This is a genomic window from Bradyrhizobium sp. LeoB3 (genome assembly GCF_055456055.1).
On sequence record NZ_JBVBEF010000026.1, the window covers coordinates 1 to 55755 of the forward strand.

Below are 55755 nucleotides of genomic sequence, written 5' to 3' on the forward strand. Positions count from 1 at the left end.
CAGAAGCGAGACCCCGGCGAGTGGATGACGCAAAAGGGATTGACTGAGCAAGGCCCGTTACAGAAGGGTGGGCAAAGCGCAGCGTGCCCACCGTTCCGAGCGAAATCGTGGAAGCATGGTGGGCATGCTTCGCTTTGCCCACCCTGCGGTTTCTTATTGATCCAACCGCTTCCAGAACACCGCCGTGTCGCAGAGCGCGCCGTCAGGAAACAGCGCGTAGTTCGGGATGATTCCGCTCTCGGTCCAGCCGGCGCGCTTGTAGAGGCGATAGCCGTTCTCGCCCGGCACCGTGTCGAGCACGAGCAGCCAGCGGCCGCGCCTGATGGCTTCGACTTCGATCTGCGCCATTAGAGCTGCGCCGATGCCGCGCCCGCGGACGGAACGGTGTACCAGCATCTTTTTCAGATCGGCGCGGTGCGGCTGGTTGGGCGGCGTGTCGAGACCCAACTGGACCGTGCCGATGATCCTGCCATCGAGCTTTGCTGTAAGCAGGACAGTCTCGCCTGACGCGACCGCGTCCGCGACCTTACGAAAGTACGCAAGCCCGTCGGCTTGCGAGAACGGCGCCATGAAGCTGACACTGGCGCCGCCCTCGACACAATCGACGAGGACCGATGCGAGTTGCTCGAGGGCTGCGTCCGGTACGGGCGCGTCGAGAACGGATATCTCGACGCTGCCGCTCACGCCGCCAGGTCGAGTTTGGAGGCAACGGTGGAGTCGGCGTTGAGGCGGTAGATGATCGGTGCGCCGGTCGCCAGCTCGCGCTTCACGATCTGCTCGGGCGACAGTTTCTCCAGCACCATGATCAGCGCGCGTAGCGAATTGCCGTGGGCGGCGACCAGCGTGCGCTCGCCGCGCAGCACGCAGGGCAGGATTTCCTGCACGTAATAGGGCAGCGCGCGCGCCAGCGTATCCTTCAGGCTTTCGCCGCCGGGCGGCGAGACGTCGTAGGAGCGGCGCCAGATCAGGACCTGCTCCTCGCCCCACTTCTTGCGAGCGTCGTCCTTGTTGAGACCGGAGAGATCGCCGTAATCGCGTTCATTGAGCGCGAGGTCCTTGAGCGTCTTCAATCCGGTCTGGCCGATTTCGGCGAGTGCCAGATCCAGCGTATGCTGCGCGCGCTTCAACACCGACGTAAAGGCGATATCGAACGACAGTCCCTGCGCCTTCAACTTGCGCCCGGCCTCTTTTGCTTCAGCGATGCCCTGCTCGGTAAGACCGGGGTCCTTCCAACCGGTGAAGAGATTCTTCAGATTCCATTCACTCTGGCCATGGCGCACCAGCACGAGAAGACGATCGCTCATTCCAAATTCCGTTCTTGTTTGAGCATTATCATATCGGAAAACCGGTCCCGCTTTTCCGGATCATGCGTTAGACGTCGGACAGCCCCAGCACATCCATCATGGAGTATAGCCCGGGCTCCTTGCCATGTGCCCATAGCGCCGCCTTGATCGCGCCATGCGCAAAGATCATGCGGTCCTCGGCAAGGTGCGACAGCGTGATGCGCTCATGCGGTCCGGCGAAGATCACGCTGTGGTCGCCGGGCACCGTGCCGCCGCGGAGCGACGCAAAGCCGATATCGCCGGTGCGGCGCGCCCCGGTGTGGCCGTCGCGGCCGCGCACCGAGTGCTTCTCGAGCGCAACACCGCGGCCGGCGGCGGCGGCTTCGCCGAGCAGGAGAGCGGTGCCGGAGGGCGCGTCGACCTTGGCCTTGTGGTGCATCTCGACGATCTCGATGTCGAAGGCATTGTCGAGCGATTTCGCGACCTGCTTGACGACGGCCGCCAGGATGTTGACACCGAGGCTCATATTGCCTGATTTCACCACCACGGCGCGGTTGGTGACGCTTCGGATCACCGCGTCGTCGGACGCTGACAGCCCGGTGGTGCCGATGACATGGACGAGTCCACGCTGGACCGCGATCGCGACATTGGCGATCGTTGCCGCCGGCACGGTGAAATCCAGGATGCCGTCGGCATTGGCCGAGAGCGACCAAAGATCAGCCGATAATTTGACGCCGTTGGCCGGCAGGCCCGCGAGCATGCCGGCGTCCTCTCCGAGGAGGTCAGAACCGGGCGCTTCCAGCGCACCGGTCAGAACTGCGCCCGAAGTCTCCGAGATGGCGCGCGTCAAGGCACGGCCCATCCGGCCGCCGGCCCCCGCAACGATCAAGCGCATATCGGCCATGGCTTATCCCTCACCACGCCCTATAGCGGGCGCAGGCCATTCCGGCAACCGAGTCTCTTGCGAGACGTTCCCATAGGCAAGCAAAAGCTGGAAACGAGGCGGGCAGAACGATAGTCCAACCTGACCCCGCCGGCGGGATCGCTCAGGACGCCATCCCGCATGGCTATAGCGCTAGTTCCAACTGCTTTTCCAAGACGACCTGGCCGTCGCGTTCGACAGTATAGGTTGCCTTGTAGGTGCCGCGGCCCCAGCCGTTCGGCGGGCGCTTCTTTCCCGCAAACAACATGTACTGTGCCTTGTTGGTCTGAAGCGGCGCAGCTCGGTTTTCGGCGAGAACTTGTCCTTGCGGGTCCTTGATCACCAGCCCCTGGGTGTCTCCCGCTTTCAGTCCGATGGCACGAACGAAGGCAACAAGCGCGGGGGAATCGGCGGATACGGACTGCCCCTCCGCACTTGCTTCCTCGATGAGTTCCATGGTCGGCGGACTACTCATGAAGCCGGCGTTCAGCACCGCTCGTTCCTGATAGGCAAGCCGGGCGCGGAGCGCGGGCTGCCAAAGCGATTCGCCGCTGCCGCATGAGCCGGGAACAGCACCGTAGGCGAAGGGATCTACGACGGCTCCTTTGTACCTCACAGTGAAATGCAAATGAGAATATTCGGTCAGCCCGGACAGACCGATGCGGCCGAGCCGCTGCCCGCGGGCGACGTCGTCGCCGGGCTTCACGCCAGGCTGCCATTGGCCATATGGCAGTATTGGGTTTCCCAACCGCCAGGATGTTCGACGAGGACGCCGTTGCCGCATTCGACATCGCGCACGGCCTCGCGAGCTGGCTTGCCGGTGGCGTCGGGCACGCCGTCGCGCGTGCGAAGAACGCGGCCGCTTGCGGAAGCGAGCACGTCCACGCCGGATCTTTGCGCCGCGAGCGAGGGTATGCGGAAGTCCGTCCCGTTGTGTGCGTCGTAGGTGAGCGTGCCGCATTTATAATCGCGGCTCGATTGCGACGGATCGTCGTCAACATAGTTCTGGATATAGCAGGTCCGGCCAATCTCGCAGCCGACGGGCATTCCAAGCTCGATGTTCTCCGCGCGCGCGGAGCCGGCAAAGCCGACTGCGGTCGCGATCGCTGCGACGGACCGTATGAAGCTCGTGGATACGGTGGACGGCGTCGCAATCATCTGGCCGAAGCCTATCAGCTATCCCGCGCAGGATCATTTCCTGTCGACTGTTATTCGGACAACGCGTGGCTCGTCACCTTCTCGCGAAGAAGGCCGGCTCAGGACTGCGGCGCGTCATAGCCTTCGATGATGATGAGATCGGCGATCGAATGCGGCTGGCGGACCTTGATGTTGGCCTGGTATTCTGGCGAGCGATAGCAAGTCAGTGCCGTTTCGTAGTCGGGAAACTCGATCACGACGTTGCGGGAACGGCTCTGGCCTTCGACTGTGGTGAACTTGCCGCCGCGCACGACAAACTTGCCACCGAATTTCTGAAAGATGGCCGCGTTGGCCGCGATGTATGGCTTGTAGCCTTCCTCGTTGTGAACGTCGACGCGTCCGATCCAATATCCCTTGGCCATCCCTTTTTCTCCTTTGTTACTATCCGAGCGCCTGCGCGATCTCAGCCTGGACGGCTTCTGCGGCAGCTTTGGGGTCGGCACCTTCCAGGATCGGCCGTCCCACCACCAGATAGTCAGCGCCGGCGGCGATTGCACGTGACGGCGTCATGATGCGCTTCTGATCGCCGCTCGCGGAACCGGCCGGGCGGATGCCTGGTGTCACCAGCTTCATCTGGTGCCCGACGATCTTGCGCAGCGAGGCCGCCTCCTCCGGCGAACTCACGAGCCCATCGACGCCGAGCACCTGCGCCTGCTGGGCGCGCGCCTCGACGAGATCGGCAATGTTGAAGCGATAGCCGGCGGCGTGGAGATCATTGTCGTCATAGGACGTCAGCACCGTGACCGCGAGAATCCTGAGGTTCGATCCCGCGCGTGCTTCGACGGCGGCCTTCATGGTCTGCGGATAGGCGTGGACGGTGAGGAAGGTCGCGCCGAGCGTCGCGATGCTCTCGACGCCGCGCGCCACCGTGTTGCCGATGTCATGCAGCTTGAGATCGACGAAGACCTTCTTGCCGGCGCTTGCGAGCGCGCGCACCAGCGGCAGGCCGCCGGCATAAGCGAGCTGATAGCCGATCTTGTAGAAATTCACGCTGTCGCCGAGTTTGTCGATCATCGCTTCCGCTACGATGACGCTGGGCAAATCGAGGGCCACGATCAATCGGTCCTTCGGCGCGATATCGGCTGGCTGCATGTCACCTCACATCATGCGTTGAGAAAGGTCGATCAATTGCCGCACCATGGCCTGCATCGCCTCGATATCGGCGGGATGCCGTAAGCGATCCATATCGTCATAGGCATGTTCGGCAAATGACAGCGCGAGCTGGTTCGGGATCACAGGGGCCTGACAGGCCGACAGGATGAGGCGCAGCGCCGCCAATGCGCGGCTGCCGCCGAGCCGGCCACCGGAGGCGGCAGCGACGGCGAAGACACGATCGCGAAACACCTGACCGCGAACTTCATGGGGATCCTGCACGCGGCTCACCCAATCGATGGTGTTCTTGACCAGCGGCGGCACCGAGGAATTATATTCCGGCGTCACGATCAGGACGCCATGATGCGCGCCGATCATGCGCTTGAGATTGATCGCGTTCTTCGGCACGCCGGATTTTGCCTGCAGGTCACCGTCGTAGATCGGCAGCGGAAAATCGGCCAAAGAGATGCGGCTGACCTCGGCGCCCGCCTGCGCGAATTCATGCGCCGCAACGGCCGCGAGCTTCGCGTTGAGCGAGCCTGATCGCAGCGACCCCGGGATCACAAGTATTTTCAGCGCAGACATTATTTTTGAATCGCGTTCGGCAGACCCGCCGCGCGACGCGCGGGTGTCACCGCCCTTTGCGATACACCCAGACCCGGGCGGGCGGAAGGTTCATCCAGATCCGCTCGGAAGCTTCTGTGGACACGCCCGGCAGCGATTTCGGGATCGGCGGGACGACCGAATAGGTGAATTGGACGAAGGGAGCGCCCGGCGCCAGGGCCGCGAAGGCGTCGCGGATCAATCTCAGGCGCGTGATCATCGGTTTGGTGACCAGCGGTAGGCCGGAGACCATCGCTGCGGCCGGCGCGGGCAACGCGTCCCAGAGCGATTCCCGAAGCCTGTAGGCGTCGCCCTGCACCACCTTGGCCTGCGGATAGCGCTCGCGCAGCAGCGCGCAGAAGCCGGGATTGTATTCGACCAGCACGAGCCGCTTCTGATCGACGCCATGTTCGATCAGCGCGTTGGTGATCGCACCGGTCCCGGGACCAAGTTCGACGACGGGACCTTCCGATCTGACATCGACATATTGCGCCATCGTGCGCGCGAGCAACCGGCCTGACGGCATCACCGCGCCAACATGCAGCGGTTTTTCGATCCATGACCGGAGGAAGCGGACCTCGTCGTCGAGACGGGGCTTCTTCAACGGACGCACGGACGATTGCAGGGGCATGTCGCTACCAGGCGGGACCGCGCGAGCGGCTGTCAGAAAACAGTCATAAAGAGGTATAGGTCGAAGCCGTTATGGTCAAGCAGATCGCCCGCGCATCTGTTCCGCCGAACCGCAACGCAGTTCGGCGATAACGCTATGCACCAATTTGGATTTCGGCACTGTTACGCCCATCGCTTCCGCGACCACGCTAGGTACCCGTCCGAGTGCCGAAGAAGTCCTTGACCTTGGAGAAGAAACCTACCGCTTCCGGTTGCGTCGCGCCGGAGGAGAGCTTTTCGAACTCCGTCAGCAATTCCTGCTGCTTCTTGGTCAGATTCTGGGGCGTTTCGACCACGACCTGGACATACATGTCGCCGGTCTGGCGCGAGCGCAGCACCGGCATCCCCTTTGATGCAATGCGGAATCGGCGGCCGGATTGCGTTCCGGCCGGTACCTTCACCTTGGTCTTGCCCTTGTCGATGGTCGGCACATCGAACTCGCCACCCAGGGCCGCGGTGACCATCGAGATCGGCACGCGGCAGTGCAGGTCGGCGCCATCGCGCTGGAAGAACGCGTGCTGGGTCAGCGACAGGAAGATGTAGAGATCGCCGGACGGGCCGCCGCGGACGCCGGCTTCGCCCTCGCCTGCGAGGCGAATGCGGGTGCCATCCTCGACGCCCTGGGGAATATTGACCGACAGCGTCCGCTCGCGCGTGACCCGACCGGAGCCGGAGCAAGACGGACAGGCGTCCTCGATCATCTGGCCGCGGCCCTGGCAGCCGGGGCAGGTGCGCTCCAGCGTGAAGAAGCCCTGGGCCTGGCGGATGCGGCCGGCGCCGCCGCACATCGAGCAGGTCTTCGGCTTGGTACCGGCCTTGGCGCCGGTGCCGGAGCAGGATTCGCAGGTGACGGAGACGGGTATTTCGATCTGCGCGGTCTTGCCGAGATACGCTTCCTCGAGCGTGATCTCCATGTTGTAGCGAAGATCGGCGCCGCGCTCGCGGCCACCGCTACGCCGCTGCCCGGCCATGCCGAACAGGTCTTCGAAAATATCGGAGAAGGAAGAGGCAAAACCAGCGCCGAAGCCCGGGCCGCCGCCGCCCATGCCCTGCTCGAACGCGGCATGGCCGTAGCGGTCATAAGCGGCGCGCTTGTCGTTGTCCTTCAGGACCTCGTAGGCCTCGTTGATTTCCTTGAACTTCACCTCGCTCGTGGCATCGCCGGGATTGCGGTCCGGATGCCATTTCATCGCGAGCTTGCGGAAAGCCGCTTTCAGCTTGGTTTCGTCCGCGTTCCGATCGACCTCGAGGGTCTCGTAATAGCAGCGCTTGGTGGACATCAGTCAAACCCGCCCGAATTCATCCTCTTGCCGAACCATGCGTCGGGCAAGATGCAGTGCTCGGCTTAACGAAAATGACCCCCATCCATGGAGACGCTTGGCGCGCTCTTGGCATGGGGGTCATCATCCTACGCCCGCGTCTTAAGCAGACTTCTTGTTCTTGTCGTCGTCGACCTCGGTGAATTCCGCGTCGACGACGTCATCCTTCGCAGCGTCCTTTGCGGCATCGCTTTCGGCCTGCTGCTTGTACATCGCTTCGCCGAGCTTCATCGAAGCTTGCGCGAGCGCGTTGGTCTTGGCCTTGATCGATTCGGCATCATTACCCTTCAGCGCTTCCTTCAAGTCGCTGACGGCGTCCTCGATGGCGCGGCGCCCGCTCTCGGCGACCTTCGAGCCATGCTCGGCCAGTGCCTTCTCGGTGGAATGCACCAGCGCGTCCGCATGGTTCTTGGCGTCGACGGCCTCACGCCGCTTCTTGTCCTCGGCCGCGTTGGCCTCGGCGTCCTTGACCATCTTCTCGATGTCGGTTTCGGAAAGGCCGCCGGATGCCTGGATCCGGATCTGCTGCTCCTTGCCGGTCGCCTTGTCCTTGGCCGAGACGTTGACGATGCCGTTGGCGTCGATGTCGAAGGTCACCTCGATCTGCGGCATGCCGCGCGGGGCCGGCGGAATGCCCATCAGGTCGAACTGGCCGAGCATCTTGTTGTCGGCCGCCATTTCACGCTCACCCTGGAAGACGCGGATGGTGACCGCGTTCTGGTTATCCTCGGCGGTCGAGAACACCTGGCTCTTCTTGGTCGGGATCGTGGTGTTGCGGTCGATGATGCGGGTGAACACGCCACCCAGCGTCTCGATGCCGAGCGACAGCGGGGTCACGTCGAGCAGCAGAACGTCCTTGACGTCGCCCTGCAGCACGCCGGCCTGGATCGCAGCACCGATGGCGACGACTTCGTCCGGGTTGACGCCCTTGTGCGGCTCCTTGCCGAAGAACTGCTTCACCACTTCCTGGATCTTGGGCATGCGGGTCATGCCGCCGACCAGCACCACTTCGCCGATCTCACCGGCGGTGAGGCCGGCATCCTTCAGCGCCTTGCGGCAGGGCTCGATCGTCTTCTGCACGAGGTCGTCGACCAGCGCTTCGAACTTGGAGCGGGTCAGCTTCATCGTCAGATGCTTCGGTCCGGTCTGATCGGCCGTGATGAAGGGCAGGTTGATCTCGGTCTGCGTCGTCGACGACAATTCGATCTTGGCCTTCTCAGCGGCTTCCTTCAGACGCTGCAAGGCAAGCTTGTCGTTGCGCAGGTTGATGCCCTGCTCCTTCTGGAACTCGTCGGCCAGGTAATTCACCAGCCGCATGTCGAAATCTTCACCGCCGAGGAAGGTGTCGCCGTTGGTCGACTTCACCTCGAACACGCCGTCACCGATCTCGAGAATGGAGATATCGAAGGTGCCGCCGCCGAGGTCGTAGACCGCGATCGTGCCGGACTTCGTCTTGTCGAGACCGTAAGCGAGCGCGGCCGCGGTCGGCTCGTTGATGATGCGCAGCACTTCAAGGCCCGCAATCTTGCCGGCGTCCTTGGTGGCCTGGCGTTGCGCGTCGTTGAAGTAGGCGGGAACCGTGATGACGGCCTGATCGACCTTCTGGCCGAGATGCGCTTCCGCGGTCTCCTTCATCTTCTGCAGGATGAAGGCGGAGACCTGGGAGGGCGAATAAGTCTTGCCGTCGGCCTCGACCCAGGCATCGCCGTTCGATGCCTTGACGATCTTGTAGGGGACAAGCTTCTTGTCCTTCTCGACCATCGGGTCGTCATAGCGGCGGCCGATGAGGCGCTTCACCGCAAAGAATGTCCGTTCAGGGTTGGTCACCGCCTGGCGCTTGGCCGGCTGACCGACGAGGCGCTCGCCATCATCGGTGAGGGCGACGATCGACGGCGTCGTCCGCATGCCCTCGGAATTCTCGATGACCTTCGCGTTCTTGCCATCCATTACGGCAACGCACGAATTCGTGGTGCCGAGGTCGATCCCTATGACCTTTCCCATGATTCTGATTTCCTTCTTTCTAAGGCAGGTTGGCTGGGCCCTGACGGCGCACCGAACCGAACCCCCACACGTTCAAATGCTCGCGATATTGCGACGATGAGCCTCATATAGGAGGGGGGGTAAGGCCTGCAAGGACTGGACGCAACCTTGAGGTCTGAAAAGACTGACGTTTGAAAGATTGTGTCAGCCCGGCCCGGGACCTGTCTGGTCCTGTTTTGGTCCCAGGCTTGGTCTTGGGGGCCACATTAACGAATGCGCAAGAAAGCTGCGACATTGCACCCTGTGCCATCAGGCTGCATGGAGCCGCCCGCCCCTGTCGTCGGGCCATCAAAACCGCTAAAAGCGGGCCAACTGAACGAGGCCCGACAGCTTGCGGCCCGCACCGGCCGCCCATTGAACGGCTTCAATGCCAAACCCGGTAGATCCTTGACATGAACCCCATTCGCCTCCTCGCCGCGGTCACCCTGTTCATTGCCGCCGCATTTCCCGCCTTTGCCGCGGACGTGGTCTTTCCGCCGGGCGCCCGGGTCGGGATGAAGCCGCTAGTGGGGCTCAATCGCGCGAAAACCTTCACCGGCTTCGAGACCGAGGACCAGGGCGTCAAGGTGCTGGTCACCGATTTGCCGGCGGAGGCCTATGGCGAGGTCGCCAATGCCTTCAAGGCGAACCCGGGCGGCACCGGCGGGATCAAGCCGGAGAGCATCGAGACCGCTGCCGGCCTTGCCTATTACACGGTCGAGAATGCCAAGGATGGCGCCGGCGCTGTGCGGCGCTATTCGATGATCCTGCCCGGGCCGACCTTCTCCGGCTACGTCGCCATGCAGGTCCCGGAGAATGCCGCCAGGATCTATACCGATGACGCCGTCCGCCAGATGTTTTCGACCGCCGCGATCCGGGATCAGGTTCCGGTCGACGAGCAGCTCGGGCTGATGCCGTTCAAGATGACCGATCTGGCGAACTTCAAGAACGTCCGCACGCTGGCACCCGGCGCCGCGCTGATCGTCGCCGATGGCGACGAGAAGAGCGGGTTCGAGGTGGCGCCCTTCATGATCATCGGCATCATCGGCTCGACCGCCGCCTCTCCCGATGATCGCGGCCGTTTTGCCCAGCAGATCGCGACCACGATTCCCGGCGTGCGCGACGGACGGATCACGATGTCGGAGCCGATCCGCATCGATGGCCAGCCCGGCTATGAGACACGGATCGATGCGGTGAGCGGCAAGGACAATACGCCGGTCACCATCGTGCAATGGCTGCGGTTCGGTGCGCAGACCTCGCTGCGCATCATCGGCTCCTCGCCGCGCGATCAATGGTCGACCGCATTCCCGCGCTTCCGCAGCGTGCGCGACGGAATTCAGCCGCGATAACATCTATCTCTGCCGGCCTTTGTCGAGGCCGGCATTAACAGCATTCCGTCAGCGGATGCGTTGAGCAGATTCAGTTCTGCTGTGCGGCGGAAGCCGGCGCGGTTTTTGCGCCGCCCTTGGAGACACCGACCAACGCCGGACGCAGCACGCGATCGCCGATCGTGTAGCCGGCCTGGACCACCTGCACCACTGTGCCCGAGGGCACGGAGGGATCGGGAACCTCGTACATCGCCTGTTGAAAGTTCGGATCGAACTTCTCGCCGGTGGGATCGAACTTCTTGACGCCGTTCTTCTCCAGCGTGGCGTGCAGCGAGCGCTCGGTCAATTCGACACCCTCGATCAGGGCCTTCAGCCCGGGGTCGGCGGCCGCCTTGGCCTCCGCCGGGACGGCGTCGAGGGCACGCTGCAGATTGTCGGCGATGTCGAGGATGTCGCGGGCAAAGCCGGTGATGCCATAAGCGCGCGCATCCGCGATCTCGCGGCTGGTGCGCTTGCGCAGGTTTTCCATCTCGGCCAGCGTGCGCAATGTCCGATCGCGCGCTTCATTGAGCTCCTTGGTCAAGGCTTCCGCCGATCCCTGTTCGGGATCGTCTGGCATGACGTAGGGCTTCGAGACCACGGGCTCGCCGGTCTGCGCCGGGTTCTCGGCGTTGTCGTTTGGCCGGTTCGGGTCGGTCATGGCTTGCCTTTTCGAAAAATCACGTCTGATCAACAGTTAAGGGATTGGCTGGCCCGGATATCGTGCTTTGGGCCATGAAAATCAAGCGCAACCGGCCCCGTTTCGGGGTTAGAGCGTTTTGGAGCGAAGCATGCCCTCGGACCTGATCCGAGGGTGGACACCGGTTCGCGTGAAGAAAACGCGTCAAAACAAGAATCTAGAGTTCCGGTTCTGATTCCATCAGAACCGGAAATGCTCTAGCCGCCGAGGATCCTGCTGACGAGGCGCGCGGCATAGTCCACGGTCGGGATCACCCGCGCATAATTCAGCCGGGTTGGCCCGATCACGCCGAGCACACCCACGATACGGCCGGCGCCGTCGCTATAGGGCGCAACGATGGTCGAGGACCCCGAGAGCGAGAACAATTTGTTCTCCGACCCGATGAAGATCCGCACGCCATCGGCGCTTTCCGCACGCCCCAGAAGGTCGATGACGCCGCGCTTGGTCTCGAGATCATCGAACAGCGACTTGATGCGCTCGAGATCCTCGAGCGCATGCAAATCCTCCAAGAGATTGGCGTGCCCGCGCACGATGAGCTGCCGGTCTTCATTGTCGCCGCCCGACCAGCTCGCAAGCCCTGCAGAGATCACCTTCTGCGTCAATTGATCGAGCTCGGCGCGACTTTGTCCCAGCGCGGTCTCGAGTTCGAGCCGCGCTTCGGCGAGCGTACGGCCGAGGATGCGTGCATTGAGGAAGTTGGTGGCCTCGATCAGTGCCGAGGATGGAACACCCGGCGGCAAGCTCAGCACCCGGTTCTCGACCTGCCCGTCTTCGCCGACCAGCACCACCAGCGCACGTTCCGGCTCCAGCCGCACGAACTCGATATGCTTCAGCCGCGCATTGGATTTGGGCGTCAGCACCACGGCGGCGGCGCGAGTGAGGCCGGATAGCCGGATCAAGGCCTCATCGAGCGCCGCCTCGACCGACTGCGCGCGGCCGACAGTAGCCAATTGGCTCTGGATCGATTGCCGTTCCGCCTCCGTGAGATGGCCGACCTGCATCAGCGCATCGACGAAAAAGCGCAGGCCCAATTCGGTCGGCAGTCGGCCGGCGGAGGTATGCGGCGCGTAGATCAGTCCGAGCTGTTCGAGATCGGACATCACATTGCGCACCGAGGCCGGCGACAGCGGCAGCGCGATCAGGCGCGAGATGTTACGCGAGCCGACCGGCTCGCCGGTCGCCAGATAACTTTCGACGATTTGACGGAAAATGTCGCGCGAACGCTCGTTGAGCTGGGCAAGCCCGGCGTGCGGCGCGATCAAACCAACCGGTTCGTGTTGAGCCACCAGTAAAATTCCCTCACAACTACGTCTAATTTGACCATCCACACGCCCGGTGACAAGCGTGCATTACGGCCAGGGAGGGTGGCCAAAAAGCTTGCCGCTGCGGCTGCCCGCTCCTACAAGCACCGCCAGCCATATTCGCTCGAATTCCCGGAGGATTCCCATGCGGCCAAGCCGCCGTGCACCCGACGAACTGCGCCCCGTCTCATTGGAACGCGGCGTGGTCAAATATGCCGAGGGTTCCTGCATGGTGAAATTCGGCGACACCCATGTGCTGGTCACTGCGACCCTGGAAGACCGCCTGCCGCCATGGCTGAAGGGCCAGGGCCGCGGCTGGGTCACCGCCGAATACGGCATGCTGCCCCGCGCCACGCTGGAACGTACCCGGCGCGAGGCCTCCGCCGGCAAGCAGGGCGGGCGCACCATCGAGATCCAGCGCCTCATCGGCCGTTCGCTCCGCGCCACCATCGACCTGGAAGCGCTGGGCGAGCGCCAGATCACGGTCGATTGCGACGTGCTGCAGGCCGATGGCGGCACGCGCACCGCCTCGATCACCGGCGCCTGGGTCGCGCTGGCCGATTGCATCAACTGGATGAAGACCCGCAACATGCTGAAAACCAACGTGTTGCGCGACAACGTCGCGGCCATCTCCTGCGGCATCTATAATGGCACGCCGGTGCTCGACCTCGACTATGCCGAGGATTCTGAAGCCGAGACCGACGCCAATTTCGTCATGACCGGCGACGGCCGCATCATCGAGGTACAGGGCACCGCGGAAAAGACGCCGTTCTCGCAGGACGAGTTCCTGGCGCTGATGGCGCTGGCGCGCAAGGGCGTGGCGCGGCTGGTCGACTTGCAGAAAATGGCAGTGGCGTAGTCAATAGGCCATGCACCGCCGAATCACTGGAAAGCTCGTGATCGCGACCCACAATCCCGGCAAGCTTGCCGAGATGCGCGAATTGCTGGCGCCGCATGGCGTGGAGGCGATCTCGGCAGGCGATCTCGGTCTTGGCGAGCCCGAGGAGACCGGCGACAGTTTTCGCGCCAATGCCGCGATCAAGGCGATTGCGGCAGCCAAGGCCGCCGATCTCCCGGCATTTGCTGATGATTCCGGGCTGGTGGTCGACGCGCTGGACGGCGCCCCCGGCATCTATTCGGCGCGCTGGGCCGGCGAAAACAAGGATTTCACCGCCGCGATGACGCGGATCGAGCGCCTCTTGCAGGAACGTGGCGCCACGACGCCTGACCGCCGGAGCGCTCATTTCGTCTCCGCGCTCTGTGTCGCCTGGCCGGATGGGCACCTCGAAGAGGTCGAAGCGCGCGCCGATGGAACTTTGGTGTGGCCGCCGCGCGGCACCGCGGGTTTCGGCTATGATCCCATGTTCCTGCCGGATGGCCATACCCGCACCTTCGGCGAGATGACGAGCGTCGAGAAGCACGGGTTGCCGCCGCTCGGACTCGGCCTGTCGCACCGGGCCCGTGCCTTCGTCAAATTGGCGGAGATATGCCTTGACTGACCGGGACCAGGCAGCCTTCGGCGTCTACGTGCACTGGCCGTTCTGCCTGTCGAAATGCCCGTATTGTGATTTCAACAGCCACGTCAGGCATACGCAGATCGATGAGGCGCGCTTTGCCCGCGCCTTTGCGCGCGAGATCGAGACGACCGCGGCGCGCGTCCCCGGCCGCGAAGTGTCCTCGATCTTCCTCGGCGGCGGTACGCCGTCATTGATGCAGCCGCAGACGGTCGGCGCGATCCTGGATGCGATCGGCAAGTATTGGCGCGTCGCTACCGATGTCGAAGTGACACTGGAAGCCAATCCGACGAGCGTCGAAGCCACACGGTTTCGCGGCTATCGCGCCGCCGGCGTCAACCGCGTATCGCTCGGCGTGCAGGCGCTCGATGATGCCTCGCTGAAGGCGCTGGGGCGATTACACACTGCGCGCGAAGCGCTCGATGCGGTCGCCGTCGCCCGCCAATCTTTCGATCGCTATTCCTTCGACCTGATCTACGCCCGGCCCGATCAAACTCCCGCGATGTGGGCCGACGAACTGAAGCAGGCGATCGCGGAAGCCACCGAGCATCTGTCGCTCTATCAACTCACGATCGAGGAAGGCACGCCGTTCTTTGGTCTGCATGCCGCCGGCAAATTGCAGACGCCGGACGAGGCGGTCGCGCGCGCGCTTTACGACGTGACGCAAGAGGTCTGTACGCAAGCAGGCCTGCCGGCCTACGAGATCTCCAATCACGCCCGCCTAGGTGCGGAGTGCCGGCACAATCTCGTCTATTGGCGTGGCGACGAATATGCCGGCATCGGCCCGGGCGCACATGGCCGCCTCGACATCAACGGCCGCCGTCACGCCACCGCGACCGAGAAGCGGCCGGAAGCTTGGGTGATGCGCGTCGAAACCAATGGCAGCGGCGTCGTCACGGACGAGGTGCTCAACAGCGAGGAGCGCGCCGACGAATTCCTGCTGATGGGGCTCCGGCTCGCCGAAGGCATCGACCCCACGCGCTATGCGTCGCTCTCAGGCCGTGCACTCGACCCGCGCCGCATCGCGGTGCTGCGCGAAGAGGGCGCCATCATCGTCGACACCGACGGACGGCTACGCGTGACCAAGTCAGGTTTCCCGGTGCTGGATGCCGTGGTGGCGGATTTGGCCGCGTAGTCGACGCACAATTCGTAGCCCGGGTGGAGCGAAGCGCAATCCGGGGCCTCTCCATCCGCTCGCGACAGAATCCCGGGTTGCGCTGCGCTTCACCGGGCTACGGCCGCTTCATCATGCCCCAAAGCTCTTCGGTGAGCCCGCGACCGCCTGGGCGCCGCTGGTCGCAACCTTCATCACCGCAAGGCCGCGTTCGTTGGTGCCGTCAGCGCGGAAGCGGAACAGGCCGTCGATACCGGCGAAGCCGGAAGGATTGGTCAGCGTTTCCTGCTGGAAGCGCTGAGCACCTTGCGTCCGCGCCAGCGCGGCCACCAGCGCAACGCCATCATAGGCGAGCGTTGCGGTGCGCACGGGCTCGGAGCCGTATTTGCTGCGGTAACGTCCCGCGAAGGCGCGGAAGCCGGACGGATCCGGCGCGGCAAACAGACCGCCCTGCAGCGCCTGGTTCGCGAACAGCCGCGGATTGTCCCACAGGCCGGTGCCCAGAAGCTGGATGTTGCGCAGATTGGCGCCGGCTGCGGTCAGCGCGTCTGCCGTCGCTACCACCGAATCACCGTCATCGGCGAGCAACAGCGCATCGGCCTGGGCGAGCGACTGCGCCACCGTGCGTGCCGGCGTGGCGCGATCGGCGCCGTATTTTTCGAACGCGACGACGCGGCCCTTGCGGCCGGCCACCTGCTTGAACGCGGCCTCGACCACATTGCCATAGGCATTGTCGGGAACCAGCGCGGCGAAGGAGCGCTTTCCAATGCTCGCGGAATATTCGACGATCCGGTTGATGTCGGACTCCGGCAGGAAGCTCAGGAGATACACGCCGCGTCCCGCCACGCTCGAATCCGTCGAGAACGCGATTACTGAGATACCGCGCCCGCGCGCCACCTGGGCGACGGCCGGCACCGACTGCGCGAACAGCGGGCCCAAAACGATCTCCGCGCCCTCGCCGATCGCCTGCTGCGCGCCCTGGGAGGCGCCCTGCGGACTGCCGCCGTCGTCCTTGATCAGGAGCTGGATGTTCGGGTTCTGGAATTCCGCCAGCGCCAGTTCGGCGGCGTTCTTCATCGACTGCCCGGCAAGGCCGGCATTGCCGGCCGCCGACAGCGGCAAGATCAGCCCTACTTTGACCTGCCCGTTGCCGATCGCCTGCGGCTGCTGCTGCGGTCCGGCGGGGGCTGCTTCCGGCTGCGGCGAGCCGGACGGACTGGTAAACTGGCTAAGGGTCTGCTGCACCCCCGAGCAGGCGGCCAGCAGGGGAGCACCCAGCATCAGCCCGAGTGCTGTCCGGCGGGTCGCGGCGGAACCTTGCACACCCGGGGATTTTGGTTTGCGGCTATGCGGGCCCAGCATCTCGTCTCTTCTCTTGACCGGCCGTGTTCGGGCCAGGATTCCAACTGCCGAACCAATGGAGGATGGAATCAGGCATATTGTCGGCGAATAGTTAACCAAAACAAAGGGATTATCCCCATGGTGAATTGCTCGCTATGGACCGCGACCCCCCTCACCAAGGCGCAGCACAGCCGCCCCCACTCCGCAAGACGCAAGCGCGTTATGGCGCCGGCGCTCTCGCACTCTTCGTTCGAGCACGATCTTTCGGAAAACCGGTGGCCACTTTTCCGGATGATGCTCTAGATTGGCATTATGCGCGCAAAAGCCAGCTCAAGATACGGCGCTGACGCCGGGATGGACGTCCCCAACAGGACATTTTCCATCGGCGGTCATGTGCTGAACGCGCCAAGGCCGGTTCCCGGCCTCCATCTGGTTGCAACACCAATCGGAAATCTCGCTGACATCACCCTGCGCGCGCTGGAGACACTCGCCGGTGCGGACCTGATCGCCTGCGAGGACACCCGCATCACCCGCCGTTTGACCGAGCGTTACACGATTGCAGCCGAGCTGACCCCCTACCATGAGCACAATGCGGCCCAGGCCCGGCCAAAAATCCTGCAGCGGCTGGCCGAGGGCGCCGCGATCGCGCTGGTCTCCGACGCCGGCACGCCGCTGATCTCCGACCCCGGCTTCAAGCTGGTGCGCGAGGCCTGCGCCGCCGGGCACCACGTGGTCGCGGTGCCCGGGGCATCATCGGTGCTGACGGCGCTCTCGGTCGCGGCGCTGCCGACCGACCGCTTTTTCTTCGAGGGCTTCTTGCCTGCGAAGGAACAGGCCCGGCGCACGCGGCTCTCTGAGATCGCCAGGATCGACTCAACGCTGGTGCTGTTCGAATCCGGCAGCCGCGTGCAGGAGACGCTTGCCGACCTCGCCGCGATCATGGGCGGGCGCGACGCCGCGATCTGCCGCGAGCTGACAAAACTGCACGAAGAGATCAGGCGCGCCCCGATCGCCGAACTGGCGGCGGCCAGGGACGCGGTGGAGACGCGCGGCGAATTTGTGCTGGTGATCGGTCCGCCGCCGGCGGACGCGCAGGTGATGGGGCAGGATCAGCTCGACGAACTGCTGCGCGCGTCACTCCTGCGCGACAGCGTCAAGGATGCGGTTGCGCATGCAATCGAGCTTTCCGGCCGACCGCGGCGCGAGGTCTATGCCCGCGCTCTCGAACTCGCAAAGGAACTGCGGGGCGACGATGGCCAAGAGTGACGGCAGCTCGCCGCAGGGGGCGGACACAAAGCTCGCCTCGCCGGAACGGGTCGCTGCGTTCCGCACCGGGCTATCGGCGGAAAGCCGCGCCGCGGCCTATTTGATGGCCAAGGGCTATCGCATTCTCGCCAAGCGCTTCCGCACGCCCTATGGCGAGATCGACCTGGTGGTGCGCAAGCGCAACCTGCTCGCCTTCGTCGAGGTCAAGGCCCGCGCCAGCTTTGATGAGGCCGCCTATGCCGTCACGCCGCGCCAGCAACAGCGCATCATTGCTGCGGCCCAGGCCTGGCTGATGGCGCATCCCGAACATGCGGAATTCGACATGCGTTTCGACGCCATGCTGATTGCGCCCAAGCATCTGCCGCGCCATCTGTTAGCGGCGTTCGACGCCAGCGCATGACTTCCTCGAGAGACCGGACCCAAAGCCCATGAAATTGAACGTCGCCGTCCAGATGGATCCCATTGAGCGCATCAACATCCGCGGCGATTCGACGTTCGCGCTGCTGCTCGAAGCGCAGAAGCGCGGCCACGGCATTTCCTACTACACGCCGGACAAGCTCTCGCTGCGCGGCGACGAGCTGGTGGCGCCGGTGCAGGTCCTTTCCGTGCGCGACGAGATCGGCGATCACTTCACGCTCGGCGAGCCGAAGCGCGAGCCGCTGACCAATTTCGACGTGATCCTGCTGCGGCAGGATCCGCCGTTCGATCTCGCCTACATCACTTCGACGCATTTTCTCGAGCGCCTTCACCCGAAGACCCTGGTCGTCAACAATCCTGCCAGCGTCCGCGACGCGCCGGAAAAGCTGTTTGTGATGAACTTTCCGCAGCTCATGCCGCCGACGTTGATCTCGCGCGACCTCGACGAGATCAACGCCTTCCGCGACGAGCATGGCGCTGTCGTCATGAAACCGTTGCACGGCCATGGCGGCGCCGCGGTGTTCCGCGTGATGCCCCAGGACATGAATTTCGGCTCGCTGTTCGACATGTTTTCGGTGACGTTCAAGGAGCCCTGGGTGATCCAGCGCTTCCTTCCCGAGGTCAAGCATGGCGACAAGCGCATCATCCTGGTCGACGGCGAATTCGCCGGTGCCGTCAACCGCGTGCCGGCGGCGGACGATTTGCGCTCCAACATGGTGCGCGGCGGCGCGGCGCAGTCGACCGAACTCTCCGACCGCGAGCGCAAGATCTGCACGACGCTCGGCCCGGCCTTGCGCGAGCGCGGCCTGTTGTTCGTCGGCATCGACGTGATCGACGGCTATCTCACCGAGATCAACGTTACCTCGCCGACCGGCATCCGCGCCATCTCGCGGCTCGGCGGTCCGGACGTGGCCGCCAGGATCTGGGACGTGATCGAGTCAAAGCGCACGAAATCGTAAGGCCGTTCGTCTTCCTTCCTCTCTGAGACCTCTTGTCAGCTTGCGACGGCAGGCGCAGCATGCCCTTGCTCGCCTTCAGGTCGCGGGGCAGGACCTGTTCGCGGGCGGCAACGCGGCGACTTGCCAAAGATAACTCGACAAAAATCGTGGAGGAAAAGCATGACGATCAATGTCTCGCGAAGGTCCTTGCTCGCGCTCGGCGCCGGCCTTGGTGCAAGCACGCTGCTCGGCGGCAGCGCGCTGGCACGCGCGCCGAAGCTCGGCACGCAAACGCCTTACTGGCACCGCTTCATTCTCGGCGATGCCGAAGTCACCGTCGTCTCCGACGGCCCGCTCCCGCTCGGCGATCCCTCCGGCACCTTCACCGGCGTGCCGAAGGAAGAAGTGAAGAAGATGCTGTCGGACAATTTCCTGTCGCCCGACAATGTCGTGCTGGAGCAGAATTCGCCGATCGTGAACACCGGCGACAAGCTGATCCTGTTCGACACCGGCATGGGCACGTCGAAAGCGTTCGGTCCGACCACCGGCCGCCAGCAGAAGAGCATGGCGGAGGCTGGCATCAAGCCTGAGGACATCGACGCCGTCGTCTGCTCGCATGCGCATATCGACCACATCGGCGGCATCGTCGATGCCAACGACAAGCCGCTGTTCCCGAACGCGCAGGTCTATATCGCCCAGAGCGACTTCGACTACTGGACCGACGAAGGCAAGATGGGCAGCCCGCTGAAGGACTTTGTCATTCACGCGCGCAAGAATCTCATGCCGGTCCGCGACCGCCTGGTGTTCTTCAAGGACGGCCAGGAATTCCTCCCCGGCGTGCAGGCGATCGCAGCGCCCGGCCACACCGTCGGCCACCACATCTTCATGGTGAGCTCGGCCGGCAAATCCTTCGCCTTCCTCGGCGATCTCTCGCATCACGCGGTGCTGCTGCTCGAGCGGCCGCGGATGGAGTTCTCCTACGATACCGACCCGAAGCAGGCAGCGGCCTCGCGGGTGAGACTGCTGGAGATGCTGGCGGCCAACAAGACCCCGGTGATGTCCTATCACTTCGCCTGGCCCGGTTACGGCCATGTCGCCAAGGTCGGCGACGGCTTCCATTATTATCCCGAACCGATGCAGATGACGCTTTAAGCCTGCCCGGGGCTCTGGGACGGCCGAGCGGTAGGTCCCGGAGCCCGCGTTCCCGTAATGTTCTTGCGCTTGGCGCTGCCTTCGGCTACCCTCGATTGTGGCAAGGGGGCAGCATGGTTCAACGCGTTTCCACCGTCGCTTTCGAGGGGATCGAGGCTCGCGCGGTCGACGTGCAGGTGCAGGTCGCGCCGGGACTGCCGGCTTTTGCGATCGTGGGCCTGCCGGACAAGGCGGTTTCCGAAGCGCGGGAGCGGGTTCGCTCGGCACTGATCGCCTCAGGCCTCGCTTTGCCGGCGCGGCGGATCATCGTCAATCTGGCGCCCGCCGACCTGCCCAAGGAAGGCAGCCATTACGACCTGCCGATCGCGCTCGGGCTGATGGCGGCGATCGGGGCCATCCCGCCGGATGCACTCAACGGCTTTACCCTGCTGGGCGAACTCGGGCTGGACGGCTCGATCGCAGCGGTTGCGGGCGTATTGCCGGCGGCGATCGGCGCCAATTCGCGCGACGAGGGGCTGATCTGCCCGGCGGCCTGCGGCTCCGAAGCGGCGTGGGCGAGCCCGGACATCCAGATCATCGCCGCACACTCGCTGATCCAGATCGCCAATCACTTCAAGGGCACGCAGGTACTGTCGCGCCCGCAGCCGAAGGTGCATGAGCAGAAGGAGACGCTGCTCGACCTCCGCGACATCAAGGGCCAGGAAAGCGCCAAGCGGGCGCTCGAGATCGCGGCGGCCGGCGGGCATCACCTGCTGATGATGGGCTCGCCCGGCGCCGGCAAATCGATGCTGGCGGCGCGGCTGCCCTCGATCCTGCCGCCGCTGTCGCCGTCCGAGCTGCTGGAAGTCTCCATGATCGCGTCGGTGGCCGGCGAGATCCGCGACGGCGCCTTGACCGCGCGACGACCGTTCCGCAGCCCGCATCATTCCGCCAGCATGGCGGCGCTCACCGGCGGCGGCATGCGCGCCAGGCCCGGCGAGATTTCGCTCGCGCATCAGGGCGTGCTCTTCCTCGACGAACTGCCCGAGTTTGATCCGCGCGTGCTCGATTCGCTGCGGCAGCCGCTGGAGACCGGCGAGGTTTCGGTTTCGCGCGCCAACCATCGCGTCACCTATCCGGCGCGCTTCATGCTGGTGGCGGCAATGAATCCGTGCCGCTGCGGTCATGCCTATGAGCCCGGCTATGCCTGCAAGCGCGGGCCCATCGACCGCTGCACCGCCGATTACCAGATGCGCATCTCCGGTCCGCTGATGGACCGCATCGATCTGCGGATCGAGGTGCCGGCAGTGACCGCCGCCGACCTGATCCTGCCGCCGCCTTCTGAAGGATCGGCGGAAGTGGCGGCGCGGGTTGCTGCCGCGCGCGACATCCAGCTTGCGCGCTATGCCGCCGCCGGCATGCCCAACGTCCGCACCAACGCCGAGGCACCGTCATCGCTGCTTGAGACCATCGCCCAGCCGGACGCGCAGGGGCAAAAACTGTTGCGTGATGCAGCCGAGACCATGCGCCTCACCGCGCGCGGCTATCACCGCGTGCTGCGCGTCGCGCGCACGCTCGCCGATCTCGATGGCACGGAGAAGATCGGCCGATTGCACCTCGCGGAAGCGCTGTCCTACCGCGCGCTGGCCGACGATATCAGGCGCGCGGCGTAGAGCGCGTCCAGCAGTTTCGCGTCAACGCGACGGTAACCAGTTCTCTTTACACTCCGCCAACCATAAGTCTGCGCAATTCTAGCCGGCTGCGGCTTGAGTGAGTGGTGTCATGTTGCGTTTGAAGATTCTGGCCTCGGTCGTGCCGCTGGCCGCGTTCGCGCTTGTTGCCCGCGGTGAATTGCTGCCGGGCTCGCATCCCTGCATCGAGGCCGGCGGTGCCACCGTGCAGATCGCATCGATCCCCTGGCTCGCCCAGCTCCATGTCAGCTTCACGGACGATCCGGCTGCCGCCACCGTGCGGGTCCAGATCTCCGATAGCGCGGAAGCCGCCGATTTCACCGTCATCGATGATGTCGATGATAGCGAGCCCGGCGCCTGCGAGAGCAGCGGCGTCCCACAACTGGTCGCGATCTCGGCCAATCCTACGGCAACCGATCCCGTGATCTATCTTTCGCAGGACGGCCCGGCCGATTACCGGATCTTCGTTCATTCAAAGAGCTTCTCGGTGCGAGATGCCGCGGCGCTGATCGTCGGCGCGCATGGTGGGCACCGCCGACTGCAGGCCGCTTCGCTGTAGCAACGATCGTTAACGCATTATCAACCCTGTTCGCATCGCGGGCCGGAACGCGACGCCGTCTCAAGCACTTTGCAAGGTCGCCGACGCATCGTCGACCCAACATGCGGGGTGGCCCAAGCTGCCAGCCTCCAAAGCAGGTGATCAGGGGATCGGCGATGATGTGGACCTATCGGCTGAAGCTCCGCCTGCTTCGGTTCGGGCGGCGTCACGCCTGGGTCGTCTTCACCCTCCGCACCTTCGTCGTGTTCGCCGCGGTCTTCACCGGTGGCTATGCATTGCTCGTTGGCGCGGTTTCCGATCGTGACCCACGTTCCATCGCTGTGGGTGTCAGCTTGCTCTTCGCGCTCACCTGCGTGGCGCTGGTCGTACTGAATGTCCGGCTGCGGCTGATGCGCGGCAAGTTGCGCATGATCGCGGAGCACAACGAGGCGCTCGCCGACCGCAACTGGGAACTGCAGGAGGCCGAGCAACGCGCGCGCAGCCTGTTCGAATCGCAAAGCGACCTGATCGTGCTGCGTGACGCCGATGGCATGATCACCTTCGTCAACGACGCCTATTGCGACCTCGCAGGGAAACCGCGCGGCGAACTGATCGGCAGCCATTTCGCCTTCGAGGTACTGGAACAGGGCAACACTGCGCTGGAGCCAAGCGGCACCCGCGTCTACGACCAGAAGATCGCGCACCCCTCCGGGCCGCGCTGGATCGCCTGGCGCGAGGGCCTCGTCCGCACCGATGCAGGACGGCCTGCGGAGATGCAAAGCGTCGGGCGTGACGTGACCGACCGCACCGAAAGCGAGCGCGCGCTCGCTGACGCGCGCGATCAGGCCGATGCGGCCAACCGCGCCAAGTCGCGCTTCCTCGCGATGGCGAGCCACGAGATCCGCACCCCGCTGAACGGCATCATCGGCATGAGCGGCCTGTTGATGGATACGCCGCTGACGCCGGAGCAGATGACCTACGCCAAGGCGGTGAAGACCTCCGGCGACGCGCTGCTGTCGCTGATCGAAGAACTGCTGGACTATTCCAAGATCGAAGCCGGCAAGATCGATCTCGAAGAGGGCCCGTTCGCGCTTTCGAAACTGATCGAGGACATCACCGAACTGCTGGCGCCAAGGGCGGAAGCCAAAGGAATCGAGATCGCCGCCTATATCGATGAGCGGTTGCCGATGGAGGTGATCGGAGACGCGGCCCGGCTGCGCCAGGTGCTGCTCAACCTCGCCGGCAACGCGATCAAGTTCACCGCGACCGGCGGCGTCGCCCTCGTCGTCGAGCCCGGCATCCGGCCGAATGAGATCAGCTTCCTGGTGCGCGACACCGGCATCGGCATTGCACCGGAAGCGCAGCAACGTATCTTCCGCGAGTTCGAGCAGGCCGATGAAGGCATTGCGCGCAGCTATGGCGGCACGGGACTGGGCCTCAGCATCAGCGACCGCATCATCAAACGCATGGGCGGCTGCATCGCGCTTGCAAGCACGCCGGGCGCGGGCTCGACCTTCGAAGTTTCGATCCCACTCGCCGCTTCCGACGGCAACACCGCGCCCGTGTTCAGCCCGCCCGACCTTGCGGGACGATCGATCATGCTGGTCGCCCCGCAAGGCATCGAAGCCTCGCTGATATCGCGCCGCTTGCAGCGCTGGGGCGCACAGACCTGCATGGTGTCAGATACCACGGTGGCGGAGGCCTTGCTGCCCGAACGTTCATGGCACGCCGTGCTGATCGACCATGCGCTGGGAGCGGCCGAGATCAGCCGCATCAGTCAAGTGGCGCGGCTGCATGCGACGCAGCGGATCGTGATGTTCACGCCGGCGACCCGGCAGGAGCTGCGGCGGTCCGCCGACGCGCCGTTCACCGGCTATCTGGTCAAGCCGCTGCGCGCCGTCTCGCTCGCCGCTCGTCTGACTGCCACGCCCGAGGTCGCGTCGCCGAGCGTCGTCGCGGAGCCCGTTGTGGAGCCGATAGGGGACAGTTCAACGCAGGCCTCACTGTCCGATAAGAAGCTATCGATCCTGGTTGCCGAGGACAATGAGATCAACGCGCTCCTGATGCGCTCGCTGCTGACGCGTCTCGGCCATCAGGTGGTGATGACCACCAATGGCGAAGAGGCGCTTCAATCCTGGTCATCGGCGAAATCCACAGGGGCGCCATACGACCTCGTGCTGATGGACGTGCAGATGCCGCAGCTCAACGGCATCGAGACCACCAAACGCATCCGGCAACTCGAAGCCGGCCAGTCCGGCCGAGCAACGCCAATCCTCGCGCTGACAGCCAATACGCTGGCTGAGGATCGCTCCGCCTGCTTCGAAGCCGGCATGGACGGCTTTCTGATCAAGCCGCTCGATCGCGAGAAGCTGGAGCAAGCGCTGAAAGAACTCGCCGCATCGCGACATCTGGCGGCGTAGCACGCTGTCGTCCCGGGCTTGACCCGGGACCCATAACCACAGGCTTTTGTGATGTGCTCCGCTGCAACCGCTTGCCCGCGCCACAACGACTGCCTGTGGTTATGGGTCCCCGCCTTCGCGGGGACGACAGGAGTTACAACCTGCGCAGTGCGACTGTTTCCACCACGTGGTCGGCACCCTTCTTCAGGATCAGCGTCGCACGCGGACGGGTCGGCAGGATGTTGTCCTCGAGATTGGCGCGGTTGGTGCGTTCCCAGATCGCGATCGCGGTGGCGGTGGCCTCTTCGTCCGACAGCACGGCGTAGCGGTGGAAGTAGGAGCGCGGGTCGTGGAACGCGGTATCGCGCAGGGCAAGGAAGCGCTTGACGTACCACTCGCGCAACACCGGCTCATCGGCATCGATATAGACAGAGAAATCGAAGAAGTCGGAAACCACCGGCACCGCCTTGCCGTCGCGCGGCAAGCGGCTTGTCTGCAGCACATTGACACCTTCGACGATCAGGATGTCGGGACGATCGATCTCGATGAACTGGTTCGGAACGATGTCGTAGGTCAGGTGCGAATAAACCGGCGCGCGCACCGGCCGCCGCCCGGCCTTGATGTCGCTCACGAACGAGAGCAGCAATTGCTGGTCGTAGCTTTCCGGAAAGCCCTTCTTCTGCATCAATCCCAGCCGCTCGAGCACGGCGTTCGGATAGAGGAAGCCGTCTGTGGTGACGAGATCGACCTTGGGCCGCGGCGACCACCGCGCGAGCAGCGCCTGCAGCACGCGAGCCGTGGTCGACTTGCCGACCGCGACCGATCCCGCGACGCCGATGATATAGGGCATCTTGCGGTCCTGGATGCCGAGGAATTGCCGCTGCGCGTAATAGAGCCGCTGCGTGGAGTCGACATAGATCGACAGCAGCCGCGACAACGGCAGATAGATGTCCTCGACCTCGTGGATGTCGAGCCGATCATGCATCGAGCGTAGCCGCTCGAATTCGCCTGGCTCCAGCGTCATCGGCGTGTCGTCGCGCAATTTCGCCCATTGCTCGCGCGAGAAGATCCGGTACGGATTATATTGCTGGTCGGGTGCCTGAATATCCATGGCCGTGCCCTAACTGAACTATTGCTTGGGCATGATCTTTTCGGAAAACCGTTGCCCGCTTTTCCGGATCATGCCCTAGTCGCGCTTGCGCGCCGCTTTCTCTTCCAAGCCGGACATGGATGTGCGCTGCGCCAGCGCCGCCTCGACGTCCTCGAGCTTCACGCCGCGGGCCTTCAGCAGCACCAGCAGGTGAAACACCAGATCGGCACTTTCGGCGATGAGATGATCGCGATCGTTCTCGATCGCGGCGATCACCGTCTCGACCGCTTCCTCGCCGAGCTTCTTGGCACAATGCTCGGCGCCCTTGTCGAGCAGCTTCTTGGTATAGGACGCCTCTCCCCCCGACGCTGCGCGGGCATCGATGATGGCGGCCAGATCGTGGACCGTGAAACGCGACATACTCAAGCACCCAGACCGGCCGGACGCCGGCAATTTCCCCCGGAGGGGGCTTAGCACTTTTGTGACGGCGAGTCCTAGGGATCGAGACGCATGGGCAGCCCTGCACGCACCATGTGCTCCTTGGCTTGGCGGATGGTAAATTCGCCGAAATGGAATATCGACGCCGCCAGGACCGCGGTGGCGTGCCCTTTCCGGATGCCGTCGACGAGGTGATCGAGGTTGCCGACCCCGCCGGAGGCGATGACCGGTACGGGGACACTATCGGCAATCGCCTGCGTCAGCTCAAGGTCGAAGCCCTGCCTTGTGCCGTCCCGATCCATCGATGTCAGCAGGATCTCGCCGGCGCCGAGCGAGACCACCTCCTGGGCATATTCGATCGCCTCGATGCCGGTGGGCTTGCGCCCGCCATGGGTGAAGATTTCCCAGCGGTCGGAACCGCCGGCACGATTGACCCGCTTGACGTCGATCGCGACCACGATGCACTGCTCGCCGAACTTTTCGGCACCCTCTTTCACGAATTCGCGACGGCTGACCGCCGCGGAATTGATCGACGCCTTGTCCGCACCGGAGCGCAGGAGCGTGCGGATGTCGTCGATGGTGCGGACGCCGCCGCCGACTGTGAGCGGCATGAAGCAGGCCTCGGCGGTCCGCCGTACCACGTCCAGCATGGTGCCGCGATTTTCATGGGTCGCGGTGATGTCGAGGAAGCAGAGCTCGTCGGCGCCGGCGGCGTCATAGGCGATCGCCGCCTCCACGGGATCGCCGGCATCGCGCAGGTCGACGAAATTGACGCCCTTGACCACGCGGCCGTCCTTGACGTCGAGGCAGGGAATGACGCGGACTTTGAACATGTCGTCTCCTAAGCCGCGGCGCTGGCGCTGCGGATCAGTTTTAGCGCGGCGTCGGGATCGAGTCGGCCGTCATAGAGCGCGCGGCCAACAATGGCGCCGGCGAGTTTCTTGGCGCGTGGCTCCAGCAATGCCTTCACATCATCGATAGAAGCAAAACCGCCGGACGCGATCACGGGGATCGAGATGCTCTCGGCAAGGGCGATCGTGGCCTCGAGGTTGAGGCCCTTCAAAAGACCGTCGCGGGCGATGTCGGTGAAGATGATCGCGGCAACGCCGGCATCCTCGAAACGCCGGGCGATCTCGAGCGCCGTCACCTCAGAGGTCTCCGCCCAGCCCTGAACCGCGACCTTGCCGTCGCGCGCGTCGAGGCCGACTGCGACGCGGCCGGGATACTTCTTCGCGGCGCCCCTGACGAGCTCGGGGTCACGTACCGCCGCGGTGCCGATGATGACCCGCGCCACGCCCTTGTCGAGCCAGGCTTCCACGGTCCGGAGATCGCGGATGCCGCCGCCAAGCTGCACCGGCATCGTCACCGCCTTCAGCATCGCTTCGACGGCCTGCGCATTCATCGGCTTGCCGGCAAAGGCGCCGTCGAGATCGACGACATGCAGATATTCGAATCCTTGAGCAGCGAAGGCGCGCGCCTGCGCCGCCGGATTGAGATTGAACACGGTGGCGCGCGCCATGTCGCCCTGCTCCAGGCGCACGCACTGTCCGTTCTTGAGGTCTATGGCAGGAAAGAGGATCACGGCTTCCACTTCAGGAAATTCGAGATCAGCGCCAGCCCGAAGCGCTGGCTCTTCTCGGGGTGAAACTGCGTGCCGATCGCGGTGTCTTTTGCAACGACGGCTGTGACCGGCCCGCCGTAATCGGCGCGCGCCAGCACGTCCTGCTCATTGGCCGCGTTAAGGTGATAGGAGTGCACGAAGTAAGCGTGGCGGCCGTCCGGCCCAAGCGGCAGGCGCTCCAGCACGGGATGCTCGCGCAGCACTTCGAGCGTGTTCCAGCCCATGTGCGGGATCTTCAGGTTCTCCTCGCGGGGCTGGATCTTCTCGACGTCGCCGGCGACCCAGTTGAAGCCGTCGGTCGTCACATGCTCCTTGCCGCGCGTCGCCATCAACTGCATGCCGACGCAGATGCCGAAGAACGGCCGCGCCTTGACCCGCACAGCTTCGGTCAAGGCCTCGAGCATGCCGTCGAGCGCATCGAGGCCTTTGCGGCAATCGGCGAAGGCGCCGACGCCCGGCAGCACGATGCGGTCGGCGCGGAACACCGCATCGGGATCGCGCGTCACCATGATCTTCTGCGGATCTTCCATGCTGCGCGCGGCGCGCTCGAACGCTTTCGCCGCGGAGTGCAGGTTGCCCGAGCCATAATCGATGATGGCAACCGTCATCGCGATCCTCCCGGCTCTGGAAACAACCCGATAATGCCGCCCTGCGGCAGCGGCGGCGGCTTGGAGAACGGCTGGCCCGGATTGTTCCGCGTCGGCGGCGGGCCACCGCGGTCGACCGACCATTGGTCGTTGACGACGCCGCGATGCGCTGCGGTCCAGCGATCGAAAAAGCGGCGCTCGGCGGATTCCTCGTCATCGGCCACAACGATGTCGAGCTGGCGCCATCTGCCGCGCGACAAGGTCCAGCGCTTCAGGCTTGCCGCCTCGAATCCCAAGAGCAGCGCCAGCACGACATCGACGGCCAGGATCGTGCCGCGGCCGATGCCGAGCTTTGCCAGGCCGTAATCGACCGCCGCCATCAACACGACCCAGCCGATCAGCGCCAGCCACAGCCGGTGCCAGGCCAGCCAGATCACGCTCGCAACCGCCGCCCAGAAATGAAAGCCGTCGCGCACGAAGGTGAACCTGTCAGTCGCCGCAAGATCGGCATTGTTCCCTACGGGGGCATGCACTGTGTAGACCGGCATCAAAACTCTCCGCCGCGAAGTTTTGGTTTGGCATGATCTCCGCGCAAACGCTTCGCGTTTGTCGCGAGGGAAAGCCGGGACCGAGTTTTCCGGGCCACGCCCGAAAGATCAGCCGCCGAGCTTGCCCTTGGTGGAGGGCACTTCGCCCGCGGCCTGCGGATCGATCGCGACAGCCGCGCGAAGCGCTCTCGCAAGACCCTTGAAACAGGATTCGGCGATATGATGGCTGTTCTCGCCATATAGGGTCTCGACGTGCAAAGTCACGCCGGCGTTCATCGCAAACGCATTGAACCATTCGCGCACCAGCTCGGTGTCGAACTCGCCGATCTTGTCGCGGGGGAAGGCGACCTTGAACACCAGCACCGGACGGCCCGAAATGTCGATCACCACGCGCGACAGCGTCTCGTCCATCGGCATGTGGATCGAGGCATAGCGGGTGATGCCCGCCATGTTGCCGAGCGCCTGTTTCACGGCCTGTCCGAGCGCAATCCCGACATCCTCGGTGGTGTGGTGGTAATCGACGTGGAGATCGCCCTCGGCCCTGACCGTGATATCGACGCGCGAATGCCGCGCCAGGAGGTCGAGCATATGGTCAAAGAAGCCGATCCCAGTCGAAACCTGGGACACACCCGACCCGTCGAGGTTGACCGCCACCTCGATGTCGGTCTCCTTGGTCTTGCGCTTGATCGTCGCCGTGCGCATGAAAATTGAGCTTTCCCGTGCCGAAAAACGGGCGTCTTTTAACAGGCCGATGACCCCTTCGCTACTGCGGGATGACACCAAAAACGGCCAAGTTGCGGCCATGGTGACCAAACCGGCCTCAAATGACCCGATTGTAAGCCACTGGCCGACCGCCTAAATCTGCTCGGACAATGAGGTACCCCATGCAAGCATCCCCAAACGAGCCGGCCGGCTGGCACGGCACCACGATCGTCACCGTCCGCAAGGGCGGCAAGGTGGTGATCGGCGGTGACGGACAGGTCTCGATCGGCCAGACCGTAATCAAGGCCAACGCCAAGAAAGTGCGCAGGATCGGCAAGGGCGACGTGATCGGCGGCTTTGCCGGCGCCACCGCCGATGCCTTCACGCTGTTCGAGCGGCTGGAAAGCAAGCTCGAGCAATATCCGGGACAATTGACCCGGGCGGCTGTGGAGCTGGCCAAGGACTGGCGGACCGACCGCTATCTGCGGCGGCTGGAGGCGATGATGATCGTGGCCGACAAGGACGTCTCGCTCGTCCTCACCGGAACCGGCGACGTGCTGGAGCCGGAAGCCGGCGTCATGGCGATCGGCTCCGGCGGCAATTACGCATTGGCCGCGGCGCGCGCCTTGATCGACAGCGACAAGGATGCCGAGGCGATCGTGCGCCGCTCGCTCGATATCGCCGCCGACATCTGCGTCTATACCAACCGGAACGTGACGATCGAGACGCTGGGCGGCTGAAGCATGATCCGGAAAAGTGGGAACCGGTTTTCCTCGCGACAAATGCGAAGCGTTTGCGCGGAGATCATGCTCAGACAAAGAAATGAGGTCATGATCCGATTCAACCCAACCGGATCATGATCTCATGGGACTCTACACCTTCCGGGAAATGACGACGGCCGACCTTGCGCTGATCGAGCGCTGGCTGGCGCTACCGCATGTCCGGGAATGGTGGGGCGATCCATCCGAGCAATATGCGCTGGTGAGTGGCGATCTTGATGAGCCGGCAATGGACCAGTTCATCATCTCCGTCGATGGCAACGATTTCGCTTACCTGCAGTGCTACGCGCTGACGGCCTGGAATGAAGGCTTCGGAGCACATCCCGAAGGCACGCGCGGCATCGATCTCTTCATCGGCGAGCCCGACATGATCGGGCGCGGACACGGCTCGGCATTAATCCGCCGCTTCGTCATCGAGCGGTTGGGGCAGGGCGCGCCGCGCATCGTCACCGATCCCGATCCGAATAATGCTCGCGCCGTGCGCGCCTATGAAAAGGCGGGATTTGAGAAAGTCCGCATGATCCACACGCCCGACGGCCCGGCGCTCCTGATGGTCTGTGACGCATGACCGCAGATTACGAACTCGACATGATTTCCAGCCCGACGGCGATCTAACCTCAGCTTGCTCTCGCAGCCTTGAACCCCTAGCTAGGTGACATGACCGACTTCTCCCCCCGCGAAATCGTTTCCGAACTCGACCGTTTCATCGTCGGCCAGACCGACGCCAAGCGTGCGGTCTCCATTGCCTTGCGTAACCGCTGGCGGCGGCTGCAGCTTTCCGGTTCCCTGCGCGAGGAAGTGCTGCCGAAGAACATCCTGATGATCGGGCCGACCGGCGTCGGCAAGACGGAAATAGCGCGACGACTGGCAAAGCTTGCCGGCGCGCCGTTCCTCAAGGTCGAAGCCACCAAATTCACCGAGGTCGGTTATGTCGGCCGCGATGTCGAGCAGATCGTGCGCGATCTCGTCGAGGTCGCGATTGCGCTGATCCGGGAGCGCAAGCGGAAGGACGTGCAGGCGCGGGCACAACTTGCCGCCGAGGAGCGCGTGCTGGACGCCCTGGTCGGACCGGGCTCGAGCCCGGCGACGCGCGAATCCTTCCGCAAGAAATTGCGCGCCGGCGAATTGAACGACAAGGAGATCGAGATCGAGACGCAGTCCTCCGGCGGCTTCCCGATGTTCGAGATTCCGGGCATGCCGGGCGCGCAGATGGGCGCGATTTCAATCGGCGACATCTTCGGCAAGATGGGTGGCCGCACCAAGACCCGGCGTCTGACGGTGGCGGGCTCGCACGAAATCCTCGTCAACGAGGAATCCGACAAGCTGCTCGACACCGACCAACTGGTGCAGGAAGCGATCAATGCGGTCGAGAACAACGGCATCGTGTTCCTCGACGAGATCGACAAGATCTGCGTGCGCGAAAATCGCGCCGGCGGCGACGTCTCGCGCGAAGGCGTGCAACGCGACCTGCTGCCGCTGATCGAGGGCACCACTGTTACAACCAAGCACGGCCCGGTGAAGACCGATCACATCCTGTTCATCGCCTCCGGCGCATTCCATATCGCAAAACCCTCTGACCTGCTGCCGGAGCTGCAGGGGCGCCTGCCGATCCGCGTCGAATTGCAGGCGCTGACGCGCGACGACATGCGCCGCATCCTGACCGAGCCTGAGGCGTCGCTGATCAAGCAATATGTCGCGCTGATGCAGACCGAAGGCGTGAAACTCGAGATTACCGACTCCGCGATCGACGAGCTCGCCGACGTCGCAGTGGCCGTCAACTCCACCGTCGAGAATATCGGCGCGCGGCGGCTGCAGACGGTGATGGAGCGGGTGTTGGACGAAATCTCCTTCACCGCGCCCGATCGCCACGGCGACACCATCACGGTCGATGCCGATTATGTGCGCAAGCATGTCGGCGACCTCGCCAAGAACGCCGATTTGAGCCGGTTTATTTTGTAAGCCCAACCGTCATTGCGAGCGCAGCGAAGCAATCCATCTCTCCACTTGCGGAGAGATGGATTGCTTCGTCGCTTCGCTCCTCGCAATGACGAATCGACTAGACCCTCGCGCGCCGCACGCGCACGTAGAGCGCGCCCTCGCCGCCGTGGCCGATATGGGCTTCCTCGAAACCGACGACGAGCGCGCGGAATTCGGGCAGGCTCAGCCATTGCGGCACCTGGCGGCGCAGCACGCCACGCTCGGAATCGCCGCCGCCGGCTTTGCCCTTGCCGGTGATGACGAGCACGAAAGTCAGCCCGTCGCTGTGCGCGCGTTGCAAGAACGTGAGCAGCACGCGATGCGCGCGCGTCTGCGTCATGCCGTGCAGGTCGAGCCGGGCGTCGATCTCCTTCTTGCCGCGCGACAGTTGCGCGCGCTCGCGGCGGCCAATCGGTGTCAGTGGCGGCGGCGTCTGCGGACGCGGCACCGGTGCTGATTTGACTGGGATCGGTTTCGCCGGCGCTGCAGTTTTGGCGGCGGCCTTGGTCTCCGCTTCGGGTCCGGCATGCGTCTTCACAGCGGGTTGGCGTTTGCGCAGCGGCTTGACCTGCTTCGCGACGCTTTCCCACAGCGCACGCTCTTCTTCACTGAGCGCGCGCCTTCGCCGCGGCGGCGCGGGATCTGCAATCGGAACGGGACGCTTCATCTGTAGGTGCGGTAATGGCGGTAGTGCCGATGACGCCGCGGCTCATCAGTCTTGATGGCGGGCCGCGGCTCCGGCATCGGCACCGCGCTGGTCGACGCGGATGCATCCGCAGGCTTCGCCGCGCTCTTTTCCTTCTGCGGATCAACTTGCGGAAACAGCTTTGCGATCTTTTCCGACGGCCGCTCATCCGGCACCGGCATTTTGCGCCCGCGGGCAACGGGATCGAGGCTCCTCGGCACCAGCATCACGAAGCGCATATTGTGCCGCAGCCGGCCCGACACTTTTCCGGCATCGGCTCCGGCACCGAAATAAAGGTCTGCGCGGGCCGGGCCGACGATCGCCGAGCCGGTATCCTGCGCGATCATCAGGCGGCGGAACGGCGTCTTCGATTGCTCTGACTCGATCGGCAATTCGCCCTCGATGAAGAACGGCGTGCCATAGACGTGCAGCGCCTTGTCCACCGCGATCGAGCGGCCCGGCGTCAGCGGCACGCCCTGCGCGCCGACCGCCTCGTCCTTGTCGGAGAGCTGCACCTCGCGGAAGAAGACATAGGAGCGGTTCTGCCGCCGCAATTCCTTGGCGCCGTCAGGGTTCTGCGCCATCCAGTCCCTGATCTTCTGCATCGACATCTGCTCTTTCGGGATGATGCCGCGGTCGATCAAAATGCGGCCAACCGGCGTGTAGGGATAGCCGTTGTGGGCATCATAGTTGATGCGCAATGTCGAGCCGTCCTCGAAGCGCACCCGCGCCGAGCCCTGGATCTGCGCGAATAGCAAATCGGTCTGCTCCTTGAGCCAGCAGATCTCGAGGCCGCGGCCGGCGATCGCACCGTCCTCGATCTCGGCGCGATCATAGTAGGGCACGAGCTTGCGGCGGCCGATCTTGCGGAACACCTGGCCCTTGTTCGGCAGGCCGCTCGAGCTCTGCTTGGCGCCGCGGACGAACAGGTTCGACGGCCGGCGGTAGACCGGCACGTTGTAGACGTCGGTCTGGGTCCGCGACCCATCCAGCACTGGCTCGTAATAGCCGGTGACGAAACCCTCGCCCTCGCCGAGCCGCGAGATGCGCAAGGGCAGGAAATGCTCCTCGAAGAAGGCTTTCGCCTTGGCTTCGTCGGTGAGCTCCGGCCCCTTGGCGATGCGGCAGGGATCGCGCAACGAGGTGCCGAGCGCCCTCGATTCCGAGGGCAGCCCGTGCTCGGCGGCGATCGGCCGGCAGCTCGCGCGAAAGGCCTTATAGGCCGCAAGGTGATCGTCATCGCTCCAGCCCGGCATGTCGGTCCAGGCCAGCGGTTCATACTGGCTGCTGCTGATCTGCAGCGGCAACTCCAGGTTCGGATAGGGGAGGTGACGGGTGTGCTGGACGGCCGAATGCTTGGTCGCCTTCGCTGGCGACCTTGCGCGCGCTTCTAGCGCGGCCGTTGAGCATAGAAGAGCGATTGCGCAGCACGCGGCCGTGAGACGCGCAAGGCGAAGCCGATCAGTGGGCGCTTCCAGTGCCAACCAGTTTCCAGTTCGGATCGCGCGACGCCGTATCGCGGGCGAATGTCCAGACATCGGTGATATCGGCGACCTTTTCCGGGTTGCCGTCGACGATGGTACCGGCCTTGTCGCGGGTGACGGAAATCATCTGCGACACAAAGCGGACCGTGACCTGTGCCGCACGGTCGCGTGCTTCCGCGCTGACAATCTCGGCCTTGTCTATCGAGACGAAGCGGGTTTCGGTCTTCTGCTCGTGCTTCTCGCGATCCTTGATCGCGGCATCGAAGCTGTCATAGACCTCACTCGACAGCAGGTCGCGCAAGGCGCGGCGATCGCCGTTGGCAAAGGCCAGCACGATCATCTCGTAGGCGCTTCGCGCACCCGAGATGAAATGGCGTGCATCGAACGAGGAGTCCTGGGCGACAATGGCGTCCAGCCCCTGCGCCAGCGCCGTACCGGGTTCCGCAATTCCCTTCCAGCGGTCGGACGGCGGCGTCACGTCCTTGCTCGGCAGCGGAGGCGGCTGGTCGATCACCGAGCCCGGCATCGGGACGACATTATTGTCCCGCTGCAGCACATTCGGGGCCGCACGGTCATAGGGGGGCCGCTCGCTGCCGGTGCGCTGTCCGAGGACACTCCGCAGGCGCAGGAAAATGAAGACGGCCAGCGCCAGGAAAATGATGGTGTAGATATCCACGTCGTGTTCGCTTTCTGATCTGCACCGGCAACGGTCCGCCCCCAGCGGGCGTTCCGCTCAGGAAACGGCGGAGATTACCTCGCCAATTGAGTCCGCAGCATGTAGGCACGAAACTACGCTCGGCCAATGGCGCGTTTTGGCGCGGCCATTCTAGCGCGTTTTGGCCGCGAGGGGAAATCCGATGATGCCTGGAAATCACGCATCTTCAAATATTTAGGGCGCAAATGGTGCCGCCTTTCAGCCGCGATTGACGATCTCGGCGCCAAATCGGCGAAGGTTTGGCAATCAAGGACTGTCGCCTTGTGGTGCGGTGTGGGGCTATGATAGCCACTCGCCCGGCACCAGCATTTCCAAAACCTTAACTGCGGCTTCGGACGTCAGACCGTCTCCGATCGCCAGTGCTCAGGAGAGCTTCCCATGACCAACGGCAACGGCGCACCCCCCGAGCAGGCCCCGCCCCAGCTCAACGTGCTGGCGCAATACACCAAGGATCTCTCGTTCGAGAACCCGAACGCGCCGGCCTCGCTCGGGCCGCAGGAGCAGCAACCGGCGATCAATATCCAGATCAATGTTTCGGCCAGGAATCTCGCCGAGAGCGAATATGAAGTGACCCTGTCGGTCGAAGGCAAGGCCGAGAGTGCCGGCAAGGTGATGTTCAGCTTCGATCTGCAATATGCCGGCGTGTTCCGGATCCTGAATGTGCCGCAGGAGAACCTGCACCCGCTGGTGATGATCGAATGCCCGCGGCTGCTGTTCCCGTTTGCGCGCGAGATCATCGCCACCGCCGTGCGCGATGGCGGCTTCCCGCCCTTGATGCTGGATCCCGTCGATTTCGTCGGCCTATACCGCCAGAACATGGAGCGGCAGGCAGCGACACAAGCCGCCCCGGCACCCGGCGTGAAACCGAGCTGATCTTAAGGAATCTACGCGGCGGCTTCGGCCGCCGCCGGCAGGTACTCGTTCCAGATCGGCTTGTCGCCGAGGGTCGCGATGAAGGCGCGGTGTGCCTCGCGCTCCGCGTCGGTCACCCGCGGCGCCAGCGGAATCTCGCGCTGCCGCCGCGGCATATCGCCATGGCCGACCTGGGTGATCTCGGCTTCCGAGGCGAGGATGAGCTGCGATTGCCGCGCCCCGATCAGGTCGACATAAACCTCCGCCAGCAACTCGGCATCGAGCAACGCGCCGTGCTTGGTGCGGCGGGAATTATCGATCGAATAGCGCGAGCAGAGATCGTCGAGCCGATTCGACACGCCCGGATGTTTCCGGCGTGCCAGGAGCAGGGTGTCGACCAGCCGATCCTTGGCGATCACCGGCCTCTTGATTCGATCGAGTTCGGCATTGATGAAGCTGATGTCGAACGAGGCGTTATGGATCACCAGCGGAGTGTCGGCGATGAACGCCAGGAATTCGTCGACAACTTCGGTGAACACCGGCTTGCTGGCCAGGAATTCGGTCGAGAGGCCGTGAACGGCGAAAGCCTCGGCCGGCATGTCCCGCTCGGGATTGATGTAGACGTGGTAGGTTTGCCCGGTCGGCATGCGGTTGAAGATTTCGACGCAACCGATCTCGACCAGCCGATCGCCGCGCAGCGGATCAAGGCCGGTGGTTTCGGTATCGAGAACGATTTCGCGCATGGATTTTTAGGACCGCAGAATACCAGGCGAATCAGATTCGCCGCTTCGGCATCTTAACGACCTCAGCTAGAATGTCCTTGATTTGCGCGCGCACGGGATCAAGGCCGTGTGAGGTATCCACCACGAAATCCGCCCGCTTGCGTTTCTCGGCATCGGGCAATTGTCGCGCCAGAATCGCATCGAGTTTCTCGTCGTCCATCGTGCCCCGTGCCAGCACGCGCTCGCGCTGTATTTCCGGCGAGGTCGTCACGACGACCACCGCATCGACCCGTTTCTCTCCGCCGGTCTCGAACAGCAGCGGCACGTCGACGACCACAACGGGCGCGCCGGAGGCTTCCGCATCCGCAAAGAATTTCTGCCGAGACGCGCCGAGCATCGGGTGGACGATCTGCTCCAGCTGCTTCATCGCCGCTGGATCGTGGACCACGCGCGCGGAGAGCTTTGCACGATCCACCTTGCCATCAGCGGTGGTGCCGGGGAAGGCAGCTTCGATCGCCGGCACCGCTTCGCCTTCGTAGAGTTGGTGCACGGTCGCGTCGGCGTCATAGACGGGGACGCCAGCTTCCGCGAACAGTTTCGCGGTGGTGGATTTCCCCATCCCGATCGAGCCGGTCAGTCCCAGGATCAGCATCTTTCAGTCATCACTCGGAAACATGTCAGATTGCCAGCAAATTCTCGCTGCGCAGGAAGGCTAACAGCGACAATAGCGGCAGGCCGAGGATGGTGAAATGGTCACCGTCGATGCGCTCGAACAGATGTACCCCGAGGCTTTCGAGCTGATAGGCGCCAACGCTGGTGGTCACGGCCTCGCCGGCCTGGCCCAGATAGGCGGTGATCTCGTCCTCGCGAAGCGGGCGCATCGACATGCGTGCCACGCTGGTGTCGGCAAACAGTATTTTGCCGTCTTGGGCGACGGCAACGGCGGAATGCAGTTCGTGAACCCGACCCGCGAGCGCACGCAATTGTTCGGCCGCCTGATCGCGGCCAGCGGGTTTGGTGAACAATCGATCGCCGAGCGCCAGGGTCTGGTCGGCGCCGACGACGAATCGTCCCGGCCGCCCGGAGGAAACGAACAAGGCCTTTTCGCGCGCCAGCAGCAACGCGATTTCCGCCGGCGCCGAAAGGCCTGAATTTTCCTGGATCGCCCGTTCGTCGATATCCGCCGGCATCGCCTCGAACGCGATCCCCGCATTGGCCAGCAGCATTTTTCGCGCACGGCTCTGGGAGGCGAGAATCAGCGGACTTTTTCCGCGCCAGATCGTCATCGCCACCGAATCACTCCAGCGGCCGCTGCCGCTGGCGGTCATTATAGAGCTTCATCACCGCTGCGGCCGTCTCCTCGATCGAACGTCGCGTGACGTCCAGCAGCGCCCAGTTGAACTTGGCGCTCAGGCGGCGCGCGAACGCGACTTCATCGGTAACCGCCTGCCTGTCGATATATTCGTCATTGCCGGACGCCGCGCCCATGCTCAAGAGCCGGTTTTGCCGGACCTGGATCAGGCGCTCCGGCGTCGCATGGAGGCTGACCACCAGCGGTTTCTTCAGGTGCTCCAGTTGATGCGGCAGCGGAATGCCGGGTACGAGCGGGACATTTGCGGTGCGGATGCCGCGGTTGGCGAGATAGATCGACGTCGGCGTCTTCGAGGTGCGGGACACCCCGACCAGAACGACATCAGCCTCCTCAAGGCCTTCGACATGCTGGCCGTCGTCATGCATCATCGTGTAGTTCAGCGCATCGATGCGCTTGAAATATTCCGCGTTCAGCACGTGCTGCGCGCCGACCCGACCCGAAGTGGCCGCACCCAGATACGCCTCGAACAACTGCATCACCGGCCCAATGATCGACAGGCTCGGGACGTTGATCTCCCTGCATTTGGCTTCCAGCCGGCTGACGAGATCTTTCTCGAGCAGCGTGAACAGCACGATCCCGGGCGATTCCTCGATTTCATCCAGCACGCGGTCGAGCTGCTTCTGGCTGCGCACCAGCGGATAGACGTGTTCGACCGGTGAGACATTGGCGTATTGCGCGGCCACCGCGCGCGCCACCGTGATCAGCGTCTCGCCGGTTGAGTCCGACACCAGATGCAGGTGAAAGTAATTGCCTGATGTAGGCACCAGAACCTCTGTCTATCCTGTGAATCCCTGTGGAGGTTGCCTACAACTTTTCAGCTGAGATCGCCGCCTTAGGGATATCTAAACCTTTTCTTCACAGCGCCTCCCCCGAGGACAAGTCCGCCGTGCCGGTGGGATGATAGTGAGAATATGTGAATTTGTCTCTTGATAAGCTGGTCAAGGAACGCCGCAAGCGCTTGAGGCCTTGGGCGATATTCCATTGCGCGACAGTGCGGGCCGAATTGTTGAGCGGTGTGAACAAGCACCCGAGAACGGCGGGATCGCGTTGCGTGAGTCAAATTCACGGTCACTTAGACTCAAACCTAAGATTCTAAAATTAATTGGTTTTAAGAGAGCGGTGCTTGCGGATATGTATCCGTAACCTCGCTGGCAGGCCTTCTTTTGAAACGGCGAGGCTGCCCGAGATGTTCCAGGAGCACGGCGATCACGATGCAAGACGGGATCTATGAGTGGATCAAGGCGCTGCACATCATTGCGGTGATCTCCTGGATGGCCGGCATGCTCTATCTGCCACGTCTGTTCGTCTATCACTGCGAGGCCGAGAAAGGCTCCAAGCAGTCCGAGACCTTCAAGATCATGGAACGGCGCCTCCTAAGGGCGATCATCAATCCGGCCATGATCGTTACCTGGCTCGCTGGCCTCTATCTGGCCTGGACTGGTCACTGGTTCAGCTCCGGCTGGCTGCATGGCAAGCTCTTGCTGGTGCTCGTGCTCTCCGGCGTCCACGGATTTTTTGCCCGCTGGATGAAGGATTTTGCCGCCGACCGGAATACCCGAAGCCAGAAATTTTATCGGATTATCAACGAGGTGCCGACTGTCCTGATGATCGGCATCGTCATTCTTGTGGTGGTCAAGCCGTTCTAGAGGAGCCGTTTGCCCAGGAATCAGGCTTCAGTCCTTCTTGCGGAGCGCAAAGCGATTTTCTATATTTGTCTCAATCCCACCCCACGCAGGCGGATGTGATCGCGTTCCGGTTCCATCAACGGGCCGGCCGCCACATCAGGTTTGAAGCCTCCACCGGCGCTTTCCTTGCTTAGACCTGCGGACCTTCATTTTTGCGTCCGCTTTTTCTCAAAGCCACCTCGCAAGATCCTTCTCTAAAAAATGCTCCACAGGACCACCCCCATGCGGGAAATCAAACTTCAAGACCTCAAGTCCAAGACGCCGGCCGAGCTTGTCTCGTTTGCCGAGGAAAATGGGGTCGAAAACGCCAGCACCATGCGCAAGCAGGAGCTGATGTTCGCCATCCTCAAACAGCTTGCGATCCAGGAAACCGACATTATCGGTGAAGGTGTCGTCGAGGTGTTGTCGGACGGTTTCGGCTTCCTCCGTTCGCCCGATGCCAATTATCTGCCGGGCCCTGACGACATCTACGTTTCGCCCTCGCAGATCCGCCGCTTCGGCCTGCGCACCGGCGATACGATCGAAGGCCACATCCGCAGCCCGAAAGAGGGCGAGCGCTATTTTGCGTTGCTGAAGGTCAACTCGCTCAATTTCGAGGACCCTGAGAAGTCCAAGCACAAGGTCAATTTCGACAACCTGACGCCGCTGTTTCCCAATCAGCGGTTTCGGATGGAAATCGATGACCCGACGCGAAAAGACCTTTCTGCAAGGGTGATCGACATCGTTGCGCCGATCGGCAAGGGCCAGCGCGCCTTGATCGTGGCGCCGCCGCGCACGGGTAAGACCGTGCTGATGCAGAACATCGCGCATTCGATCACGCACAATCATCCCGAATGCTATCTGATCGTGCTTCTGATCGACGAGCGTCCGGAAGAAGTCACCGACATGCAGCGCTCGGTGAAGGGTGAGGTGGTGTCCTCGACCTTCGACGAACCCGCCGTGCGTCACGTCCAGGTGGCCGAGATGGTGATCGAGAAGGCCAAGCGCTTGGTCGAGCATGGCCGCGACGTGGTTATCCTGCTCGACTCGATCACGCGCCTGGGCCGCGCCTACAACACGGTGGTGCCGTCATCCGGCAAGGTGCTGACCGGCGGTGTCGACGCCAACGCGCTGCAGCGACCGAAGCGCTTCTTCGGTGCCGCCCGCAACATCGAGGAGGGCGGCTCGCTCACCATCATCGCCACCGCGCTGGTCGATACCGGCAGCCGCATGGACGAAGTGATCTTCGAAGAGTTCAAGGGAACCGGTAACTCCGAATTGATCCTCGACCGCAAGGTCTCCGACAAGCGGACCTTCCCGGCGATCGACATTTCCCGCTCCGGCACCCGCAAGGAAGAGCTGATCACCGATCCGCAAGTTCTGAAGAAGATGTACGTGCTGCGCCGGATCCTCAATCCGATGGGTACGATGGACGCCATCGACTTCCTGCTCGATAAGCTCCGGAATACGAAAAACAACTCCGAGTTCTTCGATTCGATGAACACGTAAGCGCCGGCCGACAGGTCCGCTTATGTTGCGGTGCAATATATCTGGTTATGCTGCGGTATAGCTGCAGCATAACCGCATGGTTCCAGAATTCCGTCATCTAAGTATTTGATAATTATTATACTTCTTCAATTCGCGGATCTGCCGATGATGGGGCGCCTCCAATCTCGTAGCAAATTGCTGCACAATTGCTGCAGCAAGATTGGCTGATTGCTGCGATGCAGCGTAGGCGCGAATGATGAGACGCGCGAATTGTGCGTTGCCTTCCCGGCCGTTCGCTAACAAATAGGCGATGCATCCGCGAGACCAGACCATCTTTGCGCTTTCCTCGGGGCGACCGCCAAGTGCGATCGCCATCGTCCGGGTGTCGGGGCCGCAAGCTGGTCCAGCATTGGTGAAGTTGGCTGGCAAGATTCCATCGGCGCGGATGGCGACCAGAACGCTGCTGAAGGATGCCACCGACCAGCCGATCGACGATGCGGTGGTCCTCTGGTTCCCAGCGCCCGCGAGTGCCACGGGCGAGGACGTCGCCGAATTTCATGTCCATGGTGGGCGGGCCGTGCTCGGCGCGGTGTTCAATGCGCTCGCTGGCGTTGATGACGTTCGGCCTGCCGAGGCCGGCGAATTCACCCGCCGCGCCTTCGAGAACGGCAAGCTCGATCTGACCGAGGCCGAGGGCCTCGACGACCTCATTCATGCCGACACTGATCGGCAACGCCGCCAGGCGCTGCGCCAGTTGAAGGGCCTGCTCGGCGATCGCGCACGCGACTGGCGCGCTGAGATCATCGAAGCATCGGCTCTGATCGAGGCTGGTATCGATTTTTCCGACGAGGGCGACGTGCCGGCGGAACTGATCGCGCCGGCGCTCACGAAGGTCAAAGCGCTGCTGACCGAAATTCAGCAGGTGCTGGCGGCCCAGGCGCAGAGCGAACGACTTCGCGACGGTTTGGTGGTCGCAATCGCGGGTCCGCCTAATGTCGGCAAGTCGACCTTGATCAACCAGCTTGCGCGGCGCGACGTCGCGATCGTCTCGCCGCACGCCGGCACGACGCGCGACGTCATTGAAGTGCAGCTCGATCTCGACGGCTACCCGGTGACGGTGATCGACACCGCCGGAATTCGAGAGACCGACGATCCGATCGAGCAGGAGGGGGTGCGCCGCGCCCGTGCCCGCGCCGAAGAAGCCGACCTGGTTTTGTGGCTCACCGATAGGATGAGCGCGGCAGCTTCAAACGACGGGTCCGCGCCGGTCTGGTTGGTGCGTAACAAGATCGATCTGGATGCTTCGGCGTCGGAGCTACAAGGATCGGAACTACCGTGCGCTAGGTTCAGGATCTCTGCTCGGAGCGGGGAAGGGATTCCGGAACTGATCGCGGCCCTTGTCGGCTTTGCGCACGACTGCTTCGGATCTGGCGAGGGCAGTCTGATTACCCGGACGCGGCAGCGCAAGCTGTTGCGGGAGACGGCCGAATCGTTGCGGCGGGCGATCGATGTGGTCGGGGCAGGCGAAGAACTTGCCGCGGAGGAACTCCGGGCGGCCGCCTATAGTCTCGGACGGCTTCTCGGCCGCGTGGATGTCGAGGACATCCTCGACGTGATCTTTCGGGAATTCTGCGTCGGGAAGTAGGTCGCTGGATCAGTAGGCCACTGAGTCAGGGAAGCCGATCCGGAAAACGACACCATACTCGCTCCTCAGGTCCCGCAAATCATGAACGAGGCTTAACGAAACTGCGTCTTATCCGTCCTGGTTATCCATCTTGCTGCCGAACCGTTGGCGGCCGATCGCTCCTCGCAGATGCTGGAGAAGGGTCATGGCAAAACATCTAACGGGGCGCACGGAACTCCCACCGGACAGGGCCTTCCGGATTCCATCCGCTGGTCTACAAGGCCGCTATCGGGCTCGTCGCCTTCTTCGATCTGGCGGCCAGGATATTGTTTGATCGTCAGAACGACACCGAACTTCCTCTCGCAATCGTCAATCTGTTCCTGCTGATGGCCGTGATGCTGCCTTATCTGCTGCGGCGGACTTGGCGGAACCATCAACGACTGCCACCGTCACTGACGACTAATAGCGGCTTCCGTAAGTGGACCAATGAATCGGCCCAGGCCTGGCAGAGCCGGCTTAAGGGCTCGGATGCCGCAATCGACATGTTGCTGTCGCTGGCCTCCGTGGCGTCCGGCTGGCTCGCTTTGGGTATCGTCTTCAACCTGAGCTGACGATCCGACCGCGCAGCACCGGCGCCGCGCTTCTCGACGTGAGTTCTCGACCTTTGCCCCCTGCCGGCACTGTTTCACGTGAAACACCCGGCGCAGGGGGTCGGTGGAACACAGGACCGGCACCCTGTTTCACGTGAAACAGCGGATCAGGCTCGTTGAAACTTGTCTTTCGACTTTCACCGCTCCGCGCTAGAAGTTTGCGCATGTCTACCCAATCGCTTTCATTCGACGTCATCGTCATCGGTGGCGGCCATGCTGGCTGCGAGGCCGCCAGTGCGGCTGCCCGGATGGGCGCGAAGACGGCGCTGGTGACGCATCGTTTTTCGACCATCGGCGCGATGTCCTGCAATCCCGCGATCGGAGGCCTCGGCAAGGGTCATTTGGTCCGCGAAGTTGACGCTCTCGACGGCTTGATGGGCCGGGTCGCGGATGCCGGCGGCATTCAGTTTCGGATGCTGAACCGCCGCAAGGGTCCTGCCGTCCGTGGTCCGCGCGCTCAGGCCGACCGCAAGCTCTATGCCGCTGCGATGCAGGCGGCGATCCTTGAGACCGGCAACCTGATCGTAGTCGAGGGCGAGGCGGATGATCTCCTGACCTCCAATGGCCGCATCAATGGAATTCGCCTCGGAGACGGGCGGATGATCTCCGCCTGCGCCGTTGTGATCACGACCGGCACCTTCCTGCGCGGTTTGATCCATCTCGGCGAGAAGAATTGGCCCGCCGGCCGGGTCGGTGAGGCTCCGGCCATGGGGCTTTCAGCTTCGTTCGAGCGTCTGGGCTTTACGCTTGGCCGGTTGAAGACCGGGACGCCTCCGCGCCTGGATGGCACCACGATCGACTGGTCTGCAGTCGAGATGCAGCCAGGCGATGATCCGCCTGAGCCGTTCTCCATCATGACGGACCGGATCACGACGCCCCAGATCCAGTGCGGGATCACTCGCACCACGCCCAAGACCCATGAGGTAATCCGGGCCAATGTGCATCGTTCGCCGATGTATTCCGGTCAGATCAAGAGCACTGGGCCGCGCTATTGCCCCTCGATTGAAGACAAGATCGTCCGCTTCGGGGATCGCGATGGCCACCAGATCTTTCTGGAGCCCGAAGGCATCGACGACAATACGGTCTACCCCAACGGCATCTCGACCTCACTTCCGGAAGAGGTCCAGCTCGCGATCCTCGCCTCCATCCCCGGCCTTGAGCGGGTCAAGATGGTCCGGCCGGGCTACGCGATCGAGTACGACCATGTCGACCCGCGTGAGCTCGATCCGACGCTTGAGACCAAGCGATTGCCCGGACTGTTTCTGGCTGGCCAGATCAACGGCACGACCGGATACGAGGAAGCAGCCGGGCAGGGGATCGTCGCCGGCCTGAACGCGGCACTCGCTGCCGGCGGCACTGATCCAATCGTGTTCGACCGCGCCGACGGCTATCTCGGCGTGATGATCGATGACCTGGTCACGCGTGGGATCACCGAGCCCTATCGCATGTTCACCTCGCGGGCCGAATACCGGCTGACGCTGCGGGCCGACAATGCCGACCAGCGGTTGACGGATAAGGGGATTGCGTTGGGGTGCGTCGGCGAAGCCCGCTCCAAGCGCCACACCGCAAAGATGGCGGCGCTGAATGCCACCAAGGCGCTGGCCAGGTCGCTCTCGATTACGCCCAACGAGGCCATAAGACACGGGCTGGCGCTGAACCGTGATGGCGTCCGCCGCTCCGCCTTTGAACTGCTGTCGTACCCCGAAGTGGAGTGGTCGATGCTCCGCGGCATCTGGCCGGAGCTGTCGGTCGTCGATCCATCGACTGCCGTGCACCTGGAGATCGACGCGAAGTACGATGTCTATCTCAAGCGCCAGATCGCAGACGTCGATGCCTTCCGCCGCGACGAGGGACTTGTCCTGACCGGCGTCGACTATGACGATGTACCCGGCCTCTCCAACGAGGCGCGCGCCAGGCTGAAGGCTGCGCTGCCGCGGACCGTGGGTCAGGCAGGGCGGATCGACGGGATGACTCCGGCGGCGCTGGGCATTCTGGCCGCTTACCTGCGTCGGGAGGCACGGCGGAAGAAGGCGACGGCGATCGCGTAAGCGTTTCACGTGAAACGGCGCGCTACCGTCATTGCGAGCGCAGCGAAGCAATCCATTTATCCGAGCACGACGGCGTCAATGGATTGCTTCGCTGCGCTCGCAATGACAACCTGGCTTCCGACTGACATTGCGAATCATGGTCAAAGCATCGCTAAACAGAGCGCTACCGAGCGCAGCCGCCGACAAGAGGGCGGCCCTCGCCCTCGCCCCCGTTTCACGTGAAACGGAAGCCCGGCTCGACCGCTACGTCGCGCTTCTCCTGGAGTGGCAGGCCAAGACCAATCTCGTTGCGCCGTCGACGCTGCCCGAACTCTGGACCCGCCACATCGCTGATTCGCTGCAATTGCTCGACCTCGCTCCAACTGCCAAGGTCTGGGTCGACCTCGGCAGCGGCGGCGGCTTTCCCGGTGTCGTGCTCGCCTGCGCGCTCGCCGACACGCCTGGCACTAGCGTCCACCTGGTCGAGCGTAACGCCAAGAAAGCGGCCTTTCTCCGCGAAGCACTGCGGGTGACAGCGGCGCCGGGGACGGTGCATCTGGCTGACATCGGGGATATTGTGGAAAGAATCAGCGGCCCGATCGATTGCGTGACCGCGCGGGCGCTGGCTCCGCTACATCAGCTCATCGGCTTCGCGGAACCGTTGGTGCGAAAGGGTGCAAAAGCGCTGTTTCTCAAAGGCCAAGATGTAGAGGCCGAATTGACCGAAGCCACTAAATATTGGAAAATTGAGCCGCAGCTTCATCCGAGTCGCACCGGCGGACACGGCTGGATTGTTGAGCTCAACTCCATAGTGCGACGTTGAGCTTTACGCAGGGGATTACCAGGGCAACGCCATGACCGTAATTGACGAGATTTATCAAGAGGATAGGGTGCCACAACCGGCTGGCCATCCACGCATCTTGTCGCTTGCCAACCAAAAAGGGGGCGTCGGCAAGACAACCACAGCGATCAATCTCGGGACGGCACTCGCGGCCATCGGCGAGCGGGTCCTGGTCGTTGATCTCGATCCGCAGGGCAACGCATCGACCGGGCTCGGCATCGACCGGCGCAATCGGGGCTGCTCTACCTATGACGTTCTGATCGGCGAGGCGCCGCTGCGCGAGGCGGTCGTGGCGACCGCGGTGCCACGGCTTCACATAGCGCCCTCGACCATGGATCTCTCCGGCCTCGAGCTTGAACTCGGCACGACGCCGGGCCGCGCGTTCCGCCTGCGCGACGCGATCGCCGGGCTCAACAACAACACCTCGCCGGATGCCGATTACACTTACGTGCTGATCGACTGTCCGCCGTCGCTCAACCTGCTGACCGTGAACGCGATGGCGGCGTCGGACGCGATACTGGTGCCGCTGCAGTGCGAGTTCTTCGCGCTCGAAGGTCTGTCGCAGCTCTTGCAGACGGTGGAGCAGGTGCGCTCGACGCTCAACCCGAACCTGTCGATCCACGGCATCGTGCTGACGATGTTCGACTCCCGCAACAATCTGTCGAACCAGGTCGTCGCCGACGTCCGGCAGTTCATGGGCAGCAAGGTCTACAACACCATGATCCCGCGCAACGTGCGCATCTCCGAGGCGCCGTCCTACGGCAAGCCGGTGCTGGTCTACGACCTCAAATGCGTCGGCAGCGAAGCCTATCTGAAGCTCGCCACCGAAGTGATCCAGCGCGAACGCGAGTTGCGCACGAATTAAGGACCATTCGTAGGATGGGTAGCGCGCAGCGAAACCCATCATCTTTCTATGCGAGGAGCGCGATGGGTTCGCGGCGCTCTACCCATCCTACGATCCGACCGATCTGAAATTCGAATTCCGGAGTTTGCTACGTGAATCCAAGGGAGCTGGCGACAATGGCCGACGAAGCGCGTTCGCGACTGGGCCGTGGGCTTGCAAGTCTGATCGGGGACGTCGGCGGCGAGGCGGCGCATGTCGAGCGGCCGCGCACGCAGCGCAAGGTGCCGATCGAATTCCTCAAGGCCAATCCACGCAATCCGCGCCGCAGCTTCGCCGATGCCGAGCTCCGTGAGCTCGCCGATTCGATCAAGCAGCGCGGCGTGATCCAGCCGATCGTGGTGCGGCCGGTCAAGGGCGCGCAGGACCGCTACGAGATCATCGCTGGCGAGCGGCGCTGGCGCGCCTCCCAGCTCGCCGGCCTGCACGAGGTGCCGATCGTCCCGATCGAGGTCAACGATAGCGACGCGCTCGAGATGATGATCATCGAGAACGTGCAGCGCGAAGACCTCAACCCGATGGAAGAGGCGCAGGGCTATCATGCGCTCGCCAACGAGTTCAAGCGCAGTCAGGAAGATATCGCGCGGGATGTCGGCAAGAGCCGCAGCCATGTCGCCAACATGATGCGGCTGACGAAGCTGCCCGCCGAGGTGCAGGCCTTCATCGCCAGCGGCGAATTGTCCGCAGGCCATGCGCGCGCGCTGATCGGCGTGCCCGATCCGCTCGCAGCCGCCAAGCGCATCGTCGCCGAAGGTCTCAACGTGCGCCAGGCCGAAGCGCTGGCACATGACGAGGGCGTGCCGGTGCGCAAGCCGCAGAAGGCGCGCGGCGGCGCCGCCGGCAAGGAGAAGGACCCGGACACGCTCGCGCTGGAGAAGCGCGTCTCCGATGCGCTGGGCTTGACCGTCAGCGTCAACCACCGCGATCCCGGCGGCTCCGTCCAGATCAGCTACCGCAGTCTCGAGCAGCTAGACGAGGTGATGCGGCGGCTCGAGGGCGGCTAGCAACTTACCCGCGCCGCCGCGCATTCGCGGCGATCGAGAGCAAGGTGCGTTGCGCGATCACTGCGGCGAGCGAATTCTGCTTGCGCATATCAAGCGCCGCGGTGCCGAGCTGCTCGATGATGCCGACCAGCCGCTGCGGGCTGAAATTGCGGAGTGCGATTTCGACGGCACCTTTCCGCGAGAAATGCAATCGCGGGTATCCGCCCTCCAGCACCGACGCGGCCGGCGCACCATCGGCAATCGCCAGCGCCGATTTGTGCAGCCAGGCCGCCTGGCGCTGCGCGGCAGCGATGATGACGCCGGGATAGGTACCGGCGACCATCGCTTTCGCAAACTCCGTCTCGACCGCGGCGGCATTGCCGGCGAAGGCACTGTCCACGATCGGATCGAGTTTCAGCTCGGATGCGTCGGACACCACGGTCATCACGTCCTCAAGCGTGACCTCGCCTTTGCCGTGGGCGTAGAGCGTGAGCTTGCGCACTTCGTTGCGCGAAGCCTGGCGGTCGCCGCCGAGCAGTGACATCAGCACGGCACGGGCATCTTGCGCGATGCGCAGGCCGGATGTCCGCAGTTCGTCGTCGATCAGCTTGGCGAGATCGCGCTCAGTGTCGGGATAGCAGCCGATCGCCGCCGCATTCTTGGCGCGCTCGCAGATCTTGCGCAGCGGCGAATCCGGCCTGATGTCGCCGGCCTCGATCACGATGCGGCAGTCCTTCACCGGCGAATCCGTCAGCGTCTCGACGCCGCTGGCAAAATTGCGCGAGCCGGCGCGGACGCGGATCGCGCGCCGTCCGCCGAACAGCGGCACCGTCATCGCTTCATCCACCAAACGCGAAGGCTCGGCGGCGAGGTCGTCGCCGTCGAGGCGGACCAGCGAGAACGGATCGTTGGGGTCGTCGACCGCGGACGCCATCAGCGCATCGGCGCGCTCGCGCACCAGGCCGGCGTCGGGGCCGTAGAGCAGGATGATCGGACGGCCGGGATCGGGCCGGGCGAGGAAGGCGTCGATCTCTTTTCCGCGGAGCGCGACCAACGGCGATCAGGTCCCGGCGGTGAAGAAGGACGCCAGCCGGGTATTGATGTTGTCCGCGATCTCCTGCGCGGCGCGATCTTCGGCGTCGCGCAACGCGCGCGTGCGGGTAAAGCGCTGGTAGGAGCCCGGCATGTCGTAGGACACCCGCGAGAAGGTGGAGCCCGTCATCACCGACTTGTTGGAGGCGATCTCGACCAGGTTGTATTGCGCGTCGATGCCAAAATTCTCGCCGGTCGGCAGCGCCGTGTTCGGATCGATCATCAGCGAGGAGCGGCTGGTCGTGAAGCGGATCACCAACCGATGGGTCGGCGGCATGCCGGTGGCGTTGCCATAGAGCTTGAACGCCAGCGCATTGCGGACTTCCACGCCGATGCGGGCCTCGCGGGACGCGTTCGGCTTGTCGTTGATCGGCGGGAGTTCGACGCCCATCAGCTTCTCGCGCAACGCCGGCGTGCCGTCGGTATGCTCGGCATACATCGGCTGGAAACAACCTGCCGTCACCGCAGCCAAAGCGGCCACCGCGACGAGCCGGAGAGCGATCCGGATCCTAGCCGACGACATTCACGATCCTCATGGGCACCACGATCACCTTGCGGACGGGCTTGCCGTCCAAGGCGGCTTTTACCGCATCAAGCGCCAGAACGGCAGCCTCGATCTCAGCATTTTCCGCCGCCCGTGGCACGGTAACATCACCCCGCTTCTTGCCATTGACCTGGACCACCAGGGTCACGCTGTCTTCAACCAGCAAATCGCGTTCGATTTGCGGCCAGGAAGCCTCCGAAATCAGCGCCTCCTGGCCCAGAACCTGCCAGCATTCCTCGGCGAGGTGCGGCATCATGGGCGCGAACAGTTGAACAAGGATGACCGCGGCCTCCCGGACCGCCCAGGCGACGTCGGGGGCCGGCTTGCCGCCCTTGGCCAGGGTCTCGGCGAGCGCATTGGCGAATTCCCGGATATGGGCGAGGCAGACATTGAAATGCAGCCGCTCGATCCCGGAGGACACCTTGTCCAGCGCGCCGTGGGCCGCCTTGCGCAAGGCGAGCGCCTCGGGGGTGAATGACGCCGGCCGGGCCACTGGGGCACCCTTCGCGATCTCGGCGGATTCATTCACCAGCCGCCACAGCCGCTGCACGAAGCGCGCCGCGCCCTGCACCCGCTCGTCGCTCCAGATCACATCGCGATCAGGCGGGGAGTCCGACAGCATGAACCAGCGCGCGACGTCGGCGCCATAGGTCGCGATGATGTCGTCGGGGTCGACCGTGTTCTTCTTCGACTTCGACATCTTCTCGATCGGGCCGATCGTGATCGCTTCGCCGGTGTCGATCGTCGTCGCGCGCCGCTCGCTGCCGACGACCTCGATCTTCACGTCCGCCGGCATCACGTAGGTACCGTCGGCCTTCTGGTAGGTCTCGTGCACCACCATCCCTTGTGTGAACATGCCGGCGAACGGTTCATCCATCGCGATGTGGCCCGTCGCCTTCATCGCGCGGGTGAAAAAGCGGCTGTAGAGCAGATGCAGGATCGCGTGCTCGACGCCGCCGATATACTGGTCGACCGGCATCATCCGGTTGGCGACTTCAGGCGTGGTCGGCGATGTCTCGTTCCAGGGATCGGTGAAGCGCGCGAAGTACCAGGACGAATCCACGAAGGTGTCCATGGTGTCGGTCTCGCGCTGTGCCGGCCCGCCGCATTGCGGGCAGGTGACGTGCTTCCAGCTCGGATGGTGGTCGAGCGCATTGCCCGGCTTGTCGAAGGTCGCGTCCTCCGGCAGCGTTACCGGCAGCGCGCTGTCGGGCACGAGCACGACGTCGCATTTCGGGCAATGGATGATCGGGATCGGGCAGCCCCAATAGCGCTGGCGCGAAATGCCCCAGTCGCGCAGGCGGAAGTTCACCTGGCGCTCGCCGACGGGCGCGTTGCCGCGAATCTCGCTCTCCAGCCGCTTCGCGACTTCTTCCTTCGCCTGCTCGATGGTCATGCCGTCCAGGAAGCGCGAATTGATCATGCGGCCGTCACCGTCATAGGCGGTGTCGGTGATCACGAACGTCTTCGGATCCTGCCCCTCCGGACAGACAACAGGCGTGTTGCCGAGGTCGTATTTGTTGACGAAGTCGAGGTCGCGCTGGTCATGCGCCGGGCAGCCGAAGATGGCCCCGGTGCCGTATTCCATCAGCACGAAGTTCGCGACATAGATAGGCAATTTCCAGTTCGGATCGAACGGATGGATCGCCTTGATGCCGGTATCAAAACCCTGCTTCTCGGCGGTGTCGATGACCTCCTGCGCGGTGCCGATCCGTTTGACCTCCGTGATGAACTCGGCAAGCTTCGGATTCTTTGCCGCCGCGGCCTGCGCCAGCGGATGGTCCGCCGAGATCGCCATGAACTTGGCGCCGAACAACGTGTCGGGCCGCGTCGTGAAAATCTTCAATTCGCGCTCGCCGTCCGGCGTGGTTGTGGGATCCAGCGCGAAGCGGATCAAGAGGCCCTCGGAGCGGCCGATCCAATTGCGTTGCATCAGCCGCACCTTGTCGGGCCAGCGATCCAGCCCGTCGAGAGCGTCCAAGAGCTCCTGCGAGTACTTCGTGATCTTGAAGACCCATTGGTTCATCTCGCGCTGCTCGACGACAGCGCCCGAGCGCCAGCCGCGGCCGTCGATCACCTGCTCGTTCGCGAGCACGGTCATGTCAACGGGGTCCCAGTTGACCTTGCGCTTCTCGCGCTCGACCAGGCCGGCGCGCAGGAAATCCAGGAACATCTTCTGCTGATGCTTGTAGTAGCTGGGGTCGCAGGTCGCGAACTCGCGTGACCAGTCCAGCGACAGCCCGATCGAGCGAAGCTGCTTCTTCATCGCCGCGATGTTGTCGTAGGTCCACGCCTTCGGCGCCACCTTGCGCTCGATCGCGGCGTTCTCCGCCGGCAGGCCGAATGCGTCCCAGCCCATCGGGTGCAGCACGTTGAGCCCCTTGGCGCGCATGTAGCGGGCCAGCACGTCGCCGAGCGTGTAGTTCCGGACATGGCCGATATGAATGCGCCCGGAAGGGTACGGGAACATCTCAAGCACATAGTATTTCGGCCGCGGATCGTCGTTTTTCGACGCAAAGATCGCCTTCTCGTCCCACTGGCGCTGCCAGCGCGGCTCGGTTTCACGGGCGTTGTAACGTTCGGAGGTCATGGAGCAGGGCTCTTGGGGGCCTTTCGGCCGTTTCGAAGACGGCGGACTAGGCCATAGAATTGGCTGCGGGGTCAACGGGTTGGGGCACGCCGCACGGCAAGGGCAGATAGGTCATTATGCGCCGCTCTACACGTCATTTTCGGTGTCGTCCCGGGCTTGACCCGGGACCCATAGCCACAGGTGCTCGTGATGCGAAAACTCGGGCCACTTGCTCGCGCCACAACTCAGATCGGTGGTTATGGGTCCCGGGTCAAGCCCGGGACGACGTGGGGTGGATTCGGATTCAATTTTCGAACAGCGGAGCGGATGTGAGTTCGCGTTCTCGCGGCGCGTTGCGTCCGAGCTTTGCGTTTGTTTCACCCTCCTCAATATCAGAGGGCGCAGGGAAAGCCGGGTGCTGGTTGCACCCGTGGGTCCCGTGCAACAAAAAGCACGGGCGTAGGACCACAGGTTCAACCGAAGCATTCCGGCTTTCCCTGCGCGATGGTGTTACGGCTTATTTCGCGCTCTCCCCGGTGACCGGGCTTTCTTGCCACCGTCGCTCTGTTCAACGAACAGAACTTAGCGCCAGCGTCGGGGCGCCAGGACCACACGACTTCGCCGTCCGCTGATGTCGCGTTCGTCTGTCGCAACACCTGCGTCCACCGCATCTCACCGCAACGTTCGTGACGATCGCGAGCCGCCCCTCATCCGCCGTGAGACGCGCGGAGTCATAGTGCTGATTTGCCCGACGGCGGAAGCGGAATGTTTTTTGTGCGAGGGCTGGACGGGACAAATCACGTTGGAATTGCTTGCGAATTTTTCTCCGCCGTCATTCCGGGGCGTCCGAAGGACGAGCTATGATGTGCTCTTGCACATCAGAGAATCCATCCAGCCAGGAAGGAAGTGGCGAAATGGATTCCGGGCTCGCGCCAAGAGGCGCGCCCCGGAATGACAGAGGATGTGGTGATGTCGTCGCGCCCGAATGACAGCAGCGAAGTTAGCTCGCCATCGCCATCGCTGCCGCACCTTCCGAGCCTCGCACCAGGCCGTGCTCGACGACGGTGTTGCGGCCGAGATGTTTGGCGGCGTAGAGGGCGGCGTCGGCGGCTTCGATCAGGTCGCCGGGGCGGAGCGCCGGGCTTGGCTTGGTGCAGGCGACGCCGACGCTGGCGGTGACGATCTGGTAGCTGGAGGTTGCGTGCGGCAGGCGGAGATCCTGCACCGTGGCGCGCACGATCTCGCCGATCTCTTTTGCGCGTGTGGCACCGGTGTTCGGCAACAGCAGGCAGAATTCCTCGCCGCCATAGCGGCAGGCGAAGCCCAGCGTATTGGCGGCGATGCCGGAGAGCGTTTCGCCGAGCCGGGTCAGGCAGGCGTCGCCTTCCGGATGGCCATAGGTGTCGTTGTAGAGCTTGAAATGATCGACGTCGATCATCAGGAGCGACAGCTCGCAATCATATTGCTGCGCCTTCATCCACTCGAAATCGAGCCGGCTCTGGAAACCCCGGCGGTTGGCGAGCCCCGAGAGCATGTCGATCGAGGCCATCACCGTCAGGCGGTCGTTGGTCGCGACCAGGTCGCGTTCGCGCTGGCTGAGTTGCGCGGCCATCGCATTGAAGGCGCGGGCCAGCGGAACGAACTCCGCGGGCAGCTTGTTCTTGGCGACGCGGACCGACCAGTCGCCCTCGCCGAAGCGCCTGGCCGTGCGGGTCATCACGTCGATCGGCTGGATGATCAATTTCTCCGCGCCGACCAGCGCGCCGAACAGCACGAGCAGGCAGACGAAGCCGAGTTGCAAATAGGCGGTGCGGATATCGCGATCGATCGCCGCCGTCACCTTGGCTTCGTCGATGCTGACGATCAGCCGCGAGCGTGTGCCGGGAATGCGGGCAAAGCTGATCGTGCGGTTCGTGCCATCCGCCGCGGTAAAGGAAATCGAGCCGGAGGACTCACCATAACTAAGCGCCTTGTCCGCGACCGCGGACATCAGCGGCACGGTGTCCAGCGAGCGGCCGATCATGCTTGCCTGATCCAGCGGTGCCGCGAGAATCGTGCCAGTGCTGTCGACCAAGACGGAGGAAACGCCGGCACGTCCGCCGTAATTGCTCATGATCTTGGACATCCAGTCCAGATTGATCGCGGCCAGAACCACCGAGTCGGTTTCACTGTTGACGGCCGCCACCGGGTAAGCGGCCATCACGACCGGTGTATTGGTGGGGCGGCTCACGATCAAATCGCTCAAGACAAATTCCCGGCGCCCCCTCGCTTCGGTCACATAGGGCCGGTCGCTAAGATCGATGCCGACATAGGCGTTGTCGGTCGAGCACTGGATCCGGTTGTCGCTGCCGAGAAACATCAGGCTGCGGATCCAGGGCATGTTGGCGGGCGCGCTGGCGCGCAGGATCTCGCAGCTCTTGCCGATGCCGCCGGCGGAGGCACGGATATAGGCGGTGGATTTCAGCACCGTCTCGACCGAGGAGATGACCTCGCGCTGGGCGTCGGCGCTGTGTGCGGCGAGCGCGGCGAATTCCTCGGCGGCGTGTGCGATCTGCTTGGCCCGCGAATCCTCCAGGGTGCGGACGCGGTCCAGCATCATGGGCGCCACCAGCAACAGCGCAAGCAGCGCCAGCCGCCCGCGGATACCCAGAAGAGTCTTGAGTTTGGCGCGGTGGCGGTTGAAATTAATTTTAGACATTAATGTCCCCTAGCCCCACTGGTGAAAGTAGAACGAAGGGTTCAAGAAGGCTTTCCCGGATTTGATAAAATTCGAGGGAACCCCCGCTAGAGCGTTTTCGAGCGAAGTGGATACCGGTTCGCGTGAAGAAAACGCGTCAAATCAAGAATCTAGAGATTCGGTTCTGATTCAATCAGAACCGAAAATGCTCTAGCCTGCGTTGGTAGATGACATGACACCGGAAAACACAGCGGCGCTAACCGCGCATTCACCAAACGGTCTCGCAGAAGTCGAGGAGGAAA

57 protein-coding genes (1 of these 57 only partly in view) are annotated in these 55755 nt (G+C 63.6%); 24 read left to right on the top strand and 33 right to left on the bottom strand.

The genetic code is table 11. The features are described 5' to 3' along the window. Positions 1-153: 153 nt before the first annotated feature. The 11 genes from ACZXDY_RS18515 to dnaK all read right to left on the bottom strand — a co-directional run bounded on the left by ACZXDY_RS18515 (position 154) and on the right by dnaK (position 9086). A complete protein-coding gene (locus ACZXDY_RS18515) occupies positions 154-684 on the bottom strand; it encodes an N-acetyltransferase family protein (RefSeq protein ID WP_464346472.1) in 531 nt (176 codons plus the stop codon). Then, positions 681-1304, bottom strand: a complete 624-nt coding sequence (locus ACZXDY_RS18520) for a 2,3-bisphosphoglycerate-dependent phosphoglycerate mutase (RefSeq protein WP_028164812.1) — start codon at positions 1302-1304, stop codon at positions 681-683. The genes ACZXDY_RS18515 and ACZXDY_RS18520 overlap by 4 nt, the downstream gene beginning before the upstream one ends. A 67-nt stretch (positions 1305-1371) precedes the next feature. Then, positions 1372-2187, bottom strand: a complete 816-nt coding sequence (gene dapB, locus ACZXDY_RS18525; RefSeq protein WP_028164811.1) for a 4-hydroxy-tetrahydrodipicolinate reductase — start codon at positions 2185-2187, stop codon at positions 1372-1374. Positions 2188-2350: 163 nt separating this feature from the next. Beyond that, entirely contained in the window at positions 2351-2911 is a 561-nt protein-coding gene (locus tag ACZXDY_RS18530) for a M23 family metallopeptidase (RefSeq protein ID WP_464346473.1), read from the bottom strand. Next, positions 2908-3363, bottom strand: coding sequence for a M23 family metallopeptidase (locus ACZXDY_RS18535; RefSeq protein ID WP_464346474.1), 456 nt, complete (start codon positions 3361-3363; stop codon positions 2908-2910). Before ACZXDY_RS18535 ends, ACZXDY_RS18530 begins: the two co-directional genes overlap by 4 nt. Positions 3364-3461: 98 nt before the next feature. Further along, entirely contained in the window at positions 3462-3764 is a 303-nt protein-coding gene (locus tag ACZXDY_RS18540; RefSeq protein ID WP_456644543.1) for a DUF1330 domain-containing protein, read from the bottom strand. Between the two features lie 19 nt (positions 3765-3783). Beyond that, positions 3784-4494, bottom strand: a complete 711-nt coding sequence (gene pyrF, locus ACZXDY_RS18545) for an orotidine-5'-phosphate decarboxylase (RefSeq protein WP_464346475.1) — start codon at positions 4492-4494, stop codon at positions 3784-3786. 6 nt (positions 4495-4500) lie between these two features. Next, positions 4501-5079, bottom strand: coding sequence for an NADPH-dependent FMN reductase (locus ACZXDY_RS18550; protein WP_464346476.1), 579 nt, complete (start codon positions 5077-5079; stop codon positions 4501-4503). A 46-nt stretch (positions 5080-5125) separates the two neighbouring features. After that, positions 5126-5728 (bottom strand): class I SAM-dependent methyltransferase, encoded by a 603-nt coding sequence (locus ACZXDY_RS18555; protein ID WP_130225530.1) that lies wholly within the window; start codon positions 5726-5728, stop codon positions 5126-5128. 187 nt (positions 5729-5915) lie between these two features. Continuing rightward, positions 5916-7046 carry a molecular chaperone DnaJ gene (dnaJ, locus tag ACZXDY_RS18560; protein WP_028164805.1) on the bottom strand — a complete coding sequence of 377 codons (1131 nt, stop codon included), beginning with the start codon at positions 7044-7046 and terminating at the stop codon, positions 5916-5918. A 141-nt stretch (positions 7047-7187) separates the two neighbouring features. Continuing rightward, positions 7188-9086, bottom strand: a complete 1899-nt coding sequence (gene dnaK / locus ACZXDY_RS18565; protein WP_464346477.1) for a molecular chaperone DnaK — start codon at positions 9084-9086, stop codon at positions 7188-7190. Between the two features lie 431 nt (positions 9087-9517). Between dnaK and ACZXDY_RS18570 the strand changes: the two genes are divergently transcribed. After that, positions 9518-10453: a hypothetical protein gene (locus ACZXDY_RS18570; protein WP_464346478.1), complete on the top strand. Its 936-nt coding sequence runs from the start codon at positions 9518-9520 to the stop codon at positions 10451-10453. A 70-nt stretch (positions 10454-10523) separates the two neighbouring features. Here ACZXDY_RS18570 and grpE read toward each other — a convergent pair whose 3' ends face one another. Both grpE and hrcA read right to left on the bottom strand, forming a co-directional pair. Further along, positions 10524-11132, bottom strand: coding sequence for a nucleotide exchange factor GrpE (grpE, locus tag ACZXDY_RS18575; protein ID WP_028164802.1), 609 nt, complete (start codon positions 11130-11132; stop codon positions 10524-10526). Positions 11133-11368: 236 nt separating this feature from the next. Next, entirely contained in the window at positions 11369-12457 is a 1089-nt protein-coding gene (gene hrcA / locus ACZXDY_RS18580; protein ID WP_028164801.1) for a heat-inducible transcriptional repressor HrcA, read from the bottom strand. Positions 12458-12617: 160 nt separating this feature from the next. On the opposite strand from hrcA, the gene rph reads away from it, so the two are divergent. From rph to hemW, 3 genes are read left to right on the top strand one after another with little or no spacing between them, the layout of a single operon-like run. Continuing rightward, positions 12618-13331: a ribonuclease PH gene (gene rph / locus ACZXDY_RS18585; RefSeq protein ID WP_028164800.1), complete on the top strand. Its 714-nt coding sequence runs from the start codon at positions 12618-12620 to the stop codon at positions 13329-13331. A gap of 10 nt (positions 13332-13341) precedes the next feature. Continuing rightward, positions 13342-13971: an RdgB/HAM1 family non-canonical purine NTP pyrophosphatase gene (gene rdgB, locus ACZXDY_RS18590; RefSeq protein WP_028164799.1), complete on the top strand. Its 630-nt coding sequence runs from the start codon at positions 13342-13344 to the stop codon at positions 13969-13971. Then, positions 13964-15121, top strand: a complete 1158-nt coding sequence (hemW, locus tag ACZXDY_RS18595) for a radical SAM family heme chaperone HemW (protein WP_464346479.1) — start codon at positions 13964-13966, stop codon at positions 15119-15121. Before rdgB ends, hemW begins: the two co-directional genes overlap by 8 nt. Positions 15122-15232: 111 nt before the next feature. On the opposite strand, the gene ACZXDY_RS18600 is transcribed toward hemW, so the two are convergent. Next, complete coding sequence (locus ACZXDY_RS18600; protein WP_464346480.1) at positions 15233-16462, bottom strand: penicillin-binding protein activator; 1230 nt, start codon at positions 16460-16462, stop codon at positions 15233-15235. A gap of 291 nt (positions 16463-16753) precedes the next feature. Between ACZXDY_RS18600 and rsmI the strand changes: the two genes are divergently transcribed. The 7 genes from rsmI (at position 16754) to ACZXDY_RS18635 (ending at position 24842) form a co-directional block, all read left to right on the top strand. Next, positions 16754-17707, top strand: a complete 954-nt coding sequence (gene rsmI, locus ACZXDY_RS18605) for a 16S rRNA (cytidine(1402)-2'-O)-methyltransferase (protein ID WP_464346481.1) — start codon at positions 16754-16756, stop codon at positions 17705-17707. Next, entirely contained in the window at positions 17694-18107 is a 414-nt protein-coding gene (locus tag ACZXDY_RS18610; RefSeq protein ID WP_028164795.1) for a YraN family protein, read from the top strand. Before rsmI ends, ACZXDY_RS18610 begins: the two co-directional genes overlap by 14 nt. 28 nt (positions 18108-18135) lie before the next feature. Then, positions 18136-19083, top strand: a complete 948-nt coding sequence (gene gshB / locus ACZXDY_RS18615; protein WP_456644552.1) for a glutathione synthase — start codon at positions 18136-18138, stop codon at positions 19081-19083. Positions 19084-19242: 159 nt separating this feature from the next. Then, positions 19243-20214: an MBL fold metallo-hydrolase gene (locus ACZXDY_RS18620; RefSeq protein WP_028164793.1), complete on the top strand. Its 972-nt coding sequence runs from the start codon at positions 19243-19245 to the stop codon at positions 20212-20214. 113 nt (positions 20215-20327) lie between these two features. Further along, positions 20328-21866, top strand: a complete 1539-nt coding sequence (locus ACZXDY_RS18625; RefSeq protein WP_464346482.1) for a YifB family Mg chelatase-like AAA ATPase — start codon at positions 20328-20330, stop codon at positions 21864-21866. A 109-nt stretch (positions 21867-21975) separates the two neighbouring features. Further along, positions 21976-22443 (top strand): hypothetical protein, encoded by a 468-nt coding sequence (locus tag ACZXDY_RS18630; protein ID WP_464346483.1) that lies wholly within the window; start codon positions 21976-21978, stop codon positions 22441-22443. Between the two features lie 155 nt (positions 22444-22598). Then, entirely contained in the window at positions 22599-24842 is a 2244-nt protein-coding gene (locus ACZXDY_RS18635; protein WP_464346484.1) for a PAS domain-containing hybrid sensor histidine kinase/response regulator, read from the top strand. 133 nt (positions 24843-24975) lie between these two features. On the opposite strand, the gene coaA is transcribed toward ACZXDY_RS18635, so the two are convergent. The 7 genes from coaA to hisB all read right to left on the bottom strand — a co-directional run bounded on the left by coaA (position 24976) and on the right by hisB (position 29807). Continuing rightward, positions 24976-25932, bottom strand: a complete 957-nt coding sequence (coaA, locus tag ACZXDY_RS18640) for a type I pantothenate kinase (RefSeq protein WP_028164789.1) — start codon at positions 25930-25932, stop codon at positions 24976-24978. 75 nt (positions 25933-26007) lie between these two features. After that, the gene (locus ACZXDY_RS18645; protein ID WP_130578039.1) at positions 26008-26331 is read right to left on the bottom strand and encodes a phosphoribosyl-ATP diphosphatase; all 324 of its coding nucleotides are present in this window, start codon (positions 26329-26331) and stop codon (positions 26008-26010) included. 74 nt (positions 26332-26405) lie between these two features. Further along, positions 26406-27182 (bottom strand): imidazole glycerol phosphate synthase subunit HisF, encoded by a 777-nt coding sequence (hisF, locus tag ACZXDY_RS18650; protein WP_464346485.1) that lies wholly within the window; start codon positions 27180-27182, stop codon positions 26406-26408. A gap of 8 nt (positions 27183-27190) precedes the next feature. Next, positions 27191-27931 carry a 1-(5-phosphoribosyl)-5-[(5-phosphoribosylamino)methylideneamino]imidazole-4-carboxamide isomerase gene (gene hisA / locus ACZXDY_RS18655; RefSeq protein WP_464346486.1) on the bottom strand — a complete coding sequence of 247 codons (741 nt, stop codon included), beginning with the start codon at positions 27929-27931 and terminating at the stop codon, positions 27191-27193. After that, complete coding sequence (hisH, locus tag ACZXDY_RS18660) at positions 27928-28578, bottom strand: imidazole glycerol phosphate synthase subunit HisH (RefSeq protein ID WP_028164785.1); 651 nt, start codon at positions 28576-28578, stop codon at positions 27928-27930. Before hisH ends, hisA begins: the two co-directional genes overlap by 4 nt. Next, complete coding sequence (locus ACZXDY_RS18665; protein ID WP_464346487.1) at positions 28575-29105, bottom strand: DUF2628 domain-containing protein; 531 nt, start codon at positions 29103-29105, stop codon at positions 28575-28577. Before ACZXDY_RS18665 ends, hisH begins: the two co-directional genes overlap by 4 nt. A 108-nt stretch (positions 29106-29213) precedes the next feature. Next, entirely contained in the window at positions 29214-29807 is a 594-nt protein-coding gene (gene hisB, locus ACZXDY_RS18670; protein ID WP_464346488.1) for an imidazoleglycerol-phosphate dehydratase HisB, read from the bottom strand. Positions 29808-29989: 182 nt separating this feature from the next. Between hisB and hslV the strand changes: the two genes are divergently transcribed. The 3 genes from hslV to hslU all read left to right on the top strand — a co-directional run bounded on the left by hslV (position 29990) and on the right by hslU (position 32545). Next, complete coding sequence (hslV, locus tag ACZXDY_RS18675) at positions 29990-30547, top strand: ATP-dependent protease subunit HslV (RefSeq protein WP_464346489.1); 558 nt, start codon at positions 29990-29992, stop codon at positions 30545-30547. A 124-nt stretch (positions 30548-30671) separates the two neighbouring features. Then, entirely contained in the window at positions 30672-31154 is a 483-nt protein-coding gene (locus ACZXDY_RS18680) for a GNAT family N-acetyltransferase (RefSeq protein ID WP_464346490.1), read from the top strand. A gap of 89 nt (positions 31155-31243) precedes the next feature. Beyond that, positions 31244-32545 carry an ATP-dependent protease ATPase subunit HslU gene (gene hslU / locus ACZXDY_RS18685; RefSeq protein ID WP_028164781.1) on the top strand — a complete coding sequence of 434 codons (1302 nt, stop codon included), beginning with the start codon at positions 31244-31246 and terminating at the stop codon, positions 32543-32545. A gap of 97 nt (positions 32546-32642) precedes the next feature. On the opposite strand, the gene ACZXDY_RS18690 is transcribed toward hslU, so the two are convergent. The 3 genes from ACZXDY_RS18690 to ACZXDY_RS18700 all read right to left on the bottom strand — a co-directional run bounded on the left by ACZXDY_RS18690 (position 32643) and on the right by ACZXDY_RS18700 (position 35408). Further along, entirely contained in the window at positions 32643-33230 is a 588-nt protein-coding gene (locus ACZXDY_RS18690) for a Smr/MutS family protein (RefSeq protein ID WP_464346491.1), read from the bottom strand. Further along, a complete protein-coding gene (mltA, locus tag ACZXDY_RS18695) occupies positions 33227-34555 on the bottom strand; it encodes a murein transglycosylase A (protein WP_464346492.1) in 1329 nt (442 codons plus the stop codon). Before mltA ends, ACZXDY_RS18690 begins: the two co-directional genes overlap by 4 nt. 154 nt (positions 34556-34709) lie before the next feature. Then, positions 34710-35408 (bottom strand): Tim44/TimA family putative adaptor protein, encoded by a 699-nt coding sequence (locus tag ACZXDY_RS18700; protein WP_464346493.1) that lies wholly within the window; start codon positions 35406-35408, stop codon positions 34710-34712. Between the two features lie 417 nt (positions 35409-35825). Here ACZXDY_RS18700 and secB point away from each other — a divergent pair, with 417 nt between their 5' ends. Continuing rightward, a complete protein-coding gene (secB, locus tag ACZXDY_RS18705) occupies positions 35826-36320 on the top strand; it encodes a protein-export chaperone SecB (protein ID WP_028164777.1) in 495 nt (164 codons plus the stop codon). Positions 36321-36331: 11 nt separating this feature from the next. On the opposite strand, the gene dnaQ is transcribed toward secB, so the two are convergent. From dnaQ to ACZXDY_RS18725, 4 genes are read right to left on the bottom strand one after another with little or no spacing between them, the layout of a single operon-like run. Continuing rightward, complete coding sequence (gene dnaQ / locus ACZXDY_RS18710; RefSeq protein WP_028164776.1) at positions 36332-37042, bottom strand: DNA polymerase III subunit epsilon; 711 nt, start codon at positions 37040-37042, stop codon at positions 36332-36334. Positions 37043-37073: 31 nt separating this feature from the next. Then, on the bottom strand, positions 37074-37673 hold the full coding sequence (gene coaE / locus ACZXDY_RS18715; RefSeq protein WP_130225508.1) for a dephospho-CoA kinase: 600 nt from the start codon (positions 37671-37673) through the stop codon (positions 37074-37076). Positions 37674-37698: 25 nt separating this feature from the next. Further along, a complete protein-coding gene (locus ACZXDY_RS18720; protein WP_464346525.1) occupies positions 37699-38307 on the bottom strand; it encodes a Maf family protein in 609 nt (202 codons plus the stop codon). A 10-nt stretch (positions 38308-38317) separates the two neighbouring features. Further along, entirely contained in the window at positions 38318-39157 is an 840-nt protein-coding gene (locus ACZXDY_RS18725) for a pyruvate, water dikinase regulatory protein (protein WP_028164773.1), read from the bottom strand. Between the two features lie 447 nt (positions 39158-39604). On the opposite strand from ACZXDY_RS18725, the gene hemJ reads away from it, so the two are divergent. Both hemJ and rho read left to right on the top strand, forming a co-directional pair. Further along, on the top strand, positions 39605-40039 hold the full coding sequence (gene hemJ, locus ACZXDY_RS18730) for a protoporphyrinogen oxidase HemJ (RefSeq protein ID WP_196237297.1): 435 nt from the start codon (positions 39605-39607) through the stop codon (positions 40037-40039). 261 nt (positions 40040-40300) lie between these two features. Beyond that, entirely contained in the window at positions 40301-41566 is a 1266-nt protein-coding gene (gene rho / locus ACZXDY_RS18735) for a transcription termination factor Rho (protein WP_027581395.1), read from the top strand. 93 nt (positions 41567-41659) lie between these two features. On the opposite strand, the gene ACZXDY_RS18740 is transcribed toward rho, so the two are convergent. Continuing rightward, positions 41660-41920: a hypothetical protein gene (locus tag ACZXDY_RS18740; protein ID WP_464346494.1), complete on the bottom strand. Its 261-nt coding sequence runs from the start codon at positions 41918-41920 to the stop codon at positions 41660-41662. Here ACZXDY_RS18740 and mnmE point away from each other — a divergent pair. The 6 genes from mnmE to ACZXDY_RS18770 all read left to right on the top strand — a co-directional run bounded on the left by mnmE (position 41856) and on the right by ACZXDY_RS18770 (position 48592). Beyond that, a complete protein-coding gene (gene mnmE, locus ACZXDY_RS18745) occupies positions 41856-43190 on the top strand; it encodes a tRNA uridine-5-carboxymethylaminomethyl(34) synthesis GTPase MnmE (RefSeq protein ID WP_464346495.1) in 1335 nt (444 codons plus the stop codon). The two genes, ACZXDY_RS18740 and mnmE, sit on opposite strands and share 65 nt — an antisense overlap. Positions 43191-43495: 305 nt before the next feature. Further along, positions 43496-43780, top strand: a complete 285-nt coding sequence (locus tag ACZXDY_RS18750) for a hypothetical protein (protein ID WP_464346496.1) — start codon at positions 43496-43498, stop codon at positions 43778-43780. Between the two features lie 203 nt (positions 43781-43983). Further along, a complete protein-coding gene (gene mnmG, locus ACZXDY_RS18755) occupies positions 43984-45867 on the top strand; it encodes a tRNA uridine-5-carboxymethylaminomethyl(34) synthesis enzyme MnmG (RefSeq protein WP_464346497.1) in 1884 nt (627 codons plus the stop codon). Positions 45868-46003: 136 nt separating this feature from the next. Then, on the top strand, positions 46004-46669 hold the full coding sequence (gene rsmG, locus ACZXDY_RS18760; RefSeq protein WP_464346498.1) for a 16S rRNA (guanine(527)-N(7))-methyltransferase RsmG: 666 nt from the start codon (positions 46004-46006) through the stop codon (positions 46667-46669). A gap of 31 nt (positions 46670-46700) precedes the next feature. Next, positions 46701-47552 (top strand): ParA family protein, encoded by an 852-nt coding sequence (locus tag ACZXDY_RS18765; protein WP_464346499.1) that lies wholly within the window; start codon positions 46701-46703, stop codon positions 47550-47552. Positions 47553-47707: 155 nt separating this feature from the next. Beyond that, positions 47708-48592, top strand: a complete 885-nt coding sequence (locus ACZXDY_RS18770) for a ParB/RepB/Spo0J family partition protein (protein WP_028164766.1) — start codon at positions 47708-47710, stop codon at positions 48590-48592. A gap of 4 nt (positions 48593-48596) precedes the next feature. Here the strand turns inward: ACZXDY_RS18770 and holA are convergent, their stop codons facing one another. From holA to ACZXDY_RS18790, 4 genes are all read right to left on the bottom strand, one after another. Further along, positions 48597-49625, bottom strand: a complete 1029-nt coding sequence (gene holA / locus ACZXDY_RS18775) for a DNA polymerase III subunit delta (protein WP_464346500.1) — start codon at positions 49623-49625, stop codon at positions 48597-48599. Positions 49626-49631: 6 nt separating this feature from the next. Then, on the bottom strand, positions 49632-50186 hold the full coding sequence (gene lptE / locus ACZXDY_RS18780; RefSeq protein ID WP_028164764.1) for an LPS assembly lipoprotein LptE: 555 nt from the start codon (positions 50184-50186) through the stop codon (positions 49632-49634). After that, positions 50173-52797 carry a leucine--tRNA ligase gene (gene leuS / locus ACZXDY_RS18785; RefSeq protein WP_464346501.1) on the bottom strand — a complete coding sequence of 875 codons (2625 nt, stop codon included), beginning with the start codon at positions 52795-52797 and terminating at the stop codon, positions 50173-50175. Before leuS ends, lptE begins: the two co-directional genes overlap by 14 nt. A 979-nt stretch (positions 52798-53776) precedes the next feature. Beyond that, on the bottom strand, positions 53777-55474 hold the full coding sequence (locus tag ACZXDY_RS18790) for a diguanylate cyclase domain-containing protein (protein WP_464346502.1): 1698 nt from the start codon (positions 55472-55474) through the stop codon (positions 53777-53779). A 211-nt stretch (positions 55475-55685) separates the two neighbouring features. Here ACZXDY_RS18790 and ACZXDY_RS18795 point away from each other — a divergent pair, with 211 nt between their 5' ends. Further along, positions 55686-55755, top strand: the 5' end (the start) of a protein-coding gene (locus tag ACZXDY_RS18795) for a YggS family pyridoxal phosphate-dependent enzyme (RefSeq protein ID WP_464346503.1). Its footprint extends 620 nt past the window's final position; 70 of the gene's 690 nt are visible here — the first part of the coding sequence; the start codon lies at positions 55686-55688; its stop codon lies off the right edge, out of view.

Bases quoted from the DNA above. Each gene is read 5' to 3' on its own strand.
- ACZXDY_RS18765 (WP_464346499.1), top strand. From the start codon at position 46,701: ATGACCGTAATTGACGAGATTTATCAAGAGGATAGGGTGCCACAACCG.
- hslV (WP_464346489.1), top strand. From the start codon at position 29,990: ATGCAAGCATCCCCAAACGAGCCGGCCGGCTGGCACGGCACCACGATC.
- secB (WP_028164777.1), top strand. From the start codon at position 35,826: ATGACCAACGGCAACGGCGCACCCCCCGAGCAGGCCCCGCCCCAGCTC.
- hslU (WP_028164781.1), top strand. From the start codon at position 31,244: ATGACCGACTTCTCCCCCCGCGAAATCGTTTCCGAACTCGACCGTTTC.
- ACZXDY_RS18630 (WP_464346483.1), top strand. From the start codon at position 21,976: ATGTTGCGTTTGAAGATTCTGGCCTCGGTCGTGCCGCTGGCCGCGTTC.
- mnmE (WP_464346495.1), top strand. From the start codon at position 41,856: ATGCATCCGCGAGACCAGACCATCTTTGCGCTTTCCTCGGGGCGACCG.
- ACZXDY_RS18770 (WP_028164766.1), top strand. From the start codon at position 47,708: ATGGCCGACGAAGCGCGTTCGCGACTGGGCCGTGGGCTTGCAAGTCTG.
- hemJ (WP_196237297.1), top strand. From the start codon at position 39,605: ATGCAAGACGGGATCTATGAGTGGATCAAGGCGCTGCACATCATTGCG.
- ACZXDY_RS18600 (WP_464346480.1), bottom strand. From the start codon at position 16,462: ATGCTGGGCCCGCATAGCCGCAAACCAAAATCCCCGGGTGTGCAAGGT.
- pyrF (WP_464346475.1), bottom strand. From the start codon at position 4,494: ATGCAGCCAGCCGATATCGCGCCGAAGGACCGATTGATCGTGGCCCTC.
- gshB (WP_456644552.1), top strand. From the start codon at position 18,136: ATGAAATTGAACGTCGCCGTCCAGATGGATCCCATTGAGCGCATCAAC.
- rsmI (WP_464346481.1), top strand. From the start codon at position 16,754: ATGCGCGCAAAAGCCAGCTCAAGATACGGCGCTGACGCCGGGATGGAC.
- hisH (WP_028164785.1), bottom strand. From the start codon at position 28,578: ATGACGGTTGCCATCATCGATTATGGCTCGGGCAACCTGCACTCCGCG.
- dnaJ (WP_028164805.1), bottom strand. From the start codon at position 7,046: ATGTCCACCAAGCGCTGCTATTACGAGACCCTCGAGGTCGATCGGAAC.
- rdgB (WP_028164799.1), top strand. From the start codon at position 13,342: ATGCACCGCCGAATCACTGGAAAGCTCGTGATCGCGACCCACAATCCC.
- coaA (WP_028164789.1), bottom strand. From the start codon at position 25,932: ATGGATATTCAGGCACCCGACCAGCAATATAATCCGTACCGGATCTTC.
- hisB (WP_464346488.1), bottom strand. From the start codon at position 29,807: ATGCGCACGGCGACGATCAAGCGCAAGACCAAGGAGACCGACATCGAG.
- ACZXDY_RS18720 (WP_464346525.1), bottom strand. From the start codon at position 38,307: ATGACGATCTGGCGCGGAAAAAGTCCGCTGATTCTCGCCTCCCAGAGC.
- dnaQ (WP_028164776.1), bottom strand. From the start codon at position 37,042: ATGCGCGAAATCGTTCTCGATACCGAAACCACCGGCCTTGATCCGCTG.
- ACZXDY_RS18550 (WP_464346476.1), bottom strand. From the start codon at position 5,079: ATGTCTGCGCTGAAAATACTTGTGATCCCGGGGTCGCTGCGATCAGGC.
- ACZXDY_RS18555 (WP_130225530.1), bottom strand. From the start codon at position 5,728: ATGCCCCTGCAATCGTCCGTGCGTCCGTTGAAGAAGCCCCGTCTCGAC.
- ACZXDY_RS18520 (WP_028164812.1), bottom strand. From the start codon at position 1,304: ATGAGCGATCGTCTTCTCGTGCTGGTGCGCCATGGCCAGAGTGAATGG.
- lptE (WP_028164764.1), bottom strand. From the start codon at position 50,186: ATGTCGTCGGCTAGGATCCGGATCGCTCTCCGGCTCGTCGCGGTGGCC.
- dapB (WP_028164811.1), bottom strand. From the start codon at position 2,187: ATGGCCGATATGCGCTTGATCGTTGCGGGGGCCGGCGGCCGGATGGGC.
- rph (WP_028164800.1), top strand. From the start codon at position 12,618: ATGCGGCCAAGCCGCCGTGCACCCGACGAACTGCGCCCCGTCTCATTG.
- ACZXDY_RS18535 (WP_464346474.1), bottom strand. From the start codon at position 3,363: ATGATTGCGACGCCGTCCACCGTATCCACGAGCTTCATACGGTCCGTC.
- ACZXDY_RS18570 (WP_464346478.1), top strand. From the start codon at position 9,518: ATGAACCCCATTCGCCTCCTCGCCGCGGTCACCCTGTTCATTGCCGCC.
- dnaK (WP_464346477.1), bottom strand. From the start codon at position 9,086: ATGGGAAAGGTCATAGGGATCGACCTCGGCACCACGAATTCGTGCGTT.
- rho (WP_027581395.1), top strand. From the start codon at position 40,301: ATGCGGGAAATCAAACTTCAAGACCTCAAGTCCAAGACGCCGGCCGAG.
- leuS (WP_464346501.1), bottom strand. From the start codon at position 52,797: ATGACCTCCGAACGTTACAACGCCCGTGAAACCGAGCCGCGCTGGCAG.
- mnmG (WP_464346497.1), top strand. From the start codon at position 43,984: ATGTCTACCCAATCGCTTTCATTCGACGTCATCGTCATCGGTGGCGGC.
- ACZXDY_RS18540 (WP_456644543.1), bottom strand. From the start codon at position 3,764: ATGGCCAAGGGATATTGGATCGGACGCGTCGACGTTCACAACGAGGAA.
- ACZXDY_RS18690 (WP_464346491.1), bottom strand. From the start codon at position 33,230: ATGAAGCGTCCCGTTCCGATTGCAGATCCCGCGCCGCCGCGGCGAAGG.
- ACZXDY_RS18740 (WP_464346494.1), bottom strand. From the start codon at position 41,920: ATGGCGATCGCACTTGGCGGTCGCCCCGAGGAAAGCGCAAAGATGGTC.
- ACZXDY_RS18625 (WP_464346482.1), top strand. From the start codon at position 20,328: ATGGTTCAACGCGTTTCCACCGTCGCTTTCGAGGGGATCGAGGCTCGC.
- grpE (WP_028164802.1), bottom strand. From the start codon at position 11,132: ATGACCGACCCGAACCGGCCAAACGACAACGCCGAGAACCCGGCGCAG.
- ACZXDY_RS18620 (WP_028164793.1), top strand. From the start codon at position 19,243: ATGACGATCAATGTCTCGCGAAGGTCCTTGCTCGCGCTCGGCGCCGGC.
- ACZXDY_RS18790 (WP_464346502.1), bottom strand. From the start codon at position 55,474: ATGTCTAAAATTAATTTCAACCGCCACCGCGCCAAACTCAAGACTCTT.
- coaE (WP_130225508.1), bottom strand. From the start codon at position 37,673: ATGCTGATCCTGGGACTGACCGGCTCGATCGGGATGGGGAAATCCACC.
- ACZXDY_RS18680 (WP_464346490.1), top strand. From the start codon at position 30,672: ATGGGACTCTACACCTTCCGGGAAATGACGACGGCCGACCTTGCGCTG.
- ACZXDY_RS18645 (WP_130578039.1), bottom strand. From the start codon at position 26,331: ATGTCGCGTTTCACGGTCCACGATCTGGCCGCCATCATCGATGCCCGC.
- hisF (WP_464346485.1), bottom strand. From the start codon at position 27,182: ATGTTCAAAGTCCGCGTCATTCCCTGCCTCGACGTCAAGGACGGCCGC.
- ACZXDY_RS18610 (WP_028164795.1), top strand. From the start codon at position 17,694: ATGGCCAAGAGTGACGGCAGCTCGCCGCAGGGGGCGGACACAAAGCTC.
- rsmG (WP_464346498.1), top strand. From the start codon at position 46,004: ATGGTCAAAGCATCGCTAAACAGAGCGCTACCGAGCGCAGCCGCCGAC.
- ACZXDY_RS18665 (WP_464346487.1), bottom strand. From the start codon at position 29,105: ATGCCGGTCTACACAGTGCATGCCCCCGTAGGGAACAATGCCGATCTT.
- ACZXDY_RS18635 (WP_464346484.1), top strand. From the start codon at position 22,599: ATGATGTGGACCTATCGGCTGAAGCTCCGCCTGCTTCGGTTCGGGCGG.